This is a genomic window from Lentzea kristufekii (assembly GCF_033949925.1).
Lineage (GTDB): Bacteria > Actinomycetota > Actinomycetes > Mycobacteriales > Pseudonocardiaceae > Lentzea > Lentzea kristufekii.
Map to the genome: position 1 here is coordinate 1 of NZ_JAXAVV010000010.1, position 56,990 is coordinate 56,990.

The following is a 56,990-nucleotide window of genomic DNA, read 5'->3' on the forward strand; positions in this document are numbered from 1 at the left end:
CGCCTAGCCCAGCCGTTTCGCCAGTCGGTCGGCGGCTTCGAGCCGCCCCGACTCGGCGAGCAGGCCCACCGGTGCCAGCACGTAGTCGCGGTCGACGGTGATCTCCGCGGTCTTCAGCACCGGCCGCAGCACCGGGTCGGCCCGCAGCGCCTCGACGATCGGCCCGATGTCGGGCGTGTGCCTGAAGACTCCGCCCGACAGCACCAGCAGGCCCGCGCCGTGCGGTCCGAGCTGGCCGTCGACCTGCCTGAGGTGCCTGCGCACGGCCAGGATCGCCGCGAACGACGCCAGCTTCACGTCGACGGCCGGGTCGTCCGGCAGCCAGCCGACGTTCTCGGCCCGTTTCTGGGCCTCCGCGGCCAGGTCCTCGGTCGTCAGGCGTTCGGTCAGCGCTTCTTTCACCACGCCCGGCGCGGACCAGCGCATGCCCAGATCGCCCTCGACGGTACGCCGGTCCGGCGGCAGCGCGACCGTCCTTTCCAGACCCTCGCTGTCCGCCGTGGACACTGCCGAGTACACGTCCGTGGTCGCGCCGCCGACGTCCACCACCAGCACGGCACCTTCGCGGTCCTGGGCCGCGAGCCGGGAAACGCCTGCCAGCACGGCATCCGGCGTCACGGCCCGCACGAGCTGACGGAACCTCGGGCCTCTCGAAAGCCCCTTGCCGCCGATCACGTGCTGGAGGAACGCCTCGCGAATCGCCTTGCGCGCCGGTTCCGGAGCGAGCTGACCGACGTCCGGCAGCACGTTCGGACAGGCCACCACGGTGCGCTTCGCCAGCAGCTCCAACGCTTCCGGCTGCGCCTCGACGTTGCCCGCCAGCACGATCGGCACGGCCACGCGGGCGAGTTTCGCGGCGTTGTGCAGCAGGACCGACTGATCACCACCGTCCGTGCCACCGACCAGCAGGATCAAGTCGGGGGCCGACGCGCGCAACGCCTTCACGTCGACCGGGCCCGCGCTGACGTGCACGATCTTGGCGCCCGCGCTGAGCGCGACCCGATAACCGGCCTCGGCGCTCACCACCCGTTCCTGGCCGACGACGGCAAGTCTGAGGCCACCGCCCGCCGAGGAGCACGCGAGGATCTCGCCGTCACCGACCTCTTCGCGCAGCGCGTCGATGCCCCGCAGCACTTCCGGCGGCGTGGTCGGGTGCTGCCCGGTCCTGACCAGTTCGCCCTCGGGGGTGATGAGAGCGGCCTTGGTCCAGGTGGAACCGACGTCGAGACAGAGGATCACAGGGTTAGCTTGCCACCATGAAGCTCACACCCAAGGTGATCCTCGAAGGCACGCGGCTGACCGGCAAGACGGACCTGGCCTTCGCGTTGAACGAACACCCTCGTCTGGTCGGTCACCGCAGGTACCGGTACCACTCGCCGTTGATCTCGGGTGAGTGGAGCGGTTTCAGCAACGAGCCCTGGGGCCGTGGGCTGATCGACTTCGCGCCGGAGGAGACAGCGCACGCGATGGAGACCTACGAGACATGGGCGCGGATGTTCGAACTGCAGCGCTACTACTCGTGGATCGTCGACCGGTTCCACCTGTCCACGTTGGCGTACCAGGCACGGCAGGGGCGCGACTTCGACTTCGGCTGGCTGGAGGAAAGACTGAAGCCGCTCAACTTCGCGATCGTGCTGTGCACACGGCCCGAGGACACGTTCGAGGCGGCACGGGAAGAACGGCTGAAGATCAGCGCGAATCCGAAGCAGTACGTCTCGCTGGAGCCGTTCGTCGAGGAGCAGCGCCAGCTCCGCGAGCTCGCGGCGAAGTCGATCCTGCCGGTGCTGGAGCTGGACGTGACGCGGCAGGGCCCCGACGACGTGGCGGAGTGGCTGGACGAGCGGGGCCTGCTGACCCTCTAGTCGTCGGCTTTCTCGTGCACGACCTTCATGAACGACCCGAGCTGTGCGAGCTGCTCCGGGGTGAAGAGGTCGATCAGGTATTCGCGGACAGTCCCGACGTGGCCGGGTGCGGTGGTCCGCAGCAGGTCCTTGCCGGCATCGGTGAGCACGGCGAGGATGCCGCGCTCGTCGGACTCGTGCGGCTCCCGCCGCACGAGTCCGGCCTTTTCCAGCTTGCCGATCTGGTAGGTCAACGAGCTCTTCGACACCACGACCCTGCGCGCCAGCTCGGTCATGCGCATGCGGTTGTCCGGCTGTTCGGACAGCACGATCAGCACGTTGTACTGCGCGTGCGAGAGGCCCGCGTCGCGCTGCAACTGCTGTTCGATCTGCCTCTCGAGGAGGTGGTAGGCCTGGACGAAGTGGTGCCAGGCCGTCGCCTCCTCCTCGGAGAGCCACCGCGCGTTTTCCATGGTGCGCAGGTTAGTTGGTGGCGAGCTAGATGCCGGGCTCTTCGCCGTGCTTGACCACCGGTTCGGGTTCGACCTTGCTCTGGCCCGTCTTGCCCAGCACCGAGTTGCGTCGGCTGTAGACGAAGTAGACGACGACACCGAGCGCCATCCAGATGAGGAACCGGATCCACGTGAGCGCGGTCAGGTTCAGCATCAGCCACAGGCAGGCGAGGATCGCGAGGATCGGCACCAGCGGCACGAGCGGCACGCGGAAACCGCGCGACAGGTCGGGCCTCGTCTTGCGCAGCACCAGCACACCCGCGGAGACGAGGATGAACGCGAACAGCGTGCCGACGTTCACCATCTCTTCGAGCTTGCCCGCCGGGAAGAAGCCGGCTGCGACCGCGACGAGCACACCGATGATGATCGTGATGCGCGTCGGCGTGCCGTGGCTGCCGGTCTTCGCGAGCTTGCGCGGCAGCAGTCCGTCGCGCGACATCGCGAACAGCACGCGGCTCTGGCCGAGCATCAGCACCATGACGACGGTGGTCAGACCGGCGAGCGCGCCGACCGAGATCACCGTTGCCGCCCAGTCGACCCCGTTGTCCGAGAACGCACTGGCGAGCGTCGCGCGCGTGCCGTCCGGCTGCGTCGCGAGCTTCGTGTACGGCACCATGCCGGTGATCACCAGCGTGACGGCGACGTACAGCACCGTGACGATGGCCAGCGAGCCGAGAATGCCGCGCGGCACGGCCTTCTGCGGGTTCTTCGTCTCCTCCGCCGTGGTCGCCACGACGTCGAACCCGATGAACGCGAAGAACACGATGCTCGCCGCGGCCAGCATGCCGAGCACGCCGTAGGTGCTGCCCGAGTAGCCGGTGATCAGCGAGAACAGCGACTGCTCGACGCCGGTGTGCGCGGCAGGGCCACCAACGGCAGCCGGCGGGATGAACGGCGAGTAGTTCTCGGCCTTGATGTAGGTGATGCCGAGCACGATCACGAGCAGCACCACAGCGACCTTGATGGCCGTGATGACCGCGCTGACCCTCGAACTCAGCTTCGTGCCGATGATGAGAAGCGCGGTGAGCACCGCAACCAGGAGCACGGCGCCCCAGTCGAACTTGATGCCGCTGCCCACCTCGGTCTTCACGTCGAGACCCATGAGCCCCAACGTCGTCTGCAGGTAGGCCGACCACCCCTTGGCGACCGCGGCCGACCCGACCGCGAACTCCAGCACCAGGTCCCACCCGATGATCCACGCGGCGAACTCGCCGAACGTCGCGTAGGAGAAGGTGTACGCGCTACCCGCGACCGGCACCGTCGAGGCGAACTCGGCGTAGCACAACGCGGCCAGCGCACAGGCGATCGCCGCCAGCACGAACGACAGCGAGACCGACGGCCCTGCGATGTTGCCCGCGGTGCTCGCGGTGAGCGTGAAGATGCCGGCACCGATGACGACCGCCACACCGAAGACCGTGAGATCCCACGCCGTCAGATCCTTGCGGAGCTTGGTGCCCGGCTCGTCCGTGTCCGCGATCGACTGCTCGATCGACTTCGTGCGCCACAACCCGTTCCCCGGCACGGTGCATACCTCCTTGATGGATCCGATTCGGACCACCCTAGAGGTAACCACCAGGTGAGATGCCCATAGCTCTTTTCCGCAGGTTGTCCGGCGTTCTGTCTCGACACGACGAAGCCGCCCCGGGCAATCACCCGAAGCGGCTTCGACAAACCCAAAATCAGGAGCTGGAGACCGTGGACCGGTCCAGGTCCGGCTCCAGGTAGATCAACCGGGCGTGCGGCACCTTGGCCCGCACCCGCTGCTCGGCGTCGTTGATCGCCTGAGCCACCTCGTCCAGCGGCAACCGGGGCTCCAGCGCGATCTTCGCCGCCACGAGCATCTCGTCCGGGCCGATGTACTGCGTCTTGATGTGGATGACGCGCTGCACCTTGCCGGCGGCCAGCTCGTCGATGATCACGTCGAGGTCCTTGTCGGACGCGCCCTCACCGATGAGCAGCGACTTCATCTCGATGATCAGGATGATCGCGATGATGCCCAGCAGCACACCGATGGCGACCGTGCCGAGCGCGTCGAAGACCGGGTTGCCGGTGATCGTCGCGAGGCTGACGCCGATCAGTGCCAGCACCAGACCGATCAGGGCGCCCGCGTCCTCCAGCAGCACGACGGGGAGTTCCGGCGTGCGGGAGTTGCGGATGAACTGCCACCAGGTGGCGTCACCCTTGATCTTCTTCGACTCGACGATCGCGGTGTAGAAGCTGTAGCACTCCAGGCCGATCGCGACGACGAGGATGCCGACCGCGACCAGCGGGCTGGAGAGCTCCTCGGGGTGCTGCAGCTTGTGGATGCCCTCGTACAGCGCGAAGACCGAGCCGAGGGTGAACAGCATCAGTGCCACCACGAACGACCAGAAGTAGCGGTCGCGGCCGAAGCCGAACGGGTGCAGCCTGGTCGCCTTGCGCTGGGCCGTCTTCTGGCCGAGCAGCAACAGGCCCTGGTTCGACGTGTCGGCGACCGAGTGCACCGACTCGGCGAGCATCGACGACGAGCCGGTGATCAGGAATCCGATGAACTTGGCCACCGCGATTCCGGCATTCGCGACCAAGGCCGCGACAATGGCCTTGGTTCCGCCCCCTGCTGACACGCCTGTCTCCTCGCAACAAGTCCGGTTTGTCCGGTCGTGAACCTTAGTCTGTTCCGGCCGTGGCGCGGAAAAGTTCAGCGGATTCAACACCATCCGGTCGCAGGAGCACGGCCGGGTCCGACGCGGGGAGCCACACGGACTCGCCACGCGCCAGCCGCAACTCCTCGCCACGGGCGTTGGTGAGTACCACGGCGCCCTCGGTGCAAATCATGATCTGCGGGCCTTCGTGGTTGATCCGGGTCTCGCCGGCCAGGTCCAACCTGGACAGTTCGAACTCCGGCGCGGGCGTGCGGTACACGCGGACGCCGGGCTGGACCTCCTCGCCCAGCAGCACTTCCATGTCACCGCACGTGAAGTCGAGCACTCGCAGCAGCTCGGGCACGTCGACGTGCTTCGGCGTCAGGCCGCAGCGCAGGACGTTGTCCGAGTTCGCCAGGATCTCGATGCCGGTGCCCCGCAGGTACGCGTGCAGGTTGCCGGCGGGCAGGTGGATGGCCTCGCCCGGCTGCAGCACGATCCGGTTCAGCAACAGCGCCGCGAGCACGCCCGCGTCGCCGGGGTAGGACTCGCCCAGCTCCAGGATCGTGCGGCACTCCAGGTCGAACTCGCCGTGCTCCTTCACGTGCAGCACGCACGCGTCCAGCACCTGCGGGAGCAGCGACGACAGCGACGTCTGCGGCAGCGTGATCAGCATCGTGAACAACGCGCGCAGGCCCGACGAGTCCGGCTGCGCGACCAGCATCTCGGTGTACGGCGAGAGCGCGGGCGCGTCCAGGGTGCGCAGCAACGAGACGGTCCGCGACGGCTCGCGGAACCCGGCCAGGGCGTGGAACTCGGTCAGGGCGCAGATCAGTTCCGGCTTGGCGGCCGGGTCCTTGTAGTTGCGGACGGCGGCGTCGAGCGGAACGCCACGGCGTTCCTCGGCCGCGAAACCCTCGGCCGCCTGCTGGGCCGACGGGTGTGCCTGCAGGCTCAGCGCCTCGTCGGCGGCGAGCACCTTGAGCAGGAACGGGAGCCTGCTGCCCCACCTCTCGGCCACGCGCGGGCCGAGCTGGCCGTCGGGGTCCGCCGTCAGCAGGTCGAGCAGCGAGCGCTCGATGCCGTCCGCGCCGCGAACGCGGGACGGGTCGCCGGGGTGGGCGCCCATCCACAGTTCGGCCTCGGGATGGGGTGCGGGCACCTCCTTCCCGAGCAGCTCGGCGATGGCCGTGCGCGAACCCCACGCGTACGGCCTTACCGCGTTGTGCAGCAGGTCCACTTCTAAGTCAGCTCCCAAATCAGTACGGGTTGCCGCCGAGAGTCCCGGTGGCGAGCCCGAGGTACAGCGCGGCCAGTTCGAAGCGGAGCGCGAGCAGCGCGGCGCTGACCGCGTCGCCTCCCGCCACCTCGACGGCCGGCTCCAGCACGTCGGCGCCCGGAAGGGCGTCCTCGGCGGCGTGGCGCACGGCATCGGCCACGGGGCCTTGGCGCACGGCCAGCAACAGCACGCGCACGAGTCCGCTGCCCGGCTCGTCGTCCGGGTCGGCGAAGAGGTCCGCACCCGAGGTTCCCTGCACCGCGCGGCGGTGCAGGACCGGGCGGGTCAGCGCCTGCGAATACCCGGAGACGTCGCAGGCCACGCCGGCGAACGCCCCCAGCACGCCGGCACCGTGCACACCGACCGACGTGGCGACCTCGTCGAGGCCCCACAGCAGCGGCGTGCGGTCGGCGACGCGCAACGCGAGCGACTTCGCCGGGTTCACGAACGACTCGTGCATCGGGTGGTCGCGCTCGGCCTCCCGGTCGAGCTCGTCCGCGATCAGTTCGACGTCGGCCTTGAGCAGGCCGAGCGAGTGCAGCACCAGCAGCCACGCGGCGAACGCGCGCGGGAAGCTGAAGCCCGGTGGTACGTCGATGCGGGGCGGCAGCAGCACGGCCCGGCCGGCGGCGGCCGCGGCGATCGGACCGGAGTCCGGCGCCGTCAGCAGTGTGCGGGCGCCCCTGCGGACGGCCCGGTCGATCGACTCGGCGAGCACCCGGTCGCCGGGGTCCTCGGTGTGCGCGAGCACCACGTCGAGAGCGCCCACCCACGGCGGCACCTCGTCGGACACCACGACCGGCACCGAGCAGCCGGGACCGAGCAACGCCATGACGACGGCGGCGACGGCGACCGAGTGGCCGGGCCGGGTGATGAGCACCACCGCGCGCGGGCGTTCGGAGAAGATCCGCTCCACTCCCGCCTCGGCCGCGGCCTCGGCGGTGGAACGGACCTGTGCCCCCGCCCGTGCGGCAGCGCGCAGCCAGCCGCCCGTGTCGGCGTCGGCGAGGCGGCTCTGGTCGTCGAGCAGCGTGTCGTCGAGCACCTACGTCACCCAGCCGACGGCGGCTCGACCGCCTCGTCCAGCAGCAGGACCGGAATGCCGTCGCGCACGGGGAACGAACGACCACACGCAGTGCACGTGAGGAAGTCCGCCTCCGGGTCGGACGGCGTACCGACCTGCAGCGGCGCGTGCTCGGGGCACGGGCAGGCGAGGATTTCCAGCAACTGCTCTTCGAGTTTGACGGCCACGGTGTTCTCCTCAGGCCCGCACGATCGCGAGGACCTCGTCGCTGAGCGCGGCGACGGCCTCGGGGGTGGCGGCTTCGACGTTCAGGCGCAGCAGCGGCTCGGTGTTCGAGGCACGCAGGTTGAACCACGACCCGTCCGCCAGCTGCACGGTGAGACCGTCCAGCTCGTCGATCGTGACGCCGTCCTTGGAGCCGTACGCGTCCTTGATCGCGGCGATCCGCCCCGCCTGGTCGCCGACCGTCGAGTTGATCTCACCGGAGGCGGCGTAGCGGTTGTAGATCGAGGTCAGCGCCGACAGCGGGCCGTCCTGCTCACCGAGGGCGGCCAGCACGTGCAGTGCGGCCAGCATGCCGGTGTCGGCCTTCCAGAAGTCGCGGAAGTAGTAGTGCGCGGAGTGCTCGCCACCGAAGATGGCGCCGGTCCTGGCCATCTCCTCCTTGATGAACGAGTGGCCGACGCGCGTGCGCACGGGCTTGCCGCCGTGCTCGGTGACGATCTCCGGCACGGCGTGCGAGGTGATCAGGTTGTGGATGATCGTGCCGCCGGGGTCCTTCGCGAGCTCGCGCACGGCCACCAGCGCGGTGATCGCCGACGGGCTGACCGGGTCGCCGTTCTCGTCCACGACGAAGCAGCGGTCCGCGTCGCCGTCGAACGCGACACCGGCGTCGGCACCCTCGGCCTTGGTGCGGGCCTGCAGGTCGACGATGTTCTTGGGGTCGAGCGGGTTCGCCTCGTGGTTCGGGAAGCTGCCGTCCAGCTCGAAGTACATGGGGATCACCTCGATGGGCAGGCCCTCGAAGACCTGCGGCACCGTGTAGCCGCCCATGCCGTTGCCCGCGTCCACGACGATCTTGAGTGGGCGGATGTTCTTCAGATCGACCAGGTCGTTGAGGTACGCCGCGTACTCGACGAGCATGTTGCGCTCCTCGAACGTGCCGGGCTCTACGCCCTCGACGTCGGGGACCTGGTTCTCGGCATCCTGGCGGATCTGCGCGAGACCGGTGTCCTGGCCGACCGGCGAGGCACCCGCGCGGCACATCTTGATGCCGTTGTACTGCGCCGGGTTGTGGCTCGCGGTGAACATGGCGCCGGGCAGGTCGAGCTTGCCGGACGCGAAGTACAACATGTCCGTGCTGGCCAGGCCGATGCTGATCACGTTGACGCCCTGGGCCTGAGCACCCTCGGCGAACGCACGGGACAGCCCCGGTGAGGAGTCACGCATGTCGTGACCGATCACGATGGCCGGTCCACCGACCAGGCGCGCGAAGGCGGCGCCGAAGTCCCGGACCAAGCCGGCGTCCAGCTGTTCGCCGACCACCCCGCGGATGTCGTACGCCTTGACGATGCCGGACAGGTCACGCACGCCGCACACTCCCGAAACTCGCTCTTGACGGCCACTGCCAGGGCAGCCTACCGGCGAGAAGATTAGTGGTGCGTGTGGTCAGTCAGTCCTCGTGCGGATCGGGCAATACCCGCAGGTGGCCACGCCGATGAGAGCCCGCAGGCACATCGGGCAGCTTCGGGCTCACATCAGCCCGCCCAGCCTCCCGCACGGCCTCGGCCAGGGCCGTCAGGTCGTCCACAGTCGGCTCGGGCGCCGCGAACTCACCCTGGTGCCTCACGACCTCCCAACCCCGCGGCGCAGTGAGCCGCAAGGCGTGCTCCTCGCACAGGTCGTAGCTGTGCGGTTCGGAGTACGTGGCAAGCGGCCCGACGACCGCGGTGGAGTCCGCATAGGCGTAGGTGAGCGTGGCGACAGCCGGGTTAGCACACCCGGTTCGCGAGCACCGTCTCACGCTCCGCACGATCGGGGACGATAGCGCGTCCACGCGAGGCTGTGTGTGAGGCACGCTGTGTTTAGTCGTCAGGGGTAGCAACTAGGCTGCTTGGTTGTGGTGATGGCACGGGGTTCTCAGCGGCAGGGTTCGCCGCGCCGACGCAACCGCGACCGGCACGGACGGGGCCTGCGCGGCCCTCTCTACCCGGCCACGCTCCCGGCGGCCCGCTCCCGAGCCGAACGCTTCGACGCCCTGGTCATCGAGGCCCTGGAGCCCATCGAGGCCCGCTGGCGCACCGAACTCACCCAACTCGACGTGGCCGTGGACGACGTGCCGGACGTCCAGGTGGAGGGCGAGGACGGCGTGGTGGAGGACGGCAACGTCCCCCTGGCCCGCCTGCTGCCGGCGGGCTCGGACAACCGCGCCCGGATCGTTCTGTACCGCCGCCCGCTGGAAGCCCGCGCGAAGGACGGCGCCGACCTGTCCGACCTGGTGCACGACGTGCTGGTGGAGCAGATCGCGAACTACCTGGGCCTGGACCCGGACGTGGTGGACGAGGGCTGAGACCCCTCTCACACATCGCACGCTCACGGCGCGCAAGCCACCCGCGAAGCCGAAGGCGAGCACGCATCCCGCCTGCGAAGCCGAAGGCGAGCCGTCCGAGCACACGCTCAAGGGCACGCAACTCATCCGCGATGCCGAAGGCGAGCCGTCTTTACCAAACGGTCCGGGTGGGGTGGCTTCGTCACGAGTCGTGCCACAGCTCTTGCTGCCTGCCTGAAGGGGTGTCAAGCGGACACGCTTTTCGACACGCTTTTCGTCCGCTTGACACCCCTTCAGGCATGTGGCCCGCTCTTGGTACGACTCGTGACGAAGCCACCCCACCACCGCGCCCCCCAAAGCAACGCGCCTGCGCCCGAAGCAACAGGCGTGCCATCAACCCGCGCACGGCGTGGACCCCGGCTTCGGATCAGATTGGCGGGGTCTGGGGCGGAGCCCCAGGAACAGCCCGCCGCCGAGTGGGCACCGCAGTCAGCAACGTGAACAACGCCGCCGCAGCCTGCCCCAACAACAAAAAGTCCCGCAAAGTACTGGACACGGAAACCCGGACCTCAGCCCCACCAGACGGCAACGGCACCCCGACCAGATGCCCCCAAGCCCGGACAACCGGCACCGCAGCCCCGTCCACAGAAATCTGCCACCCAGGCTCGTCCTCGGCGGCCAGAACCAACACCCGCCCCTCCCCACCAGGCGAAACCCGAACAGCCACATCAGGCAACGACACGTTCACCGGCGCCACCCCGTCCGCCCCGAGCTCAGACGGCGGCTCCCCACCGGTACGAGCCCGGCGGGCAAGATCAGGCGCCAGCAACACCCCGGTGTCCGCAACGAGCCGCATCCGCAACACAGGCCGTCCGTCCGAAGCCCGCGGAGCCTCCGACACCAACTCCCCAGCGGCGGCCCGAACCCGAGCGGAAGCCTCCTCAGACGGCAGCACCACGAACGTGACCCCGGACGAAGCGGCCTGCCCCAGCGCCACCTTCACCGCCGGCGCGGCCCCGTCGAGCAACGAAGAGTTCCACCGCCGCAACCGAGCAGGCGACGACACCGTGGGCACGAGATCGTCGTCCCCGAACGCGGGCATCCGTCCGGCAACCTGACGCACAGGCGTCCCCAGAATCAACACCGAGCGCCCGGTCCGCTCCAACTCGGCGGTCAACGATGCGTTCAACGCAAGCCCGCCGTCGGCCTTCAACGGCCCGGACCGCAGGTCCAGGAAGCCGGCAACCCCGAGGCTGACCAGCGTCACCACCCCGACGACGTACACGGCCCGCCGCACACCGGCCCGCCCGGCCACACCCGGCTGCACCCCGCGCTGGCACCCGGCCAGCACCACGCAGACGAGTCCCCAGGCCAGGATCACCAGCGGCGTTCCCGGCCAGGCACCCACCGCGGCCACCGCCGCGAGAGCCCCGATGGCGAGCACGATCACCGTCAGGCCGGGCAACATCGAGGCGTTCGGCCGCAGGACGGCGGCGGCGAACGCGGCGGCCGCGAAGACCGAGCACACGATCAGGTTCGGCGGTGGCGACTCGAACGCGGCGCCAAGGCCGTTGAGGACCATCTCCGGGTGTTGCAGCAAGACGGCTGGCCACGGCAGAAGCAGTCCCATTGGCAGAAGCACGATCACGAACAGAGCCGCGATTCTGCGCGCACCGCCGGTCACCGCGATGAAGCCGCCCAGCGCGCCGATGATCACCACGACGTGCGTCAGCGGTGAGAAGGCGCCGAGGACCGCGACACCGATGGCGGTGCCGGAGGCCATGGGCAACCAGGCGTGCGTCGACGACGCGCGCAAGACCGCGTACACGCCTGCGAAGACCACGGGCGTGACGATGTGCACAACGACGACGTCCAGACGACCCTCGGCCACGGCGGTCGTCGCGACCGGCAGCAGGCCGTAGAAGGCAGCCACCACCGCGCGCACGGAACGGCGTACGCGCAAGCCGCGTGACGCGATGTAGGCCGACAACGCGGCGAGGGGGATGTCACCGAGCAACAACAGGGCGACGGCGAACGACGGTCCGCCGGGGATCAGGCCCAAGACGGCCAACGCCGCGGGTGCGGGCGCCGCGGTGCCACCGAAGACCGGGTGCCAGGAGGAGAGGTAGGTCGACCAGACCGACCCCACCGAACCGACCGGGAGCAGCCGGCCACCCGCGAGGTCGAGTCCGAGCCGGGACCAGTTCGCGATCACCGCGACGGCCGAGAGCGACAGCAGCAACAGCACCGGCGGCGCCAGCAGCAGGGAGCGCAGCACCCGCGACTGGTCGACCTCGACGAAGACCATGCCGGAACCGGCACGCGGGCCGGGCGACGGACGGGGTCGCGGCGAAGGACGCAGGGCGCCGGGCAGTGCGGCGTCGACGGGAACGACGACGGGCGGGCGGCGCAGACCGGCCACACGCGGACGACCGCGGGACGCGCCCGCCGGCAGGGCGGACGGGCCGACGAGCCGGGAGTCCACTTCGGACGGTTCGAGCCACGCCGAACCGGAATCGGTTGCGGGCAAACGACCCAGTGCGGCGTCGGCCTCGACCCGGCGGCGGATCAGGAAGGCGGCGCCGGCGCGCACCGCGTTGCGCAGCCGGGTGAGTCTGCTGGTGAAGAGGCCGCGCACGACGGCGGAACCGCGGCGGGCGCGCCGTCCCTGCAGCAAACGGCCCCGCGTCAGGAGGTAGCGGGCCGCGCCGACTTCGGCGTGTGCGTCCGCGAAACGCCGGAGCAGCAGGAAGCCCAGGGCGCGCAGCAGCGACAGGAACAGCAGCCGCGGCACTCCGACGAGAAACGACAAAGTTGAACAATTGACCAAAAATGTACGCATGCCGTGCGCGCGGTCGACGCCACGAAATGACGGACCCGGACGCGCCATCGCCGCGTCCAAACGGCGTGCGCCTTTAGTTGCGGCGCGTGCATGTCTCATGCGTGCGACGGGTACGCATAGGACCAAATGACCCGCGCGATTAGCGCGCCAGCCGAAGTCGACATCGTCGCGAAGCAGTGGCATCGCTTCGTCGTAACCGCCGAGCGAGTGCCACACCTCACGTTTGATCAACGATCCGGCGGACGACACGGCGAGAACCTCGGTGCTCTGCTGAAACGATGCGGAATGTTCCGCGGAGGACAGACCAGTCTGTCGATGTCCTGAAGAATCCGTCGACACACCTGCCTCGACGACCAGACGAGAATCCACCCAATCGAGGCACAGCGGACCGAGCACAGCGGCCGACGGCGACACCTCGGCCGCGGTCAGCAGAGCCGCCAGGCAGTCCGGTTCGGGCGCGCTGTCGTCGTGCAGCAACCACAGCCACTTGCCCGGGTCGCCCCACCGTTCGACGGCGTGCTCGACCGCGATGCGCAGGGCGGTGCCGTAGCCGGTGCCACGCGGCGCGGTCAGCACTCCGTCCAGCAGGTCTCCGGCCTCCGCCAGGACTTTTGCCGTCCGGTCCGTCGACCCGGTGTCGACCGCGACCACGTGCCGGGGACGAATTCGCTGGCGCCGCAAGGCAGACAGCGCCGTGCTGAGCCACTGGTCGCCGTCGTGGCAGACCAGGACGCACAGCACCGGCGCTGTCCGGAGCCTCGGGTGAGGACTTGTCACGCCCTCAAGTTAAGGCAGAAAGATCACGCTTCTGACCGACTAGACGGCTCGCTTCTTCAGCTTGCGGCGTTCTCTCTCCGAGAGACCGCCCCAGATGCCGAAGCGTTCGTCGTGCTGGAGTGCGTACTCCAGGCACTCCGAACGAACCTCGCAGCCCAGGCAGATGCGCTTGGCCTCCCGCGTCGAACCACCCTTTTCGGGGAAGAACGCCTCGGGATCCGTCTGGGCGCAGAGCGCGCGCTCCTGCCAGTCCTGCTCGTCGGCAGGGTCGAACAGGTACGACAGCTCGCCCTGTACGACCGGCTGCGTGACGTGATCTTCTTCGAGCTCTTCGAATTCCTGCATTTCGTCCGCCTCCTCGCCTTCCGCTCTCCCCGGTTGGCGGACGCCAGACGCCGTTCCCACAACGACGAATGACACCGATGTGATTACACCTGCGTCACAGCGGGCGGTCAAGCGGAGTCCACACGTCGGGGGATATTCCCGCAGATGGCCGCAAAAACCTTGACTCACTGCACAGACAGTGATTCAGGTGTCGCAACCCGTCCCCGAACGGCCCACCACGCCGGCCGACACGCCACACTGGAGGGGTGAAGCGATCAGCGGTTCGCCCCAGCCCACTGTTCCTCGGCCTGCTCGCGGCAACCGTCGCCGGAGCTGCGCTCACCCTGCTCGAAGGTGACGTCGCCATCATCTCGGGCACCATCCTCTTCGTACTCGCCGGGTGGGCGGTGACGCTGTGCCTGCACGAGTTCGGGCACGCCGCCGTCGCGTACAAGGGCGGCGACTTCTCCGTACGTGACAAGGGTTATCTGACCCTCGACATCCGTCGTTACACCGATCCCGTGCTCAGCATCGTGCTGCCGCTCGTGCTGCTGGTCATGGGCGGAATCCCACTTCCGGGTGGCGCCGTGTGGATCAACCACCACGCCCTCCGGTCGAAGAAGATCGAGTCGTTGGTCTCACTCGCGGGCCCGATCTCGAACCTCGTGATCGGTGTCCTGCTCGCGCTGGTCGTCACGATCTTCTCGCCGCCCGCCGCCCTCGCCGCCGCGATTTCGTACCTTGCTTTGTTGCAGGTGTTCGCGTTCGTGCTGAACATCCTGCCGATTCCCGGCCTGGACGGCTGGGGTGCTTTGGAGCCGTTCCTCCCCTACTCGGCGCAGCAGTTCGGTGCGAAGGCCCGGCCGTGGGCGCCGCTGGTCCTGTTCGCCGTCCTGATCGGCTTCTCCGAGGTCAGCCGACTCTTCTTCGAGGTGTCGACCTGGCTGTTCCAGCTCGTCGGCGGCGACTCGTTCGCGGCGTACCTCGGCTCCGCGACGTTCTCGTTCTGGCGCTCCCTGTAGGCCACTCACCGCGCTGTGGAAGCATGGGCGGGCGTGAAGGTCGTAGCACTCGTCGGCGGAGTCGGCGGCGCCAAGTTCCTGCAGGGACTCAAAGCTCTCGGAGCGGACGTCACGGCGGTGGTGAACACCGGCGACGACGTGTGGATGCACGGGCTGCGCATCACGCCCGACCTCGACACCTGCATGTACACGCTGGGCGGTGGCATCGACGTCGAACGCGGCTGGGGCCGCGAGGACGAGTCGTGGACCGTCAAGGAGGAGCTCGCGGCGTACGGCGCCGAACCGACGTGGTTCGGCCTGGGCGACCGGGACATCGCGACGCATCTCGTTCGCACCCGCATGTTGCGCGCCGGCTATCCGCTGTCGGCCGTGACGGAGGCCCTGTGCGACCGGTGGAAGCCGGGCGTGAAGCTGCTGCCGATGTCGGACGACCGGGTCGAGACGCACGTCGTCGTCGAGCTCGACGGTGAGACGAAGGCCATCCACTTCCAGGAGTGGTGGGTCAAGCACCGCGCCGGCCTGCCCGCGCAGTCGTTCGCGTTCGTCGGCGCCGAGAGCGCCACCGCCGGGCCCGGCGTGCTGGACGCGATCGGCGAGGCCGACGCGGTGGTCCTGGCGCCGTCCAACCCCGTGGTGAGCATCGGCACGATCCTCAACGTGCCCGGTGTGCGCGACGCGCTGCGCAAGACCGAGGCCGGGGTCGTGGGCCTGTCGCCGATCATCGGCGGGAAACCGTTGCGGGGCATGGCCGACGCCTGCCTGGACGCGATCGGCGTGGAGACCACGGCCGAGGCGGTCGGGCGGCTCTACGGCTCCCGCAAGTGCTCCGAGGACGGCATTCTCGACGCGTGGCTGGTGCACACCGGCGACCGCGCGGACGTGCCGGGTGTCGCGGTCCGCGCCGTTCCGCTGCTGATGTCCGATGTGGACGCCACGGCGCAGATGGCGCGGGACGCTCTGGAACTGGCCGGAGTCGACGTTGACTGATCACGCCGCGGCGGCGCTGGAGCTGCTGCCGGTCCCCGGTCTGCCGGAATTTCGCCCCGGCGACGACCTGGCCGGCGCGATCGCGAAGGCCGCGCCCTGGCTGCGCGACGGCGACGTGCTGGTCGTCACGTCCAAGGTCTTGTCCAAAGTGGAGGGACGGCTCGTCCGCGTCCCGGCCGACCCCGTGGAGCGGGACAGGATCCGGCGCGAGCACGTCGACGCGGAGTCCGTGCGAGTGCTCGCCCGCAAGATGCGCACGCTGATCACCGAGAACAAGCTCGGCATCGTGCAGGCCGCGTCCGGCGTGGACGCCTCGAACGTGGCGGGCGACGAGATCGCGCTGCTGCCCGTGGACCCGGACGGCTCCGCGGCATCGCTGCGCGCCGCGCTGAGGAAGTCGCTGGGCGTCGAGGTCGCCGTGGTGATCACGGACACGATGGGCCGCGCGTGGCGGATGGGCCAGATCGACGCCGCGATCGGCGCCTCCGGCATCCGCGTGCTGCACGACTACGCGGGTTCGGTGGACGAGCACGGCAACCAGCTCGCGGTGACGATGGTCGCGATCGCCGACGAGATCGCCGCGGCAGCAGACCTGGTGAAGGGCAAGCTCGGCGCGGTGCCGGTGGCGGTGCTGCGCGGGTTCGACGTGGTGGACGACGGTTCCACGGCCCGCGACCTGAACCGGCCGGTCGAGGAGGACCTCTTCAACCTCGGCACGGAGGAGGCGCTGGCGGCCGGCCGTGCGCAGGCCGTGCTGATGCGCCGGTCCGTGCGGTTCTACGCGGACGAGCCCGTCGATCTCGCTGTCCTGAAGCGCGCGGTCGGTGCGGCGCTGACCGCGCCCGCGCCGCACCACACGAAGCCGCTGCGGTTCGTGCTGGTGCGGGAGAAGCGCGCGGAACTGCTGAAGGCCATGCGCGAGCAGTGGGAAACCGACCTGCGCGCCGACGGGTTCACCGACGAGCAGATCGCGCGCCGGGTCCGCCGGGGCGACCTGCTGGTGGAGGCACCGGAGATCGTCGTGCCGTTCCTCGTGCGCGACGGCGCGCACTCCTACCCCGACGACCGCCGCGCGGACGCCGAGAAGACGATGTTCACGGTCGCCGGTGGCGCCGCCGTGCAGGGCCTGCTGGTGGCGCTGGCCGCCGAGGGGCTCGGCTCGTGCTGGGTGTCGTCGACGATCTTCTGCGCGGACGTCGTGCGTTCCGTGCTGGGTGTTCCCGACGACTGGGAACCGCTGGGCGCCGTCGCGGTCGGGCACCCGACCGAGCCGCTGACGCCGCGCGAACCGCTGGAAGGGCTGATCGAGCTGTGACACTGCACGCCGACGCCGTCTCGACGCTGAGCCGGTTCTCGGGACAGGACGCCCTGCGCGAGGCCTACCTGGGTTTCCTGGCGGCCCGCGAGGACGCCTGCCGACGCTCTTGCGAGCCCGGACACATCACGGCCTCCGCGTTGGTCCTGGACGCCACCGCGGAGCACGCGTTGCTGACGCTGCACCCGCGCGTGGGCCGGTGGCTGCAGCTGGGCGGCCACTGCGAGCCCGAGGACGAGTCCCTGGCCGCGGCGGCCCTGCGCGAGGCGACCGAGGAGTCCGGCATGCGCGGGCTGCGGATCGAGCCGACGCCGATCCACCTCGACGTGCACCCGATCACGTGCTCGCTCGGCAAGCCGACGCGGCACTTCGACGTGCGGTTCTTGGTGCGCGCACCCGTCGGCGCACAGCCGGTGCGCTCGGCCGAGTCCGTCGACCTGCAGTGGTGGCCGCTGGACTCGTTGCCGGACAACGTGGACGACCTGCACCCGCTGATCGAGAGCGCTCTCGCGCGCCTGCGCTAGAACGCCGGTCTCAGCGCCGGAGCGCCCGGTAGCGCTTGAGCAGGGCGGTGATCCGCGCTGGATCGGCGGCGCCGTTCAGCTCGGCGAGGAGGTCGTCGGGGCACAGTTCGCAGTGGTCGCCCCACCACCGCCGCGACTTGTTGTTCCAGATCCGGTAGCCGCCGGGCACGCCCCTCGCCACGTACTGCCGCTTCGCCAACGGAGCCCCTAGAACTTGCGGTAGTCGCGCGGCGAGAACCTCGGTGCTCGCCGCGGCCGCCGCAGGCCCGCCGCCTCCAGGTACATGACCGCGCGGTGGCGTTGCGGCTTGTAGGGCTCCAGCAGTTCCATCATGCCGTCGTCGTCGCCCGGCGTGCCGGTCAACGCCCACGTGACGTTCTTGGCGACGTGGTAGTCACCGACGCTCACGGCGTCCGGGTCGCCCCAGGCCCGTTGCGCCACCTCGGCCGACGTCCAGACACCCACTCCGGGCACCTTTTCGAGGAGTTCACGGCTGCGCATCTCGGCGGCCTTCTCCAGCCGGTGCGCGACCTGCGCGACGTTGATCAGCGTCCGCCGGCGGGCACCGTCGAGCCCGCACTGGTGCCACTCCCAGTCCTGCAGGCCCAGCAACCGTTGCGGCGTCGGCGGAACCTTCAGCGGCTTCGGTCCTGGAGCGCTCTCACCGAACCTGCGGCCCAGTTCACGCCACGTCCGGAAGGCCTCCACGCCGGTGACCTTCTGCTCCAGGACCGAGGCGAACAGCAGGTCCCAGACGCGTCCGGTGGCGCCGAGCCGCAGCCCGGGGCGTTGCCTGCGCGACTCGGCGATGACCGGGTGGTGCGCGATGAACTCGTCCACCGTGTCGTCCGCGCCGAGCAGAGCGGGCAGGCCGTCGAGCAGCCACGGCCCGCCCTCGCCCCACGCTTCTGCCAGCACCTCACCGCCTGTTCTGGTGATGTGCAGCGTGCTGGGCCCGCACGGCGTGTTCGCCGCGAGCCAGACGCCGCCCTCCGCGCTGAAGGACGGATCGCCGGGCCCGCGGCGCAACCTGCCGAGCACCGCACCCAGATCGAGTGGGAACGGTGGAGTCCAGGCTCTGCTAGGCATCCGTCGAGAAGCGCACGCCGGCCTCGGGCAACACGACGCCCGGCCACACCCGCGCTCCCCCGATCAGCTCACACCGCGCACCGATCACCGCGGAGTCACCGACCACGGCGTCCTTGAGGACCGCACCGGCCTGCACGAGCGCACCGGCACCCACGATCGAACGCTCGACCAAGGCACCCTCGCCGACAACAGCTCCGTCGAACAGGATCGCGCCATCGAGCACAGCACCGTCCGCAACCGTGCAGTTCGCACCGACCGTGCTGCCGCCCTTGAGCGTTGCACCCTCGTGCACCGCGGAGCCGTCGAGCACCAGGTAGTCGCCAGGCTGTGCAACTGCCGCCGACGGCGCGACGCCGCGCACGAGGTCCGCGGACCCCTGCACGAACGCCTCGGGCTTGCCGAGGTCCAGCCAGTACGTGGCGTCCACGTGCCCCTGCAGCCTCTTCCCGGCCTCCAGCAGCCCGGGGAACGTCTCGCGCTCCACCGACACCGGCCGACCGGCGGGAATAGCGTCGATCACCTCACGCCGGAACACGTAGCAACCAGCGTTGATCTGGTCCGTCGGCGGGTTCTCGGTCTTCTCCAGGAACGCCTGGACGCGCCCCTCCTCGTCCGTCGGCACGCACCCGAACGCCCTGGGATCCTGCACCTTCACCAGGTGCAGCGTGACATCCGCCTCGTGCTCGCGGTGGGTGTCCACGATCCCCGTCAGGTCGACGCCCGACAGGATGTCGCCGTTGAACACCATCACGTCGGGTTCACGCAGCTTGTCCGCCACGTTGCGGATCGCCCCCGCCGTGTCCAGCGGCACCTCTTCCACCACGTACTCGAGCTCCAGCCCGAGCCTCGATCCGTCCCCGAAGTACTCCTCGAACACCTCGGCCTTGTAACTCGTACCCAGCACCACGTGCGTGATGCCGGCCTCCTTGATCCGCGACAGGAGGTGCGTCAAAAATGGCACCCCCGCGGTAGGGAGCATGGGCTTGGGAGCGGACAGGGTCAGCGGGCGAAGACGAGTGCCCTTGCCCCCGACCAGCACCACAGCTTCGACGCCGTGCACCTTTTTCCTCCTCCGCGTTACAGCAAGCCGTTCGACGGAATACTCTGACACGAAGCAGATCGTCATACGGGATCTGGTCCCGGCAAGGAGCTAAATCCGACATGGACCCCCGCGACCGGGCCGACGCCATGCTCGCCCGCGCCCGTGCACGTGGGCGGAACATCGTGACGCCGGACAACATGACGTCCCCGATGGACGCGTCCGACACGCAGCAGATCCCTCGCGCGCTGGTCAACGCCGTGGACCCGCGCCGGGACCCGGACTCGACCATGATCCTCGCGCCCGCCCAGATGGGCCACCAGCAGCCGCAGCGGCCCCAGCACCACGCACCGCACCAGCCCATGCCGACGCAGCCGATGCCGCAGCAACAGGCCCCGGCAGATGACGCGGAGATCACGCAGGTGGTCCAGCCGGGCCTGATCCCGACGGTCTCGCACCACCAGCAGTCCCGCAACTCGCTGTCGCAACGGCTGAGCGGCGACATGTAGCGGACACAGCACAGAAGACCGGGGCCGGAGCCCCGGAGATCAGCCCGACTTGCGAGTGAGAATCTTCACCCGCGCCGCAAGCCCTGCCTTCAACGCCAGCCGGAACGGCGCCCACAGCACTCCGGCATGCCGATCGGCCATGTACCGGTAGGCACTCCGGTGGTGCTCCCTCAACATCCGGTCCGAGGACCGAGCGGTCGAGTGCCCCCCGATGTGCGTGACCTCGGCATCGGGCACGTAGACGTTCAACCACCCGGCCGCGCCGACGCGCTCGCCGAGGTCGACGTCCTCGAAGTACATGAAGTACCGCTCGTCGAACCCGCCGACGGCGTCGAAAGCCTCACGCCGCATCAGGAAACAGGACCCGGACAACCACCCGGCGGAACGCTCCACCGGAGCCTTCTCCTGCCGGTAGGCCCGAGTCCAGGGGTTCGACTTCCAGACGGCGCCGAAGAGCGCGTGCCCGGCCCCGCGTCCCAGCGAGGGCAGCAACCGGGCGGACGGGTAGACCTCGCCGGAGGGTTCCCGGATCAACGGCCCGAACATCCCGCCCCGAGGCCACCGCTGCGCCGCGTCGATCAACGCGTCCACGCTGCCGGGTGAGAACTCGATGTCGGGGTTGGAGATCAGCACCCATCCGACCTCGGGGCCCAGCGCCGCGACGCCGCGGTTGGCGCCGCCGCCGTACCCGAGGTTGCCGCCGGTGGGCAGGAAGGTGACGTGGTCGTGAGAAGCGGCCACCGCCTCCGGCACGCCGTCGGTGGACCCGTTGTCGGCGAGGATCACCTGCGCCGGACGGGTGGTGGCCTTCGCAAGGGTGTCCACAAAGGGAGCCAGCGTCTCGCCCGGCGAGTACGTGACCGTCACGACACCAAGTCCGTCGCCGTAGTTCACGCGCGTCACCCTAGCGTCGCCTCGACTCAGCGCCGGCGACGCACCAGCATCGCGCGCTCGTAGGCCAGGCGGTGGCGGTCGGCGCTGACGGCCCAGGAGAAGTCCTTGGCCCGCTGCTGTCCCGATGCCGCCAGCGAAGCACGGCGAGCCGGGTCGTCCAGGAGCTCGGCGATCGCGGCCGCGATGTCGCCCGCGCCGACGCCGCAGTACGCGACGGCCTCGCCGCCCACCTCGGGCAGCGACAGGCGTCTGGTGGTGAGCACGCAGGCACCGCAGGCCATGGCCTCCAGCACCGGCAGCCCGAAGCCCTCGCCCAGGGACGGGTACGCCACCAGCTGCGCACCGCCCAGGAAGCCCGCCAGCTGCTCGAACGGCAGGTAGCCGGCGCGGATCACGCGGATGCGGTGCGGGACGGAGTCGAGCGCGCGCTCGACCTGGCCGTCCCAGCCGGGCTGACCCGCCAGCACCAGCGCGGGCGGATCGGCGCGGCCCACCATCGCCTGCGCGAAGCCGCGGATCAGCGCCGGGACGTTCTTGCGCGGTTCCAGTGCGCCCAGGAACGCGACGTACGGCGAGTCACCGAGCGACAGGGTGCGGCGCACCGCGAGAACCTCGTCCGGTGACGGCGGGTGGAAGCGTTCGGTGTCCACGCCGTGCTGCGCGATGTGCAGGACCCGGCGGTCGGCTCCGGCCACGCGCACGAGTTCGTCGGCGGTCGCCTGCGACGGGACCACGCACAGGTCCGCGCGCCGCAACGACGCTCGGGTCCAGCCGCGGAAGAAGCGGGCCTTCACCGACGAGTGCAGCACCGGGTCGGTGAAGAAGGTGGCGTCGTGCAGCGTCACGACCGACGCGGCCTTGCCGGCCAGCGGAAGCGTGTAGTGCGGCGAGTGCACCACGTCCACGCCGAGGGTGCGGATCAGGCGCGGCAGCGTCGTCTGCTCCCAGGCCAGCCGGGCCGTCCTGGTGGCGACGGCGTCCGCGGCGCGGATCACGCGGGCGTTCGGCGCGATCTTGGTGAACAGGTCTTCGTCGCGCGGCTGGCAGACGACGGAGAGCTTGGTCCCGTCCGCGTCCAGCGCCGCGACGAGCGAATCCACGTAACGGCCGACGCCACCTCGATCTGCTGGGATCGCGGTGGCGTCGATCAGCACGCTGGGTTCGACGGTCGGCACGATCAGCTAGCGTAATGTCATTCGCTAATGCGTTTAACGGGAATGCACTAATCCGATCGTCAAGCGTGTGCCTTCCACACTCCCTGTGCCGTCTTTGCCCAGGTGAACTCACTCGCGCGAGTGATCCCGGCCTCGACCGTGTGACGAGGATCCGCCAGAACGGCCCGCAGACCTTCCGTCAACGACGCCAGGTCGCCACGCCGCACGACGGTTCCGGCGCCGCCCGCGACCTCCACCAGAGCCGGGTCGTCGGAGTGCACGACGGGCACACCGGCGGCCATCGCCTCCAGCACCGGCAGCCCGAAACCCTCCGCCAGGCTGGGCGCGGCGAGCACGGTGGCACCGGCCAGCACCGAGGCGAGGCGCGCATCAGACACCCTGCCGAGCAACGTCACGTGCGGCGCGCGCAGGTCGACGTCGCCCCATCCCTGCGGACCGACCACGACCAGCGGCACCCGAAGCCGCTCGGTCGCCCGCACCAGCAACCCGAAGCCCTTGCGCGGCTCCACGGTGCCGACGGCGAGCACGTACGACGAGGGCAGGTCATCGGCCGGTGAACCGACCAGCCGCGTGACGCCGTTGGGCACGACGTGCACCGGTACGTCCACACGCACGCACTCCGCCAGTTGGGACGCAACGGCCTGTGTCGGCACCACCAGAGCGCGCGCCTCACGAGCAGCACGTGCGATCACCTTGCGGTGCCAGGCGACCCCACGCGGAGTCAGCGTCTCCGGGTGCGTCCACGGCACCACGTCGTGCACGGTGACGACCGCGCCCGGCAGCGGCGCGAGCGGCGTCGGGGCGTGCACGTGCGGGCCGAGCTTCGGCGGCAGGCCGCGTTCCCACAACGCCACCAGCGCCCGGCGCGGCACCCTGATCACGCGGTCGGCGCGGGCCGTCGCCGCGGTCGTCACGGTCCAGCCGGGAGGGGCGTTCTCCCCCAACGCCTCGAGCAACTCCGCCGTGTAGCGGCCGGTCCCGCCGGGGACCGGGGCGTTCAGTTGCTCGGTCAGCACTACTAGCTCGGGCACGTCGCGTACCGTCTCACGCCGTGTCGGCAGTCAGCACCGTGGTGGTCGTGACGTGGCGCGGCCGTGACCACATCACGGCGTGCCTGGACGCCCTCAAGACCCAGAAGAGTCCACATAGGACGATCATCGTCGACAACGCGTCCGACGACGGCACAGCCGAGCTGATCAGCGGGCACGAGGTCGTGAGGCTGCCCCGCAACCGCGGCTACGCGGGCGGCCTCGCCGCCGTTCTCGACATGGTCGAGACCCCGTACGTCGCGTGGCTCAACGACGACGCCGCACCGGACCCGTCGTGGCTCTCCGAACTGGAGCGCGCTCTCGACGGTGAGCCCGGCGCGGCCGCCGCCACCTCGTCGATCCTGCTCATGGACGGCTCGACGCAGTCCGTCGGCGTGGCGCTGACGGCGGACGGCCACGGCAAGGACGTCGTGCTCGCCGGCCGCGAGGTGTTCGGGTTCTGCGGTGGCGCGGCACTGCTCAGGACCGCGGAGCTCAAGGCCGTGGGCGGCGTCCCGGCGAGCTTCTTCTGCTACTACGAGGACACCGACACGGCCTGGCGGCTGCGGCTGGCCGGCCACCGGGTGATCTCGGTCGGGCCGGCGCGCGTCCGGCACCGGCACGGCGCGAGCACGCGTCCCGGTTCGGCGCTCTTCCACCGCTGGAACGAACGCAACCGGCTGCTGATGCTGCTGCGGTGCGCGCCCGCGTCGGCGGCCTTCGCCCAGCTCGCGCGGTTCCTGGTGATCACGGCGCTGCTGCCGTTCCGCCGGAACGTCCCGGAAGCCGCCAACTTCCGGCTCGGACTGCGCACCCGCGTGCTGGCGGAGGTGCTGCTCAGACTCCCCGCCACGCTCGTCCAGCGGCTCATGATCAGGACGACGGTCTCCCGCAGGAGCGTCTGGCAGGACTGGGCCGGCCGGTGAGGGCGGCCTGGCTGCTGATCGCCGGCGGGCTGACCGCGCTGGCGCTCGGCGTCGGTGTGAGCATCACGCTGACCTACGGGCTGGTGTTCATCGGCCTGCTCGGCGGCCTCGCCTACGCCCTGGGTGTCAGCGGGCTCTCCCAGCGCAAGTGGATCGCGCTGCCCGCGTTCGTCCTCGGGCTCGTGGCGCCGTTCGTGCTGACCTTCGGCGTGCACAGCGTGCTGATGCAGCGGATCGGGCACGTCGAGCGGTGCGCGGTCACCGCGACCGACGAGCACCCGTTCGCCAAGTACCCGAGCGTCGACTACGTGCTCGCCTGCCCCAGCGGCGAGATCGAGCTGGACCGGAACTGGAACGACCGCCTCAAGACGACCGAGGCCGACGTCCTGACCGGGCCGCCGCTGCCGCCGATGTTCGCGGACGACACCCGATGGAACCTCCTCCTGGTCACAAGCGTCCCCGGAGCGATGACTCTTCTCGTTCCGGTCGCGCGGCTGCTCAGGAAGCAGCCGTGAGGCGGCCAGTACCACTCATCGTGATCGGGCTCGTCGCCGTCGCCGCCGCGGTCCTGCTGGGTGCCGTCGTGCCCGAGCAGTACGAGCTCGCGGTGCTGGTGCCGTGCTGCCTGCTGTCGCTGGCGTTCGCGTGGGGCGTCGGCAAGCTCGGGCCGGCGTGGCTCGTGCTGCCCGCGTTCATGGTCGTGATCCCCGGCACAGCGGTGCTCGTGGGCGACGGTCATCGCGCGTTGATGGACGTCCTCGCCACGCCCCAGACGTGCGTGATCACCAGCGTCGAGGACGTGCCGGGGCCGGACAACCCGGTCTTCGCGCACCAGGTCACCTGCCCGGACGGCGCCGCGCTGCGGATCGTCGTCCGGGGTGAGCAGGACAAGAGGATGCAGCCCGGTCCGGCCACCGTCCTGCGGCACCCGCTGATGCGGCCGCTGCTCGCCGAGCGCAACGACTGGTCCGGGGAGTGGGTCTTCGGCGTGCCTCTTGCTGTCGTCTTGCTCCTGATCTGTGCAACCACACTGCGGGCGCGCAGAGTGATGAGGCAGGCTTAGCGCGTGGATCGTGCCTCGCTGCCCGTCGTGTCCGTCGTCGTCGTCAACTACCGCGGTGCGGACGACACCATCACCTGCGTGCGCGGACTGGCCGACGTCGACTACCCGGCAGAGCTGCTCCAGGTGATCGTCGTCGACAACGAGGCGCACGACACCGCGCGGCTGCAGGCCGCACTGCCCGGCGTCAAGATCGTCACCTCGCCGGAGAACCTCGGCTTCGCGGGCGGCTGCAACCTCGGCGTCGAGCACGCCACGGGCGGGGTGCTCGCGTTCCTCAACAACGACGCGCGCGCGGACCGGAACTGGATCAAGGCCGCGATCCGGGTGTTCCACTCCGAACCGGCGGTCGCGTCGGTCGCGAGCAAGGTCCTCGACTGGGACGGCGAGAAGATCGACTTCGTCGACGGCGGGCTGACGTGGTTCGGCATGGGTTACAAGCGGCACGCCGGGCAGGACGACGACGGCAGCCACGACGGCCCGAAGGACGTGCTGTTCGGCACCGGCTCGGCGATGTTCGTGCGGGCCGAGGTCTACCGCGAGCTCGGCGGGTTCGACGACCGGTTCTTCATGTTCTACGAGGACGTCGACCTCGGCTGGCGGCTCAACCTGCGCGGCTGGCGGGTCCGCTACGAACCGGCGTCGCTCACGTTCCACCGCCACCACGCGTCGATGAGCTCGATCCACGAGAGCCGCGAGCTGTACCTGCTCGAGCGCAACGCGCTCATGTCGCTGTACAAGAACTTCTCGGACGAGACGCTGGCCAAGGTGCTGCCGGCCGCGCTCGCGCTGTGCGTCCGCCGGGCGACGGCACGCGGTGAGATCGATCCCACGCAGCTGGAGATCACCCGCCGCCCGGCCGACCCCGCTTCCGACCGCGAGCCCGTCGGCGTGTCCCGCCAGGCGCTCGCCGGGTTCCTCGCGATCGACCAGTTCGTCGAGCTCATGCCGTCGCTGGCCGAGTCGCGCAAGGTCGAGCAGGCCGCCCGCCGGATGTCGGACACCGACCTGGTTCCGTTGATGCGCAAGGCGTTGGAGCCCGCCTATCCCCTGCCGCGCTACCTCGCCGCGCACGACATTCTCGTGGACGTCCTCGGCCTCGACGACGTCTTCGGCAAGCCGCGCAAGATCCTGGTGATCACCGGCGACGCGATCTCGGACCGGATGGCGGGCCCCGCGATCCGGGCCTGGCACATGGCCGACGTGCTGTCCGGCGAGCACCAGGTGCGGCTGGTCACGACGAACCCGCTGTGCGCGCCGCCCGACGCCCCGTTCGCCATCGAGCGAGCCCGGCCGAAGGAACTGCCGCCGCACGTCGCCTGGGCGGACGTGGTGGTGCTGCAGGGCCACGGGCTGGAGATGGTCGGCGAGCTGAAGAAGGAGTCGTCGACCAAGATCGTGGTCTGCGACATGTACGACCCGATGCACCTGGAAATGCTGGAACAGGGCAAGGACAAGCCGGACGACAAGCGCGCCCTCGACCTGGCGGCCGTCACGAAGGTGCTCAACACGCAGCTCGAACGCGGCGACTTCTTCCTGTGCGCGTCGGAGCGGCAGCGGCACTTCTGGCTGGGCCATCTGGCGGCGCTGGGCCGGCTCACGCCGACGTTGTACGACAACGACCCGACGACGCAGTCGCTGCTCGGGATCGTCCCCTTCGGACTGTCGGGCAAGCCGCCGCAGCGCACCGGCCCCGCGATCAAGGGCGTGGTGCCCGGTGTCACGGACGCGGACAAGGTCGTGATCTGGGCCGGTGGCGTCTACAGCTGGTTCGACCCGCTGTCGCTGATCGAGGCGATGGACCACCTGCGCAGGCGGCAGCCGTCCGCGAAGCTGTACTTCCTGGGCATGAAGCACCCGAACCCCGAGGTCCCGGACATGGACATCGCCGGCCAGACGCGGGCGTTGTCCGCGCAGCTGGGGCTGACCGGCGAGACCGTGTTCTTCAACGACGGGTGGGTGCCCTACACCGAGCGGCAGAACTGGCTGCTCGACGCGAACTGCGGTGTCACCACGCACTACGAACACGTGGAGACCACGTTCGCGTTCCGCACGCGGGTGCTCGACTACCTGTGGGCGGGACTGCCCATCGTCACCACGTCCGGCGACTCGTTCGCGGACCTGGTGCTGCGGGAGGGTTTGGGCGTCGTCGTGCCACCGGAGGACCCGGAGGCACTGGCCGACGCGCTGGAGAAGGTGCTCTACGACGAGGAGTTCGCGGCCGCGTGCCGTGAGCGCATCGCCGTCGTACGCGAACGGTTCACCTGGGAGACGGCTCTCGCGCCGCTGGCCGAGTTCTGCCGCAACCCCAGGCCCGCCGCGGACCGTCTGCCCGGCTCGGCCCCCATGGTGCGCACACCGGGGCTGAGCAAGGCGGACAAGGTGAAGCGGGACCTGCAACTGGTGCGCGAGTACCTGGACGCGGGTGGCCCGACCGAGTTGGCCAAGCGGGCGACGGGGCGCCTGCGCAAGATCGCGCGTGGTGGCAGGTAAATGGCGAGATCCCCGAAACCCCTCAAGGTGCTGCTCGACGGCACCCCCCTGCTCGGAAACCGCACCGGAATCGGCCGCTACACAGCGGCGTTGGCCGAAGAACTGGCGTCGATGGCGGACGACGTCGACGTGCGGGCGGTGGCGTTCACGCTGCGCGGCTGGCGCGCGTTGCGGACGGTGCTGCCGCACGACGTGACGGCGCGCGGCCTGCCCGTCGCGGCACGGGCGTTGCGCCAGATGTGGCTGCGCGCCCCGTTCCCGCCGGTCGAGATGCTGGCCGGGTTCACCGACGTCATGCACGCCACGAACTTCGTGCTGCCGCCGACCGTGCGGGCCGGTCGCGTCGTCACGATCCACGACCTGGCGTTCCTGGACTCGCCCGGCGACCTGCCGGCGTCCGATCGCCGGCTGCCGGAACTCGTCCGGCTGTCGGCCGGTCGGGCCGACGTGATCTGCACGCCGACCGCGGCCGTCGCCTCCGTGGTGGCGGACCGGTTCTCCGTGCCGCTGGAGAAGATCATGGTGACGCCGCTGGGCGTCGACCCCGCGTGGTTCGCCTCCCGTCCGCCGTCGCCCGCGTTGCGCGGCCGGCTGGGGCTGTCCTCGGAGTACCTGCTGTTCGTGGGTGCGGACGGGCCGCGCAAGGGCCTGGAGTACCTGGTCAAGGCGCACGCGGCCGACCCGTCGCTGCCGCCGCTGGTGATCGTCGGGCCCGGCCGGTCCGGTGTGGACGGTCGGGTGCTGCGGACCGGGTACCTGCCGGACGTGCACCTGCGGTCGGTCGTGGCGGGCGCCACGGCGCTGGTGCTGCCGTCGCGGGACGAGGGATTCGGGCTGCCGGTGCTGGAAGCCCTGGCGTGCAACGTGCCCGTGGTGTGCTCGGACGTGCCCGCGTTGCGCGAGGTCGCCGGTGGGCACGCCTTGCACGTGCCCGTGGGGGACGTCGAGGCGCTGGCGGACGCGCTCGCCCGTGCCGTCGCGGCTCCGGCGACTCCCGAGGCACAGGCCGAGCGACGCGCGTACGCCTCCGGGTTCACCTGGCGGCGGTGCGCGGAGAAGACGGTCGAGGCGTACCGGCGCAGCCGCGCCTGACGTGCACGCTGAAGGGCGTCAGGAAACCCTGACGCCCCAACGACTTCACCGAGAGTGCGGCCTCGGTGAACGCTTGTCGAGCTGACTCATCGACACCTGCCGCGAGCCCGTGACAACAGCAACGCACTTCAGGAAGCGCTGCCGATCGGAATCCTCTGTCGCGGGACGCTGAGGTTTGCGCCCGGAATCGAACATGCCGAAAAGGGTCCCGCACTCGGAACTACGGGACCAGACCGGTCACTCCAATGGCGCAGCACCGGTACGGGGAGCTACCACCCCTGCCCGGAATGCCTCCGAAAGGGCGCTGCGCCAGTGCGGCAAAGGGCGTAGTCCCGCCGCTGCCCACGCCGCACCCGACAGCACCGAGTAGGCGGGTCGCGGAGCCGGGCGCGGGAAGTCCGCCGTGGTGCACGGTTGCACCCGTGCCGGGTCGGCGCCCAGCTCCTCGAAAATCGCCCGCGCGAACCGGAACCACGTGGTCTGGCCGCCACCGGTCGCGTGCAGCAGACGCGTCGCGGGCAGCACCGAGACCAGCTCGAGAAGCCCGGCGGCGAGGTCGTGCGACCACGTCGGCGCACCGGCCTGGTCGTCCACAACGGACAGAGTCGGCCGCGAGGATTCCAGCGCCGCCATGGTCTTCACGAAATTCGATCCGTGCACGCCGTACAGCCACGAGGTGCGCACGACGTAACCGCCCGCATCCAGGACGCGGTGTTCGCCTTCGAGCTTCGTGCGGCCGTAAGCGGACTTCGGGCCGACGGGGTCGGTCGTCTCGTACGGCCGCACGCCGTCGCCGGAGAACACGTAGTCCGTCGAGACCTGGATCATCGGGATGCCAAGGGAAGCGCACGCCTGCGCCAGCAGGCCGGGGCCGACGGCGTTGACCGCGAACGCGCGTTCCTCGTCGGTCTCGGCGGCGTCGACCGCGGTGTACGCGGCACAGTTGATCACCGCGGAGGCGCCGGCCAGGTCGGCGGCCGTCACCGCGGTCACGTCCAGCTCGGCGGAGGACACCGCGCGGACGTCGGCGGACAGTGCGGCGAGGTCGTGGCCGAGCTGGCCACGACCACCGGGAACGAGGATCACCGGGTCAGCCCTTCACCAGCGCGGCGCGCTCCTTGAGCGGCTCCCACCAGGCGCGGTTCTCGCGGTACCACTCGACCGTGTCGGCGAGACCGACGGTGAAGTCGACCTGCGGCGCGTAGCCCAGCTCGGAGGCGATCTTGGAGATGTCGACCGAGTAGCGGCGGTCGTGACCCTTGCGGTCCTGCACGGGCTCGACGGCCGACCAGTCGCGGCCGGTCGCCTCCAGCAGCTTCTCGGTCAGCTCGCGGTTGGTGAGCTCGGTGCCGCCGCCGATGTTGTAGATCTCACCCGGCCGGCCGCCCTCGGCGACGAGCTGGATGCCGCGGCAGTGGTCGGCCACGTGCAGCCAGTCACGCACGTTCAGGCCGTCGCCGTAGAGAGGCACGTTCCTGCCGTCGATCAAATTGGTGACGAAGAGCGGGATCACCTTTTCGGGGAACTGGTACGGCCCGTAATTGTTCGAACACCGTGTGATGCTCACGGGCAGTCCGTGAGTGCGGTGGAACGCGCGAGCGAGCAGATCGGAAGAGGCCTTGGAGGCCGAGTACGGGGAGTTCGGCTCGAGGATGTGCGTCTCGGTCCAGGAGCCCTCCTCGATCGAGCCGTAGACCTCGTCCGTCGAGACGTGCACGAACTTGCCCACGCCCGCGTTCAGAGCCCCCTGCAGCAGGGTCTGCGTCCCGAGGACGTTCGTGAGCACGAAGTCCGCCGATCCCGTGATGGACCGGTCCACGTGCGATTCAGCCGCGAAGTGCACGACCAGGTCGATGCCGCGCATCTGCTCGGCGACCACGGTGGCGTCGCAGATGTCGCCCTGGACGAACTCGAACTTGCCCGCGACCGGCGCGAGGTTGGTCTCGCTGCCCGCGTAGGTGAGCTTGTCGAGCACCACAACTTCGGCACCGGCGAACGCCGGGTAGGACCCGCTCACCAACTCCCGCACGTAGTGCGAGCCGATGAAACCGGCCCCACCTGTCACCAGTACGCGCATGCCATTTCCTCCCGTGGTGTACCCCGACAGCAGTCTGTCACCTACCTGATCGCTGCAACCCACAGCAACGTCACGTCGTGTGACCTATAAACGACTAAACTCAGTGTGGTGGGGGAGGAAACGGCTGTGGAAGGCAGGAGTCTGCCGGTCAGAGTGGTCGGAAACCGGCCATCCGCCGCCCTTCGCGCTTTCCTGATGACGGGGAAGATCTTCGTGGCCCTCGTCTCGACCGCTGTGCTGCTCGTCACGTCGTACGGCTGGAACAAGCTGCGCACGACGAACGACGGGATCGTGAAGACCGAGGTCATCTCGGACGAGCTCACCAAGCAGGGCCCGAAGCCGCTCGACGGCGCGGTCGACATCCTGCTGGTCGGCATGGACAGCCGCACGGACGCGCAGGGCAACCCGCTGTCGGAGGAAGTGCTGGCCATGCTCAACGGCGGCATCGCCGACGGCGAGCAGAACACCGACACGATGATCCTCGTGCACATCCCGGTGGACGGCACGCGCGCGGTCGCGATCTCGTTCCCCCGCGACTCCTACGTCGAGATGGCGGACGGGTTCGGCAAGCACAAGCTCAACTCGGCGTTCGCCCGCCAGCGCAACACGGTCGACCAGGAGCTGCGCGCACAGGGCGTGACGGACGAGGCACGGATCCGCACCGAGTCGATGGCCGCCGGCCGCAAGACGCTGATCAAGACGATCGAGGGCCTGTCCGGTGGCGCGGTGCGCGTCGACCGGTACGCCGAGGTCAACCTCGCCAGCTTCTACGAGGTCACCAAGGCCATCGGCGGCGTCGAGGTGTGCTTGAAGGAGCCCACCTCCGACCGCGACTCCGGCGCGAACTTCAAGGCGGGCCCGCAGACGATCGAGGGTGCGGCCGCGTTGTCGTTCGTGCGGCAGCGCCAGAACCTGCCCGGCGGCGACCTCGACCGGATCGTGCGGCAGCAGGTGTTCATCGGCGCCCTCGCGAAGAAGGTCCTGTCGACCGGCACGCTGACCGACACGAGCAAGCTCAACGGGCTCGTCGAGGCCGTGCAGAAGTCCGTGATCCTCAGCTCCGGCTGGGACATCACCACGTTCGCCGAGCAGATGCAGGGCCTCGTGGGCGGCAACTTCGAGTTCAAGACCATCCCGGTGGGCGAGCCGACGGACACGTACAGCGACGGCAACGTGCTGCCGGTGAACCCGGCGGAGGTCCGCAAGTTCCTCACCAGCCTGGCCTCGGACAAGGGCACGTCGAGCACCCCTCCGACGACGAGCACGAACCTGCCCGCGCCGCCGAACTCCGCGATCACCGTGGCCGTCTACAACGCGGCGGGCGTGCAGGGTCGCGCGGCGCAGGTGATGAACACGTTGGCGGCCAAGGGCTTCCAGCGCGGCCCGGTGGCGTCGGCGTCGCAGAACAGCGACACCACGGTCGTGCGGCACGCGACCGGTGAGGAAGGCTCCGCGCGCAAAGTCGCCGCGGAACTCGGCCCCGGCGTGGCCGTCGAGGAGGACGCGTCCGTCCGAAAGGGACAGATCCAGGTCTTCGTCGGCGGCGACTACCAGGTACAGGACGACTCGGACGTCGACCCCCAGGGCGTGCCCGGCACGTCGACGGCCGCGAGTTCGAGCAGCACCCCGCCGATCACGGCGGGCGGACTGGTCTGCGTGAACTGAAACCCCCGGCGTAACGCTCTTCCGATAGTTACGCTGAGCACGCAAATCCAGTCCACGGAGGGTCAGACGTTGAGCACTGCCGCACGCGCGAAGAAGACCGCACGGGTTCTAGGCCGTGTGGTGGTCGCGCTACTGGCCGTGACGACGCTGGCGTTCTCCGGCTACTTCTGGACCGCGCTGCGGCTGGTGAAGCAGAACACCAACACCACGCAGATCCTCCAGGTGCTGGAGGACATCCCGAACTCGCCGCCGGTCGAGGACGGAGCGATCGACATCCTGCTGGTGGGCAGCGACAGCAGGACGGACGCGCAGGGCCGGCCGCTTCCCGCGGACGTGCTGCGCAAGCTGCGCACCGAGGGCACGGACACGGTGAACACGGACACGATCATCGTGATGCGCGTTCCCCGCAACGGCGGCAAGGCCACCGCCATCTCGATCCCGCGCGACACGTACCTCCCGATCGCCGGCTACCGCGAGGACAAGATCAATTCCGCGTACGGCGCGGTCAAGTTCCTGACCGCCGAGCGGCTGCAGGCCGAGGGCGTGAACGATCAGCAGGAACGCGAGCGCCAGTCGGACGAGGCCGGCCGCAAGGCGCTGGTGCAGGCGGTGCAGGACCTGACGGGAATGCGCGTCGACCACTACGCGGAGATCAACCTCTACGGGTTCTACCTGCTGACCGAGGTGATCGGCGGCGTGCAGGTGTGTCTGAAGGCGGGCACCTCGGACCCGAACTCCGGCGCGAACTTCCGCGCGGGCCCGCAGACGATCTCGGGCGGTGACGCGCTGTCGTTCGTGCGGCAGCGGAACATGCCCGGTGGTGACCTGGGTCGCATCGCGCGGCAGCAGGTGTTCATGTCGCAGGCGATGAAGCAGTTGCTGTCGGCCGGCACGTTCACCGATCCGGGCAAGATGAGCGGGCTGCTCGACGCGGTGTCGAAGTCCGTCGTCGTGGACCAGAAGCTCGACATCGCGACGCTGGCGACGCAGGCGCAGGGCCTCGCGTCGGGCAACGTGGAGTTCGCCACGATCCCGGTGACGAGCATCGACGGCCGCAACGAGCGCGGGCAGAGCATCGTGACGGTCGACCGCGAGGCGGTGAAGGCGTGGGTGGCCCAGCAGATCGGCGAGACCCCGAAGCCCTCGCCGTCGTCGGTGGCGCCGACCTCCGAGACCCCGAGTACCCCGTCGCGGTTCGGCCCTGAAAAGCTGCTCTCGCTGGACGGCGCGCACGCTGTCGCAGCCGCCCGACAGGATGTGCCCTGCGTCGACTAGGAGTGCCGCGTGAGCGTGACCGAGATCCTCTTCACGCCCCTGCTGAAGGCCGATCCGGGTCGTCCGCTGATCACGCACTACGACGACGCGGCGGGCACGCGGATCGAACTCTCGCGGGCCACGGTGAAGAACTGGGCCGCGAAGACGGCGAACTGGCTGCGGGACGAGCACGACGTCGAACCCGGTGACCCGGTGGCGGTGCTGCTGCCCGCGCACTGGCAGACCGTGGGCCTGCTGCTCGGCGCCTGGTGGTGCGGCGCCCGCGTGGTCGGTGCGAGCTTCTCCGATGCGAAGGTGGCCGTGGTGCCGCCCGGTGGCACGGCGGACGCGGACGTCGTGGCCGTGGCCTCGTTGCACCCCATGGGGTTGGGCTCCGGCGCGCCGGTCGACTACGCCGACGACGTGCGCGTGCACGGCGACGACTTCATGCCGTGGGAACCGGTCGCGGGTTCGACGCCCGCGCTGGGCGAGTCCACCGTGGATGAGGTGGTCGCCCAGGCACGCGAACTGGGCGCCGCGCTCGGTTCCGAACCGCGAGTCCTGTCCACTCTGGAGTGGGACTCGCCTTCCGCTGTGCTGGAAGGATTTCTGGCCGTGCTCGCGGCCGGTGGCTCACTCGTGCAGGTGAGCAATCCCGACGCGGGCCTGCTGGCCGCGCGCCGGGAGAGCGAGAAGGTCACGCGGCAGCTGGGTTGAGCACCTTGTTGTTCTTGAACAGCACGCGGTCCAGCGCGTAGGCACCACCGTTGAAGCCGAGCGCGAGAGCGGCGGCGCCGAGCACGATCACCAGTTCCGCACCACCCTCGCCGAGCAGGCCGTTCGGCAGGTGGACGAGGAGCCACGCGCCGAGCATGTTGACGGCGAGCAGGATGCCGGCGATCGGCAGTGCCACACCGGCGATCAGCGCGAGGCCACCGGCGAGTTCGACGGACGCGGCGAACCACGCGGACACCGACGGCAGCGGCACGCCCATCTTGTCGAACGACCCGGCGGTGCCGGCCATGCCGTACTCGGTGAACTTCTGCCAGCCGTGCGCGACGAACACGATGCCGACGGCGATGCGCCCGATGAGTGCGGCGACGTCCTTGACCATGATGTTTGCTCCCCGATCCTGTCGTTCAGCTGTAGGTCGTTCAGCCTCGAACCAAAAGTAGTGCAGGTTTGAACGACCTCATGATTTCGACAGGAAGCCAACAGCGAGTCCTTAGGTTCGCAGGTCGGCGCGGGGGAAAGCAGGGCGGTTCCGTCATTTCCTGAGCTTCAGGCCCGCGCCGTTCGCGTTCATCAGGGTCATGGTGTCGCCGTCGATCTCGAAGGTGACCTCCCCCAGACCGAGGGTGTCGAGGATGGCGCTCTCCACCTTCATCTTGTCCTCCGCGCACATCATCAAGGTCATGGTGAGGCTGCTGCCGAACGTGATCCGCTGACCGTCCACTTCGTACTTGTCGGCGCCGGTGACCTCCGTCGACCCGCCGTTGCAGCCGCCCTGCACGTAGATGTAGCCGTTCTTGAAGGAGATCGTGCCCGTCACGCCTTCCGGCGCGGACGACACGACGTCCTTCGTGATGATGCCGTCGACGGTCCAGGTGACGCCCTCGAGCGGTGCCTGAGGTTCCGGCGCGAGCACGATCTCGGAGTTCGCTCCGGTGAGCACGAGGTTCGGGCCGTCGAGTCTCCAGGACGGCTTTCCGCCGAGCAGCCCGGACAACCACTCGTCCTGCTCGTGCAGGCCCTGGGTGGGGCAGGCCATGTCGGTGGTGCTGAGGTCGGTGACCGTGAGCTTGCCGTCGTCGAGCTTCACCGGGCCCTGCATCTGGTTGCAACCTGCGTTGGCGAGCAGCCTGCCGTCGGCGGTGAACCTCAGCTCCACCTTCGTGCCTTCGACCAGAGGGCGCGGCTTGCCCTGTTCGGTGACGGACGTGGACGTGAACACCTTGCCCTGCACGCCGTTTCCTCCTCCTCCAGCGGATCCGCACGCGGTGGCCAGCAGAACCACGGCGACGAGAAGCCGGGACCCCATGCGCACTACTTCGCGAGTTTCAGGCCCGCGCCGGACGCGTTGGTCAGGCTCAGCGTGGCGCGGTCGATCTCGTGGGTGGCCTCTCCGTTCTCGAACGTCGCGCGGACGGCGTTCTCCACCTCGTCCACGGCACCGCACGACTTCAGGGTGCTCGCCCCCAGCTCGGCCTTGATCACCTGGCCCTCCAGCACGTACGGCGTTTCGCCGCCGTTCAGGTTGCAGCCGGTGTCGACGAGCATGGCGCCGTTCTTGAAGGCGACGGTGACCTTCACGCCCGCGGGCACGGACGAGACGGCGTCCCGGGTGACGAGGCCGTTGACGGTCCAGGTGCCCTCGAGCGTGGCGGGCTGTTCCGGCGCGAGGACGATCTCCGCGTTCGAGCCGGTGACCACGAGGTTCGTGCCGTCGAGCTTCCAGGACGGTGTCGCGCCGAGCAGCTTCGACAACCACTCGTCCTGCTGGTGCAGCTCGGGTTTGGGGCAGCCCATCGCCGTCATGCCGAGATCGGCGACGGAGAGCTTGCCACCGTCGGCGTTCACCGGACCCTGCATCTGGTTGCAGCCCGCGGTGGCTATGAGCCTGTCGTCGTCGGTGAATCTCAGTTCCACCCGCGTGCCCTCGACCATGGCGCGCGGCTGGCCCTTCTCGGTGACGGAGGACGAGACGTACACCTTGCCCCGCAGGTCGGCGCCCTGGCCCGCGGAAGGACTGCCACAGGCCGCGGTGACGGCCAGGAGCAGGACGGCGAGGACGATTCGGTTGCTCATGTGCGTAGGACGGAACGTCGTGGCGTTGAGGTTGCCCGAAGGCCGGGAGCGGGATCTCCGCGCCCGGCCAACGGAGAATTCGATGTCACGGGGACAGCGACTCAGCGAAGTCGTAGAGGCTCTTGATGTCGTTGTCGAAGTACGGCCCGTCCATCTGGCTCGCGTCCGCGTGCCGGTGGCTGACCACGCTGTTGATGTAGCCCAGCCCGTTCTGGTCGTTGTACTCCTGCAGCCACGGACCGCCGGACGATCCGCCGGTCATGTTGCACCAGGCCCGCACCTGCTGGCCGTGGCCGTTCCAGGTCGTGCCCTGGCAGAAGTACTGCAGCTCACCGGTGAACGGCGCACCCGCGGGGTAGCCGAGGATCGTGACGGACACCGAGTAGCCCCAGTTCCAGCGCAACCCGTTGCCACCCACGACGTTGGCGATCGAGCTGCCGCCGAGGGTGTTCATGACGACGATGCCCATGTCCTCGTCGCTGCTGCTGGAGTTGATCCAGGCCGTGCGAGTGGTGAGCGTGTACGCGCTCCACGTACCGAACGGGCGCACACCGTTGCGGTAGCGGGGAACGAACACCCAGTTGGACATCCACTGGCCGCCTGCGCCGCCGTGCACGCAGTGCCCCGCCGTCTGGACCAGCTTCCTCTTGGTGCTGCTCACGGTCGCGCCGGAGCAGACGTAGTTCAGGCCGTTGGCCGGGTTGGTGAAGAACACCTTTCCGACCGTCTGCGCCTCGTTGAGCATCGTCCCGATGCCCTGCGCCTGCTCCGTCTTGACCTTCACCGAGGGTGCGACGCCCTCGATGCTGCCCGCACGACCCGAGGGCTGGCGTGGGGAAGAGGCCTGGACGGTGGCGGGTGCCTGAGCCGGGATCGCCTTGGCCATGCGCTCCGGGGTCCAGTACGCCTCGGCCGCGGCGGCCGACTGGATCTTGTTGTCGGAGGTTCTGGCCTGGCTGGCAGCGCTGCCGTTCGGTGCCGCCTGCGCGGTCGGCACGAAAACGGAAGCAGCCAGCACAAATCCGAACACTAAAGATACGGTTTTTCTCGTTCTCATTCGGAATACCTCACTAAGCGAGGTTGACTTGCGGCTTTGCGAAGGTAGCGACGCCTCTGACCTGCTGTCCAGCCGTTTCTCGAAATTGCTCCACTCGGCCTCACGTCCATTCCACGCCCTTTAGAAAGGGGTCCCTAAGGGCCATTTCCCGCATTAATGCGCCTGATCGGAAAGCGCTATCCACAGAGTCGATCTTGAACCTGGGGGTTGACAGCCGCCGCGCCCCTCGCTCTACTTAACCCAGAGGTTAGATAACCAAGTGGTTAGGTACGAGATGGACCAGCTGAGCTCCACCTTCGCCGCACTGGCGGACCCGACCCGCCGGGCGATCCTCGCGCGGCTCACCGAGGGCCCGGCAACGGTGAAGGAGCTCTCCGAGCCGTTCGACATCAGCGGCCCGGCGATCTCCAAACACCTGCGAGTGCTGGAGAAGGCAGGCCTGATCACCCGCGGCAGGGAGGCCCAATGGCGTCCCTGCCAGCTCGACGCGACACCGCTGAAGGAGGTCGCCGTGTGGGCTGAGAACTACCGCCGCTTCTGGGATGCGAGCTACGCACGCCTGGACGCACTCTTGACCGAGATGAAGGAGATGGACTGATGAGCACCACCACCAAGTTCGGCACGACCGTGACCCTCCCGTCCGACACCGAGATCGCGATGTCCCGCACCTTCGACGCCCCGGCCTCGCTGGTCTGGAAGGCGTTCACCACGCCGGAACTGCTCCGGCGCTGGCTGCTCGGCCCCGACGGCTGGGAGATGCCGATCTGCGAGGTCGACCTGCGCGTGGGCGGCAAGTGGCGCTACGGCTGGGCGCAGCCGGACGGTTCCGGCGCGTTCGAGATGCACGGCGAATACACCGAGGTCACCCCGCACTCGCAGCTCGCGAACACGGAGATCTTCGAGGACAACCCGCCGGCCCGGTCGACGGTGACGTTCGTCGAGGAGAACGGCCGCACGACCATGACCACGACGATGAAGCTGGTGTCGCAGGAAGCCCGGGACGCGGTGCTGGCGTCCGGCATGTCGGACGGCGCCGGGCGTTCCTACGAGCGCCTGGGCGAGGTCCTGGCCACGCTCTGACGTTCTGTTCTGGACCGTCCACTGTGGTCGTTCTCGCTGCGTAATCACCTCTTGTGGCAACGGTTCCCCCGGTCGAGGCACGACTTCGCGGTTACGTTCGAGCGCATGGGACGTTTCCTCGTGGCTCTGGCCGTCGTGCTCGGCTTCGCCGTGCTGTCCACTCCCCTCGCTCATGCTGCTCCGGGCACCCGCTGGGAAATCGCGCCGTGCGCGTCCGGCTCGAAGGCCCTGTGGCTACCGCGCGTCGACAAGTTCGGAACGGATCTGTCCTGCACGACCGAGGAAGCCCGTTCCGCGGCGGTGAAGGCGGCCGTGGACAGCGGCAGCCCGAAGCGGATGGCGAACGTCGCCATCGCGGCCGCGCAGCAACTCTCCGACAAGTCGCTCACCGCCACCTCGCCGTGCGTGCTGGGGGCCAAGGGAGCGATCGGCGAGGCGATCGGCACCTGCGTGGCCGCCTGATCGGGCGATCTTGTCGGTGGTGTCCCGCATGATGCGGCGCAGGACACCACCGGGGGGAGTGCTCGTGATCGTGCAGGGTTCCGGCGACCTTCTGGACGCCGATGTCGACGCGCTGGTGAACGCGGTGAACTGCGTGGGCGTGATGGGCAAGGGGCTGGCGCTGCAGTTCAAGCAGCGCTTCCCCGGCTACTTCGCGGCCTACGCGGCCGCTTGCGCCGCCGGCGAGGTGCGGTTGGGGCGCGTGCACGTGGTGTCTCTGGACCGGTGCTTCATCAGCTTTCCGACCAAGGGGCACTTCCGGTCGCGTTCGAAGCTGCCCGACGTGGCTTCCGGGCTGGACGACCTGGCCCGGGTGATCGGTTCGCTCGGGCTGCGATCGGTGGCGGTGCCGCCGCTCGGGGCCGGGCTGGGAGGGCTCGCGTGGGCCGACGTGGAGCCGTTGATCACGGCGAAGCTCGGGCCGCTGGACGCGACCGTTGTGGTCTACAGCCCGGAGAACGCGGCGCGACTGGGGTTGTGACGCCTGCGCAGCAACTCCGGTTCGCTGCACCCTGATCGGCCTGCTTCGCAGCCCTCTCGCTCACTCCGGGTAGCTTGTTCGCTGTACAGAACCAGCGCCCGCCGAGGAGGTAGCTCGTGACCGACAACGCCCAGCCAGGGCGGGTTGGCTATCGCGAGATCGCGGACGACCTCCGGCGGCAGATCGACTCCGGTGAGCTTCCGCCCGGCAGCAAGGTTCCGGGGGAGAACGACCTCACGAGCCGATACGGCGTTGCGCAACTGACCGCACGCCATGCTCTTGACGTGCTGAAGTCCGAAGGCCTGATCATCGCGAAGCGCGGGTCCGGAACGTTTGTTCGCGAGTTCAAGCCGATCAGGCGCGTGTCGCCGGACCGGTTGCAGGCGAGCACCTCGTGGGGGTCGGGCCAACCGATCTGGACCACGGACGTCGGCACGCGCCCGAGGACGGAGAACGTCGCTGTCGACGTTGAACTCCCGCCCAGTTGGATCGCCGACGTGCTGGACCTGGACGACGGTGCCCACGTGGTCGTCCGACGCCGCACCTACGTGGTCGACGACAAGCCGGTGCAGCTCGCGACGTCCTACTACCCGGAAGCACTGGTCGCGGGATCCGCGATCAGCGAAATCAACACGGGAGAGGGCGGGGCTTACGCCAGGCTCAAGGATCTGGGCCACGAGCCAGTCAGGTTCCGCGAAGAGCTGCGGGTCCGCATGCCGCGCGAAGCCGAGCGCAAGGCTCTCGACCTCACCCGGGACACCCCGATCATCTTGATCGTGCGGACGGCGTACACGGCCGACGACCAGCCTGTGGAGGTCACCGAGATGGTCCTCGACTCAGCGGCGTACGTCCTCGAGTACAAGTTCACGTCGTAGAACTGACATTTGCACTTCTATATAGAACTACGGTTCACTAACGAAGCCAAGTTCTATACAGAGATCGGGCGTCGACATGCCGGGCATCATCGCGCCGTACATCACCGCTTGGAGCGCGGAGCAAGATCTGCCGTGCGCCCTGGTAGAGCGGCTCGACCACAGCATCGGGTACGCCAACGAACTGCTGAGCGACCGCGATCGGCACGGCGTGCTGTGGCGCCAGACAGCGCTGCGCCACAGAATCGGACGGCCCGAATTCGCCAGGGTCCACCCGTTGCGGCAGCGGCGGGCGATGGAACTGTTGCTGTGCCAGGTTTGCGGCGGGCCGGCAGATCGCAACGACGACGGTGTCCTGTGGCTGCAACGCGATCACCGCGACGACTGGCCACAGTGGCCGGACGGAATGGCCTCCGTCGAGCCGCCGACATGTCTGCCGTGCGTGCCAGTCGCAAGGCGCATGTGCCCTGCGCTGCAACGAGGAGCCGTGACGGTCCGCGTGAGGGAATGCCCGATCGCAGGTGTCCGGGGCGTGTTCTACCAGCAAAGCGTGCTGGCGCCCGCAGCGACCAAGGCGGGGAACTTCACTTACGACGATCCTGCGGTACGCAGGGTTCTCGCCTCTGCACTGATCCGCGAACTGCGCGGCTGCGTCGTCGTCCCGCTCGAAGAGTCGAGCGGGACGACGACTCGAAGCCTCAGCCGTTCAGGACGGCGCGGGACATGACCACGCGCTGCACCTGGTTCGTGCCCTCGTAGATCTGCGTGATCTCTCACCAGGGTGTTGCCGAGCTGGCGCTTTGAGCTGGAATCTGGCTTCTACCAGGGCGGACGTGTCTCGACAGTTCTCGGTGGTTCTCGACGCTTTCTAACGTTCGACGGCCTGTGGGCGGCCTGAGATCTGATCAACACACTTCGGGCATCACCCCGACACGAAGCCGATCTCGCGGACAGTGGCGGCGGGTCAAGACACGCTTTCCCGTCTTGACGCGGTGCCGCTGGCCGTGACTGATCATGGCGTGTCGGGGTGGTGCCCTTCGTGCTGCCTCGGGTCCCCTGCTCGGTGGCAAGGCGGCGTAGCCGTCGCGGCAGTCGATCGCCGTGCCCAGCTCGGTTAACTGGCCGCCCGCGCGATCGTCCCGGCTGGCGTCTGCTGGTAGCTCGTGGTTCAGATTCCGCTGTTGGCGGCGCGCTGCCGCGCCACCACGTGGACCGCGCCGCCGTGGCCGGCGGGCGGAGCGAAGCGGGAGCCCGACGTGCCCGGATGGATGCGGGCCACGCTGGTAGGCGACTGGCCCACCGCGCGCCGCCGACGGCGGCGCGTCTTGATCCCATAGAGCCAAGTTCGGCAGCACATGAGTTGGACATCAACTCTCGTACGAGGAACACACGCCAGCGAGCGCACGATACTCACCGGTGATGAGATGAGGCGGAACCTGTCAGCACAGCTCAGCGTTGTCAAACTGTGGCCTCGCCCAAACGCCGCTAGCGCTGCGCGAACCTGCCCGGCATGCTACAAGGGCCAGTAGACACCTAGGAGGGCTACATGGCTGGTGGACCTAACGCACCAGTGGACGAGGTTGTGCTTTCTATCGCCTTCGAGCACAACAGCGGCCTTGTTGGTCCACGCCTAGGATTGAGCCTTTCTGAGCTCCTGGAAGACTACCCAAGGATCGAGCAGCAGGCGACATACGAAATGCCGCTGGAGCTGCCGCCAGGGTCTACCCTAAATCAAGGCGTAGGCATCAGGTTCGAACTCCTACACGGAAATAAAGTACCTCAGCCTCGCTATTGGCTTATTTCCGAGGATGAAACTCACCTAATTCAAGTTCAGCCAAACTATCTCGCCCTAAACTGGCGCAGGAGAAGCGACGAGCAGGACTACCCAGGATACGTGGCGCTACTAAAAGAGTTTGAGCGCGTCTACTCCACGTTGTCCGATAAGCTTGCCAGCCACGACGGCGAGGGCCTTGCACCAGTACGGGCCGAGATCACCTATATCGATGTCCTTCGCCCTAGCGAGCTGTGGCGAGATTTCTCAGACACACACCATGTAATTTCACTGAGGTTCGCGGACGAGACCGAGTACGAGACTCTCAATTTCACGTACACGAAGGCAATGTACTCACCCTCGCATGAGTTTATAGGGCGGGTCCACGTCGGCGCGGAGCCCGCATTGGAGATCAACTCACGCAAGCCGGTACTGAAGATGGCAATTACAGCCCGAAGTGCACAGTTCAATACCTCGTCACGCGAGAGCGTGACCGAGTTCTTTTCTCTTGCGCACACGACTATAATTGATACCTTCACCGCGATGACGACGGCTGAAGCACGGAAGTCTTGGGGGTTGGAATGACTACCATGCTAGCGTCCCTACCGGTTGAGTCTGCCGCAACTGAAACGACCTCAGCGGGCGCGAGTAGACATCTTTACGTGGTTGGCGACACTCGGATAGCACAATCAAGCTCACAGTTCCGATCCGATATCGCCCCCCCGCCCTGGGTTCGAGACATTGGCGAGAAGGTCGTCAGTTGGATTGACCTTGATAGGCAAATTAGCCCTCTCGCATTGAAGCGATCGCTGCGCTTCCTGTGCTCACTTGGCATCTCGACGCCTGCACCGTTTGTCGCGCTCGGTGACGATGGAAGCATCGGGGTCGAATGGGATGCCCGTGGCAATCATCTCCATCTGACCTTTAGCGACGACGGAGACGAGATGTTCTGGATGTCTAGCGATGGCCAGGAGTGGGAAGGCGAGCTGAAGACTGGTAGCCTTCTCGACCAGTTGATTCGGAAGGTATCGGCCCAGTAACGGAGTCCGTGAATGTCGGCATCGTCAAGCATCCCGTCCGAGGTGCCTGACGACTGTGTCGTGTACAGACTCATCAGGGAAGACTGGGTCAAGACAGAGGATGGCGAAGAGCGACCAACCTCTCAGTCGTTCCACAACACCGACGATGGCGCTATGTCGGTATTCTTCGCCGACGAGATGGCAGCCGCAGGCGCCTCAGTGGCGGATCTTATTCAGACTTTCCCACCCTTCAGCCGAGCGGTGACGTTCACCGCTGGCGAGCTACGAGCCCTGGGCCAAACGGTAGAACGCGACAAAATCGAAGAGTTTCCAGGCCACGGCGCAGTGCGACATCCAGACAAAGATCGACGCCCCCAGGGCGTAAGATCAAAGATGTCCCTCAAGGCAGAATGGTTCAAAGAATAGCCTGAACGACATCAACCAGCGCGCGCATATCCGTAAATGTTAGAAGAGCGCCATCCTCGGCGAATTTTTCCGCTTTTCCCGGCTTGTTGGCATAGCCAATGACCGGCGCACCAGCAGCACGCGCAGCATGAATGTCTGACAGTGAGTCGCCAACGAACAAGCACCTCGAAGGAGAAATTCCGAGGGCATCCGATGCATTGAGCACAAGAAATGGGCTCGGCTTCAACATCGATAGGTCAGCCCCCGAGCGGGCAGATACACACTGAACGTGAATCGCCAGTTTGTGAAGATGCAGGTAGGTCGTGACTGCGACGTCGCTGTTGTTACTAACAACCGCAAGCTTGCGACTGGGGTGCCATGCCGCGATGAGGTCGTGTGCGCCAGGAGTGGGATGAGCGGTCGCTACTGCTTCGACCTCATGGGCCCGCATCGCAGCTTCGACGTACTGAGCCTCCTTACGGCCAAGAGCGGCGGCATAGCGCAGAACATCGAACGGATCTTCGGCCTTCTCGATCTCGGCGGGCAGCTCGTCGTGTCCGCCGTCGGCGAGAACGCCGCGCAGCTGGTGCGCAACGAGGTGAGCTGGGAAGCCGGCGAAGACACTGCACACTGGGCCGTCGAAGTCCAAGAGCAGGGCTTCAGCATTGGCCAAGATGCTGCGCAGCAGCTCGGGGTCGTCGACTGGGGCCTGCTCAGCGGTCACCGCTTGTACTCCGTGCTGATCGTGTTCCACATGCTGTCGAACCACGTACGCGCCTGGTCGACGTACTGACTGCCGGTGCTGGTGTCGTCGTCCGTGCTGGAGTGCTGGAAGAGGATGGCGTCCTTGCCCATCAGGTCGTAGATCGCCTGAGGCTCCCCGCCAAGCGAAAGCACGTGCTCGCGGACCGGGTAGAAGCCGAAGAACGCTTCCTCGTTGTTGATCAGGTACAGCTTGAACAGCGGTGCGGCCGGATGCACCCGCACTTCCGCGGTTGCATCCTTGACGAGTCCAAGCGCGCCCAACTCGGTGACGTTGTCGACGATCGCGAGCGTGTGACGGCGCATGATTTCCTCGGCGCGCTTGCGGAATGCCGGGCTGTCAGCACGGGTGTCCACCGTGGACGGGACAGACCACGGCACGCGCGGGTCCGGAACGAGGATGCGCACGTGGATCGACTCGGGGGTAAGTCGGCCGATACGGATCTTGTCCAGCGGCTCCTGCATGATGCCGTGCAGCGTCTCGCCAGAGAAGCCGGCGAAGTCGATCGTCACGCGCTCGGCGTTGAACGCACGCTCAATGTGCGGACGAAGTCCGACCGGACGTTCGGTGCGCTCGCGGACGAACACACCGCTGCCCTGTCGGGAGACGATCAGACCCTCGTCGCGCAGTTCGCGTAGAGCGTTCTGGACGGTCATCGGCGCGACTTCGTACTTCTTCGCCAGCTCGGCGCGCGAAGGCAGCTTGTCGCCCGCCTTGAAGACCTTGGTCAGGATGGCAGCGCGAAGGGCGTTCGCCACCTGCACGTATGGCGGTCGCGGGTCGTCCGGGTCCAGTGCCATGACGGTTCGATGCTCCTCGTATGCGGCAAAGTTACTCGTGTCGGAAACAAGGGTGACAGCAGCGCCAGCATCCTGTCTAGCCCGCCTAGCGAGCTAGCTCACCAGCGCAAACACCAACTTGCTTGACTTGGCTAGACAGGCTAGCTACCTTGTTGCTTGTCTAACCCGGACAGCCGGGCTAGCAGAGTGACGGAGGCAGACATGGCGGTTCCCTACGGCACGCGCTTCGACGCAGCGTTTGACCAGGTCTTTCCGATGGGTGCGCTGATGGTCGGTGAGGTCGCACCGGACATGGAGTACATGAGCCAGGAGGACAAGGCGCGCGGTCGACAGGCCAAGCAGAAGGTCGACGAGCGGTCCGGCAAGCGTCAGTGGAAGGTCGTCGTCACCGACCCCTCAGCCGAGAAGGAGCGGGACGCGTCGGTCACGGTGACGCTGCTCGCCGACGTCCAGCCCGTTCCGCCGCAGGCCGTACAGGTCATGCCCGGCGTGGAGGTGCGACCGATCGCGTTGGAAGGGCTGACGGTCGAGCCGCGCGTCATGGGCGACCGGTTCAAGTACCAGGGCTTCACGATCCGCGCGACGGGCATCGCCGCACCTCAGGCGGGCGCGGCTCCCAAGCGGGAGAGCAAGCCTGCTGGTCAGCAGGGCCAGGGCGATCAGAAGACGGCGGCCTAACCGTGGCGCGGCCGTCCCGTGAGGCGGTCGCCCAGTGGAACACCGCGTACGCGGAGCAGACAGCGGCCCTGTTCGAGGCGTCCAGCACGGGCGACAAGAACGCGCTGATCCGTCTTGCTCTTGGCTACTCGGCCGTGGCACAGGCGTGGCGGATCTTGGCCGCTGATCTGGCGGTGCCGCTGTGGGCTCGTCACGCCTGCTCCATCGCTGCCGAGGAGTTCGAACGCCGTGCGCGACTTGAACAGTCCCGTTCTGGGGAGGAGTCGTGATGTTGAAGCTCATGGTCTCGCCTGGGCCTGGGGCATCGGCGGACATCGTGGCGTGGCCTGACACGGCCGCTGCGGATCACTGCCTGCGGCTGAACCTTGACGCGGCGCAGATCGCTATCCACGTGCCGGACGGGCCTGACGGTCGGGAGCGACTGGCGGCGTTCCTGCGGACGCTGTCGCAGCATGCCGGCCTGTTGGCTGCGGTGCTCGAACCGGCCAAGGGCGCTGGCTGGGTCGGATGCATGCCGGAACAGATGTAGAAGGAGCGTCGCTGGCCGCGTGAGGCGGTGGTGCCGGTGAGGTCTCGCCCGCTGGCTCGGTTGATGTACGCGATGAACCTGACGGCCAAGCATCCGGTGACCGGGCGGGTTCGGATGGAGTACCGAGACTGCTCGCGCTGCATGGGTGCCGGGTGGTTCCGCAAGACGGAGAAACGGCCGCTCTGCTCCTGGTGCAGGGCGCTCGCGAAGAAGCTCAGAGAGCACTGATCGACAACTGAACAACAAGTTGGTGTGTCGCAAGGGAAACGGTCCAAGTCTTGGCGGGCCTCGACCGTTTCCCAGCGACCTACACCGACTCGAACAACCATGCTTTCTTTGTGGCACAAGGAGATTCGAGTCATGCAGAGCGTATCGCCACACGTATGTGGTGCGTCAAGTCGGGACGGTCGTCCGTCTGAGTGGAAGCTGCGGAACGGTCGTCAGTGCCAGTTCTGCCACCGGTTCGGCGTGTTCGCTCCCGGACAGGTCAAGTGCTGCCGCTGCCTCGGGTGGCTTCCGCTGATCTTCGTCGTTCTCGTCGTGGACGGCGGTGACGCGCGATGAACGCGGCAGAGAAGCACGCGCACTTCGTCGCGATGATCGAGGGAAAGCAGGACGTCGGCCGGTACCGCGTGGTCCTCAACAACGGGCACGTGGAAGGCATGTTGCTGACCCTCGCTCAGGCTGAGGGCTTCGAGTGTCTGACGTGCAAAGTGTTGTGCGGCAGGGGAAACGACGCGTTTCGTCCTGTTGGTCACGCGGAACCGCTTGGCTTCGATGCTCCGGGCGTCGGTCTGGTGTTCCGGTGCGTGGCCTGCCTCGACGGCGTTCGGGGCGGTGAGGCGCGATGAAGGGGCACAGGTGGGTTGATCCGGCCCCGTTCGAGGGCTACCGGCCGCGCGTCCCGTGGTGGGCCTACCTGCCGTGGTGGCTGAAGCTCGTCATGCTGCCGTTCGCGCTCGCGTGGCTGACGGTGCGGCTGGTTGTGCGGCTCGGGCTCGTCGCGGTCCGCTACCCCGTCTCGATCATCGGCCTGTTGACTGGGCACCTGTTCTACGTCCACTTCGACTGGTGGGGCCTGGCCTTCCTCGTCCTGGTGCTCGTCGGCGCACTGACGATCTGGGCGGGCCTGCACCGTGCCTCGTTCCTGTGGCACTGCTGGTACCGGCTGCTGACCGAGTGGCGGCGGCTCACGGTCTACGTTCCGCAATGGCGCACCGTGATGCGGCTGGCTGAACTGACCAAGGACAGCCGGGGACGGGAGTACCGGCCGAAGCTGCGGCGCGTTCGCTCTGAGGGCTGGCGGGACAAGGTCCGGGTTTGGATGATCCCGGCCCAGTCGCCGGGGCAGTGGGAGGCGCGTCGGGACAACCTGGCGCACTCGTTCAACGCCCGGTCCTGCCGGGTCCGTGTGCTCAAGCCTCGGGTCCTCGAACTGGACTTCATCCACTCGGACCCGCTGGCGCGGCCAGTGTCGGCACCTGCGCTGACAGACGACGTGACTGCGGTCGATCTCAAGCGCGTCGTCGTTGGCCGCACTGAGACTGGCCGGCCGTGGCGGCTGCGTCTGCTCGGGTCTCAGGTCCTCGTGGTCGGCGTACCCGGTGCGGGCAAGGGCTCGGTCCTGTGGTCGATCGTGTGGCAGCTCGCCCCCGCGATCAAAGCCGGGCTCGTGCGGCTCGTCGGCATCGATCCCAAGGGCGGCATGGAACTTGGCCAGTGCCCGGACGCCTTCGACAAGGTCGTCTACGACAACGGCCCGGACGCGGTCGCACTGTTGGAAGAGATCGCCAAGGAGGTCAAGGAGCGCGCGACTCGTTACCGGGGCATTCGGCGGCTGTGGGCCAGGTCCACGGGTGAGCCGTTCACGGTGCTGATCGTGGACGAGCTGGCGGACCTGATCGCCTACCAGTCGGACAAGAACCTCCGCGAACGAGCTGCGCGGGCTATCCAGACGATCACCTCGCAGGGACGTGCACCCGGCTATGCCGTCGTGGGCCTGGTCCAGGACCCGCGCAAGGAGGTCGTGAGCTTCCGCCACCTGTTCACCACCCGCGTTGCGCTGCGCCTCGACGAGCCGCAACAGGTCGACATGGTCCTTGGTGACGGCGTGAGGCAACGCGGCGCGGCTGCTCACGAGATCAGCGAGAACACGCCCGGTGTCGCCTGGCTCAAGGAGGACGGCCGCAGGGAGCCGGAGCGGGCTCGGGCCTTTCACGTCACTGACGCGGACCTCGTCGAGCTCGGCGTCTTCCTCGCCCCTGCCACGGTCCACGAGCTCAAGACCAACCACGACGGGAGGGCTGCGGCATGACGACGGACGTTCCCACACTTCCCGCCGATGTCGGAGCCCAGACCCGCGCAGAGCGCATGAGGCAGCCTGCCGCGTTCGACGTGGCCAAGGCCGCTGCTGAGCAGCATGGCGTGTGCGTTCGGCCGTTCACGATGGAAGTCGAGGACCACGAGTCCTACGAAGTTCGGTACGTGGCGGTCCCGTGTGGCTCGACGGTCGAGAGCGTCTGCAAGCCCTGTGCCAAGAAGGCCAAGGCGTTGCGGATTGCTCAGTGCCGCGAGGGCTGGCACATGGAGGTGGAGCCTGACTTCACCCCGGAACCGCCCACAAAGGACCAGACGGAGTTGCTGGAGTACCGCGCCGACCTCATGAAGGCGTTCAAGGAAGAGGACAACTCGGCGGAGGCGGACGAGCTTCGGGAGGAGATTCACAGCGTCGACGCGGAACTTCGGCAACTCGGCGTCCGTGGTCGGCTGCCGTCGCCGGACGACCCCGGCAAGCGACCGGTGAAGCGGTCTACGAAGCGTCGGCAGGATTCGCCGGAGCTGCCTCGGCGGCGTGTCGAGAAGCGGACGATCGGGCGCGAGTACGCGGGAGGGTTCCGGCCGTCGATGTTCGTCACGCTCACCCTCGACAGCTACGGCAAGGTGCGCGACGACGGCACGCCCGTTGATCCGGACAGCTACGACTACCGCCGTGCTGCTCGGGACGCCGTGCACTTCGCCTCGCTGGTGGACCGGTGGTGGCAGAACCTGCGGCGCGTCGTCGGCTGGGACGTGCAGTACTTCGCCACGGTCGAGCCACAGAAGCGGATCACTCCGCACCTGCACGCGGCAGTCCGCGGTTCGATCCCCCACGAGGTGATTCGCCAGGTCACAGCGGCCACGTATCACCAGGTCTGGTGGCCGAACCACGACGAACGCGTCTACGTCGACGAGGTGCCCGTATGGGACACCAACATCAAGGCGTTCGTTGACCCGCACACGCGCAGGGCCTTGACCACCTGGGAAGACGCGGAGGTCGACGAACCGGCGCACGTCGTCACGTTCGGCCGCCAGGTGCACTCCAAGGGCATTCTCGGCGGCTCCGAGGAAGCCGGACGCCACATCGGCTACTTGACCAAGTACCTCACGAAGTCCATCGGCGAGGTGGTCGAGCAGGACACCGAACGGCAACGCCGGCATGCGGACCGCCTGGCGGACGAGCTGGCCGTGACGCCGTGTTCGGAGCGGTGTCCGATGTGGCTGCTCTACGGCGTCCAGCCACGCGGAGCCAACGGCCGGATGACTCCGGGACGCTGCAAGGGGCGGGCGCATCGGCGGACCACGCTCGGCCTGCCCGGTCGGCGGGTGCTGGTGTCGCGCAAGTGGTCGGGGAAGACGCTTGCGGACCACAAGGCAGATCGGAAGCGGTTCGTCACGCAGGCGCTCGCGGCGGTCGGCATCGAGAAGCCCGTCACCGACACGTCGCGGCTCGTCTGGCACAAGGTCCGGCCCGGTGATCCGAACGTGCCGCCACGGGCTCACCTGCTCATGCACGCGATCGCCCAACGGGTCACGTGGAAGGCCGAGTACGACCGCGCGATGTTGGCGGCTTCCGGCTCTCCGCCAGACACAGATCTTTCGGCAATTCCGCAAGCGGCCTGATCCGGGGGGGATCACATGTCATCCGTCGAACCGCTGTGGGGTGTGGAAGAAGTCTCGCTCTTCCTCGGAGTCCCCGTGAAGACGCTCTACCAGTGGAAGTGGCAACGGATCGGGCCTCCGGTCCGCAAGGTCGGGCGCCATCTCCGCTACGTGCCTTCGTTGGTGCGGACCTGGGCTGAACAGCCCGACGACCAGGCCGCATAGAAGTTTCGGCAATTCGACAGACGGAAGGAGTCTGCGGTGGGCCACGTCCAAGATCGCTGGTGGAAGGAGGTCAAAGACCCCGTGACGGATGACGTCACGAAGGTCAAGACCTCCTTGTACGGGCAGGGTTTGCGCTACAAGGTGCGCTACCTCGACCCGAGTGGAGTCGAGAAGAGCAAGAGCTTCCCCGACAGGCAGAAGAAGCGCGCGGACGCCTTCCTGATCGAGGTGGAGTCGACCAAGTTGGAAGGTAAGTACGTCGACCCTAAGGCGGGTAACCGGAAGTTCAGGACGCAGGCCGAAAACTGGATCAAGGCTCAGTCCCCCGACGCGGCATCTCGGGAGGCGGTGCAAAGCCGTCTGGACAGCCGCATCAATCCGCACTTCGGAGAGATGCCGCTCGGCAAGATCAAGCCTGCGACGATCCGCGAATGGCTCGGCAAGCTCGACGAGGAACGGCTGAGCGAGAACTACAAGACCGTTCTGTTCACCACCGTGTCCTCTGTGCTGGATTCAGCGGTTGAGGACAAGCTGATCATCGACAACCCGTGCAAGGCGAAGACGATCAAGCGTCCCGTCTCGGTGAGCCCGGACATCGTTGTATGGCCGGACGATCGCGTGATGGAGGTCGAAGGTTCGATCGATCCCCGGTTCGCGATCGTGGTTCCCCTCGGTGCGGGTTGCGGCCTGCGCCAGGGCGAGATCCTCGGCGTCTCCCCCGATGACATCGACGAGGAAGGGATGGTGCTCCGCGTACAGCGTCAACTGCGCGTGGTTCGCGGCACGTTGGTGTTCGCCCCTCCGAAGGGCGGCAAGAGGCGTGTCGTTCCGCTCGCGTCCGGCGTCTTGGCCGCGATCAAGGAACACACGAAGCTGTTCGCACCGGTCACGGTGACGCTGCCCTGGAAGGACCCTGGCGGCGAACCCGTGACGGTGCGACTGCTCGCGACCGGTGAGAAGGGGCGGCTCTACACGGGCGACCTGTTCCACAAGGTCGTGTGGATGGGCGCGTTCCGGGAAGCCGGGCTCAAGTACCGGGGCCGTGCGGACGGGATGCACGCACTGCGGCACTTCTTCGCCTCGGTGCTGCTGGCTCAGGGTGTGTCCATTAAGGAACTGGCGGAGTACCTGGGTCACTCCGACCCCGGTTTCACGCTCCGGACCTACACCCACATGGTGCCGTCGAGCCACGAGCGGGCGCGGCTCGCGATCAACGGCGTGTTCGGCGGTTCTCAAGATCACGGCCTGGAGGCGGCCTGATCATGGAAATCAGGAGCCTCCAGGCCGTGACCCGAAGTGGTGATCTAGCTGTTTCAGCTGTTCAGGACCGCGCGGGACATGACAACCCGTTGCACCTGGTTCGTGCCCTCGTAGATCTGCGTGATCTTCGCGTCCCGCATCATCCGCTCGACCGGGAAGTCACGCGTGTAGCCGGCGCCACCGAAGAGCTGCACCGCGTCCGTCGTGACCTCCATGGCCACGTCGGAGGCGAAGCACTTGGCGGCGGCGGTGATGAAGCCGATGTTCGGCTCGCCGCGTTCCGCCTTGGCGGCTGCGACGTAGACCATGTGGCGGGCCGCCTCGATCTTCATCGCCATGTCGGCGAGCATGAACTGGACGCCCTGGAAGTCCGAAATGGACTTGCCGAACTGCTTGCGGTCCTTGACGTACTCGACCGCGGCTTCCAAGGCGCCCTGTGCGATGCCCACTGCCTGCGCGCCGATGGTCGGGCGGGTGTGGTCCAGGGTCCGCAGAGCGGTCTTCAGACCGGTGCCCGGCTCGCCGATGATGCGGTTGGCCGGGATGGTGCAGTTCTCGAAGTAGATCTCGCGGGTCGGCGAGCCCTTGATGCCGAGCTTGCGCTCCTTCGGGCCCACCGAGAAGCCCTCGTCGTCCTTGTGCACGACGAACGCGGAGATGCCCTGCGACTTCTTCGGGGCGTTCGGGTCCGTCACGGCCATGACGGTGTACCAGGTGGACTCGCCCGCGTTGGTGATCCAGCACTTGGTGCCGTTGAGCACCCAGTGGTCACCGTCGAGCAGGGCCCTGGTCCGCATCGACGCGGTGTCGGAGCCCGCCTCGCGCTCGGACAGCGCGTACGACGCCATGGCCTCGCCCGAGGCGATGGACGGCATGACGAGCTGCTTCAGCTCGTCGGAGGCCGAGAGCAGGATCGGCATGGTGCCGAGCTTGTTCACCGCCGGGATCAGCGAGGAGGACGCGCAGACGCGGGCCACTTCCTCGATGACGATGCAGGTGGCGACGGAGTCCGCGCCCTGGCCGTCGTAGTCCTCGGGCACGTGCACGGCCGCGAAGCCTGCCTTGACCAGGGCGTTGTGTGCCTCTACCGGGAAGCGCTCGTTCTCGTCGACCTCGGCCGCGTACGGCTTGATCTCCTTCTCGGCGAGCGAGCGGACGGCCTCTCGCAGCGCCTCGTGCTCCTCGGCGAGCTGATAGGTGCCGAAGCTCGGGTTCACCTTATTACCTCCCAGTAGCGAGTACTCGGCACGATGTTAGCGCTCGTTCACGTCGGGCGCTGCTGTGCTGTTGAGCACTCAGAGGGACTTCTGCAGGGCCGCGTCCTTGTCTAGTACGAGCTGCTCGAGTTCTGCCTGGAAGCGGGCCATGCGCTCCTGCAGCCCGGCGTCCGAGGAAGCCAGCATCCGCACGGCCAGCAGGCCCGCGTTGCGCGCACCACCGACTGAGACCGTCGCGACCGGGACGCCCGCGGGCATCTGCACGATCGAGAGCAGCGAGTCCATGCCGTCGAGGTACTTCAGCGGCACCGGAACGCCGATCACCGGGAGCACGGTGGCCGAGGCGACCATGCCGGGCAGGTGGGCGGCGCCGCCGGCACCCGCGATGATCACGCGCAGGCCGCGTGAGGCAGCCGACGTCGCGTAGTCGAGCATCCGCTGCGGGGTGCGGTGCGCGGAGACGACGCTCACCTCGAACGGCACGTCGAACTCGGCGAGCGCCTCGGTGGCCGCCTTCATCACCGGCCAGTCCGAGTCGCTGCCCATGATCACGCCAACCTGAGTCACTCCGCACTCCCGTGAATGTCGTATCCGTCTGACCAAATGCCCGTGGACAGCCAGTCCGCGGCGAGCCGCGCGCGCTGGCGGACCTCGGTCATGTCGTTGCCGAGGAACGTCACGTGCCCGATCTTGCGGCCCGGCCGTTCCTCCTTGCCGTACAGGTGCACGTGCGCGTCCGGGAACCGGGCGAACAGGTGGTGCACGCGCTCGTCGGGGCCCATCGCGGGCGTGTCGGTCGCCCCGAGGACGTTCGCCATCACGACGGCCGGCGCCATCAGGTCGGTGCGGCCCAGCGGGTAGTCCAGGACGGCGCGCAGGTGCTGCTCGAACTGCGACGTGCGCGCGCCCTCGATCGACCAGTGGCCGGAGTTGTGCGGGCGCATCGCGAGCTCGTTCACGACCACGCCGTTCGCGGTCTCGAACAGCTCGACGGCCAGCACGCCCACGACGCCCAGCGCCTCGGCGACCTTCAGCGCCAGCTCCTGGGCGGCGGCTCCGTCCAGTGCGGGAGCCGGTGCCAGCACCTCGACGCAGATGCCGTCGGACTGCACGGTCTCGACGACCGGCCACGCCGCGCCCTGCCCGAACGGCGAGCGCGCCACGACGGCCGCCAGCTCGCGGCGCATCGGCACGCACTGCTCGACCATGAGCGGCGTGCCGGCCTCCAGCAGTTCGGGGACGACCCGCTCGGCGCTCTGCGGGGTGTTCAGCATCCACACGCCACGGCCGTCGTAGCCGCCGCGGATCGCCTTCAGCACGCACGGCCAGCCGTTCTCCGCGCCGAAGCGGAGCACGTCGCGCACCTCGTGCACCTCGGCGAACGGCGGCACCGGCAGCCCCAGCTCGGCCAGCCGCACGCGCATCTTCAGCTTGTCCTGCGCGAACTGGAGCGCGTCCGGACCGGGGTGCACCTTCACGCCCTCGCCGGCCAGCGCGCGGAGGTGTTCCTGAGGCACGTGCTCGTGGTCGAACGTGACCACCTCGCAGCCCTTCGCGAACGAGCGCAGCGCGTCGAGGTCGGTGTGCGTGCCGAGCACCACGTCCCGCGCGACGAGCGCGGCGGGGTCGTTCTCGGAGACTGCGAGCACGCGCAGCGACTGCCCGAGCGGGATCGCGGCCTGGTGCGTCATGCGGGCGAGCTGCCCGCCGCCGATCATTCCGACGACGGGGAGACGGGTACGAGAGTCCACGGTTCAGGCATTCTACCTGCGGCTTCTTGCGCGCTATCCCTCGGTCTTGGCGGTGGCGGTCCCGGACGTGGCCTGGTCGTCCGGCGCGGGTTCGGAAACGGGTTCGGGTGCGGGATCCGAGGCCTCGCCGGTCTCGGCGACCGGGTCAGCGTCCGGCTCCGGCGTCGCGGTGGTCTCCGCAGCCGGAATGTCCGGCGTGGGCTCGGGCACCGGCGGACCGAGGCGGCGGTGCGCACGGGAGGGCTTCCACCCACCGCCGTTGCGCATCAGCCGGAAGACCACGGCCAGCAAGCCCGCCGCGATCAGCGCGCACAGCATGAACTCGGCGATCTGGAACCACACCACGCGCTCGATCGGCTGGTAGTCGACGTACGTGCCGATGGCGGCGTTCGCACGGCGCATGCAGCTGGTCTCGTTGACGGCCATCATGCAGTCGCCCCGAGCTGGCACCGGTTGCAGGTCGGACCCGGCATAGCCGTGGCCGAGCTCCAAGCCTCGATCCGGCACTACCGGCGTTTCCTCCCAACTGGCGATCACGCGTGCCGGTAGCCAGTAGAAGGGACGCATCCACACGGCCAGGACGACGCGCACGACCACGAAGAGCACGATCGTCACCGCGATCGCTGTCACGACGTTCCTGCTCAACAGACCGATGAGCACGCCGATCGCGAGCCCGAGAGCGGCGTATCCGGCTTGCAGGAGCGAGTTGGCTTCGAAGCTGTTCCACGTCCGCACCGAACCGGTGAAGCCGTCGCCGTTGCCGATGAGCGCACCCAGCAGCACGGCCAGACCACCGAACACGATCAGCTTGCCGCGCAACCACTGCACGGGCGTGACGTCCTGGCCCCACGCCACGAAATAGGTGCGTTCCTCCAGTTCGCGGGCGATCAGCGGAGCACCCCAGAACGCGCCGACCAGCGCACCGAACCCCGTTTGCACCATCAGCGCGTAGAAGCCGGCGATCGGCATCGACGTGTTCATGTAGAAGTCGAGCGCCTCGATCGACCACAGGCTCAGGATGGCGAACACGGCGATGAGCCCGAGCCAGATGATGGGCCAGCGGTGCTGGCGCCAGGTCAGCCAGATGAGTGAATTCAGCTTCACAGGTCACGCTCCAGGTGCGCCACGACCAGTTCCTCCAGCGTCACGTACCGGGCTGTCCAGGGTTCGTCGATCCGCTGGCCGCCCGATCTCACCAGGAACGACGACTGGGCCCTGCCGTGCTTCGCCAGCACCACGTGCCCCTCCACGGGCGAGGTCGAGGCGTGCGGACCGGTGTAGAGGACGTGCTCTTCCAGCAGTTCGTCGGCATCGCCGTCCACCAGCAGCCGGCCGCGCGACAGCACCAGCAACCGGTCGGCCACACCCGCGATCTCCCCCACGGCGTGCGTGGAGAAGATCAACGTCATGCCCTTGTCGTTGACCTCGGTCAGCAACTCCCGCATGACCTTCCGGCGCGCCAGCGGATCCAGTTCGGCCAGCGGCTCGTCCAGCATCAGGACGTCCGGGCGGGACCCCAGCGCAAGGGCGAGCACCACGTGCGTGCGTTCACCACCGGACAGGTCCTCGATCTGGAGCTTGCGCGGGATCCGGAACCGGTTGAGCCACTGCTCGGCGCGGTCGGCGTCCCAGATGTCGTTCATGCGGCGGCCGAACTCCAGCACGTCCTTGACCCTGAACGACTTGTACATGGGCTTGTGCTGGGGCACGTACGCCACCCTGCCCGCGATCGACGTGTGGCCCAATTCCGGCTTCAGGTGCCCGGCCAGCACGTTGAGCAGCGTCGTCTTGCCGGAGCCGTTGGATCCCACCATCGCCGTGACGCTGCCCGGCGGTAGTTCGAACGAGACGTCCCGTAAAGCCCACTTCGACACGCCGGCCGCAACCACGCTCATTGCGCTCCCCCACTCAGCACCTCGCGCATCAGCGCGTGGATGT

The 56,990-nt window shown here is 68.3% G+C and carries 63 protein-coding genes (1 of these 63 running past the window's edge); 32 read left to right on the plus strand and 31 right to left on the minus strand.

Annotated features, from left to right (window positions below; all coding sequences use genetic code 11):
- Positions 1-3: 3 nt before the first annotated feature.
- Complete coding sequence (locus SK571_RS20775; RefSeq protein WP_319985754.1) at positions 4-1,239, minus strand: glutamate mutase L; 1,236 nt, start codon at positions 1,237-1,239, stop codon at positions 4-6.
- 17 nt (positions 1,240-1,256) lie between these two features.
- Here SK571_RS20775 and SK571_RS20780 point away from each other — a divergent pair, with 17 nt between their 5' ends.
- Positions 1,257-1,862: a hypothetical protein gene (locus SK571_RS20780; RefSeq protein ID WP_319985755.1), complete on the plus strand. Its 606-nt coding sequence runs from the start codon at positions 1,257-1,259 to the stop codon at positions 1,860-1,862.
- Here SK571_RS20780 and SK571_RS20785 read toward each other — a convergent pair.
- The 8 genes from SK571_RS20785 to SK571_RS20820 form a co-directional block, all read right to left on the minus strand.
- The gene (locus tag SK571_RS20785; RefSeq protein WP_319985756.1) at positions 1,859-2,314 is read right to left on the minus strand and encodes a MarR family winged helix-turn-helix transcriptional regulator; all 456 of its coding nucleotides are present in this window, start codon (positions 2,312-2,314) and stop codon (positions 1,859-1,861) included. The genes SK571_RS20780 and SK571_RS20785 overlap by 4 nt on opposite strands.
- A gap of 25 nt (positions 2,315-2,339) precedes the next feature.
- Complete coding sequence (locus SK571_RS20790) at positions 2,340-3,875, minus strand: amino acid permease (protein WP_319985757.1); 1,536 nt, start codon at positions 3,873-3,875, stop codon at positions 2,340-2,342.
- Positions 3,876-4,032: 157 nt separating this feature from the next.
- On the minus strand, positions 4,033-4,956 hold the full coding sequence (locus tag SK571_RS20795; RefSeq protein WP_319985758.1) for a cation diffusion facilitator family transporter: 924 nt from the start codon (positions 4,954-4,956) through the stop codon (positions 4,033-4,035).
- A 43-nt stretch (positions 4,957-4,999) separates the two neighbouring features.
- A complete protein-coding gene (gene manA / locus SK571_RS20800) occupies positions 5,000-6,214 on the minus strand; it encodes a mannose-6-phosphate isomerase, class I (RefSeq protein WP_319985759.1) in 1,215 nt (404 codons plus the stop codon).
- 19 nt (positions 6,215-6,233) lie between these two features.
- Positions 6,234-7,298, minus strand: a complete 1,065-nt coding sequence (locus SK571_RS20805) for a hypothetical protein (protein ID WP_319985760.1) — start codon at positions 7,296-7,298, stop codon at positions 6,234-6,236.
- Positions 7,299-7,303: 5 nt separating this feature from the next.
- Positions 7,304-7,504, minus strand: a complete 201-nt coding sequence (locus tag SK571_RS20810) for a Trm112 family protein (RefSeq protein WP_189154297.1) — start codon at positions 7,502-7,504, stop codon at positions 7,304-7,306.
- Positions 7,505-7,514: 10 nt separating this feature from the next.
- Positions 7,515-8,867, minus strand: coding sequence for a phosphomannomutase/phosphoglucomutase (locus SK571_RS20815; protein WP_319985761.1), 1,353 nt, complete (start codon positions 8,865-8,867; stop codon positions 7,515-7,517).
- An 82-nt stretch (positions 8,868-8,949) separates the two neighbouring features.
- Positions 8,950-9,309, minus strand: a complete 360-nt coding sequence (locus SK571_RS20820; RefSeq protein ID WP_189154299.1) for a DUF3499 domain-containing protein — start codon at positions 9,307-9,309, stop codon at positions 8,950-8,952.
- A 93-nt stretch (positions 9,310-9,402) separates the two neighbouring features.
- Here SK571_RS20820 and SK571_RS20825 point away from each other — a divergent pair, with 93 nt between their 5' ends.
- Positions 9,403-9,846: a metallopeptidase family protein gene (locus SK571_RS20825; protein ID WP_319985762.1), complete on the plus strand. Its 444-nt coding sequence runs from the start codon at positions 9,403-9,405 to the stop codon at positions 9,844-9,846.
- 406 nt (positions 9,847-10,252) lie between these two features.
- Here SK571_RS20825 and SK571_RS20830 read toward each other — a convergent pair whose 3' ends face one another.
- Positions 10,253-13,444, minus strand: coding sequence for a glycosyltransferase family 2 protein (locus SK571_RS20830; RefSeq protein WP_319985763.1), 3,192 nt, complete (start codon positions 13,442-13,444; stop codon positions 10,253-10,255).
- A 39-nt stretch (positions 13,445-13,483) separates the two neighbouring features.
- Positions 13,484-13,789 carry a WhiB family transcriptional regulator gene (locus SK571_RS20835; protein ID WP_051784712.1) on the minus strand — a complete coding sequence of 102 codons (306 nt, stop codon included), beginning with the start codon at positions 13,787-13,789 and terminating at the stop codon, positions 13,484-13,486.
- A 245-nt stretch (positions 13,790-14,034) separates the two neighbouring features.
- Here SK571_RS20835 and SK571_RS20840 point away from each other — a divergent pair, with 245 nt between their 5' ends.
- The 4 genes from SK571_RS20840 to SK571_RS20855 are packed head-to-tail and all read left to right on the plus strand — an operon-like array spanning position 14,035 to position 17,616.
- Positions 14,035-14,790 (plus strand): site-2 protease family protein, encoded by a 756-nt coding sequence (locus SK571_RS20840; RefSeq protein WP_319985764.1) that lies wholly within the window; start codon positions 14,035-14,037, stop codon positions 14,788-14,790.
- Positions 14,791-14,823: 33 nt separating this feature from the next.
- Entirely contained in the window at positions 14,824-15,777 is a 954-nt protein-coding gene (cofD, locus tag SK571_RS20845; protein ID WP_319985765.1) for a 2-phospho-L-lactate transferase, read from the plus strand.
- Entirely contained in the window at positions 15,770-17,092 is a 1,323-nt protein-coding gene (locus SK571_RS20850; protein ID WP_319985766.1) for a coenzyme F420-0:L-glutamate ligase, read from the plus strand. Before cofD ends, SK571_RS20850 begins: the two co-directional genes overlap by 8 nt.
- Positions 17,089-17,616, plus strand: coding sequence for an NUDIX hydrolase (locus SK571_RS20855; protein WP_319985767.1), 528 nt, complete (start codon positions 17,089-17,091; stop codon positions 17,614-17,616). The genes SK571_RS20850 and SK571_RS20855 overlap by 4 nt, the downstream gene beginning before the upstream one ends.
- Before the next feature lie 10 nt (positions 17,617-17,626).
- Here the strand turns inward: SK571_RS20855 and SK571_RS20860 are convergent, their stop codons facing one another.
- The 3 genes from SK571_RS20860 to SK571_RS20870 are packed head-to-tail and all read right to left on the minus strand — an operon-like array spanning position 17,627 to position 19,765.
- The gene (locus SK571_RS20860; protein WP_319985768.1) at positions 17,627-17,815 is read right to left on the minus strand and encodes a hypothetical protein; all 189 of its coding nucleotides are present in this window, start codon (positions 17,813-17,815) and stop codon (positions 17,627-17,629) included.
- An 8-nt stretch (positions 17,816-17,823) separates the two neighbouring features.
- Positions 17,824-18,705: a DNA-3-methyladenine glycosylase family protein gene (locus SK571_RS20865; RefSeq protein ID WP_319985769.1), complete on the minus strand. Its 882-nt coding sequence runs from the start codon at positions 18,703-18,705 to the stop codon at positions 17,824-17,826.
- On the minus strand, positions 18,698-19,765 hold the full coding sequence (locus SK571_RS20870; RefSeq protein WP_319985770.1) for a mannose-1-phosphate guanylyltransferase: 1,068 nt from the start codon (positions 19,763-19,765) through the stop codon (positions 18,698-18,700). The genes SK571_RS20865 and SK571_RS20870 overlap by 8 nt, the downstream gene beginning before the upstream one ends.
- A 101-nt stretch (positions 19,766-19,866) precedes the next feature.
- On the opposite strand from SK571_RS20870, the gene SK571_RS20875 reads away from it, so the two are divergent.
- Positions 19,867-20,253, plus strand: a complete 387-nt coding sequence (locus tag SK571_RS20875; RefSeq protein WP_319985771.1) for a hypothetical protein — start codon at positions 19,867-19,869, stop codon at positions 20,251-20,253.
- Between the two features lie 39 nt (positions 20,254-20,292).
- Here SK571_RS20875 and SK571_RS20880 read toward each other — a convergent pair whose 3' ends face one another.
- From SK571_RS20880 to SK571_RS20890, 3 genes are all read right to left on the minus strand, one after another.
- Positions 20,293-21,147 carry a glycosyltransferase family 2 protein gene (locus SK571_RS20880; protein WP_319985772.1) on the minus strand — a complete coding sequence of 285 codons (855 nt, stop codon included), beginning with the start codon at positions 21,145-21,147 and terminating at the stop codon, positions 20,293-20,295.
- A gap of 26 nt (positions 21,148-21,173) precedes the next feature.
- Positions 21,174-22,301 (minus strand): glycosyltransferase family 4 protein, encoded by a 1,128-nt coding sequence (locus tag SK571_RS20885; RefSeq protein ID WP_319986028.1) that lies wholly within the window; start codon positions 22,299-22,301, stop codon positions 21,174-21,176.
- A gap of 80 nt (positions 22,302-22,381) precedes the next feature.
- Positions 22,382-23,353: a glycosyltransferase family 4 protein gene (locus SK571_RS20890; protein WP_319985773.1), complete on the minus strand. Its 972-nt coding sequence runs from the start codon at positions 23,351-23,353 to the stop codon at positions 22,382-22,384.
- A gap of 20 nt (positions 23,354-23,373) precedes the next feature.
- Here SK571_RS20890 and SK571_RS20895 point away from each other — a divergent pair, with 20 nt between their 5' ends.
- From SK571_RS20895 to SK571_RS20915, 5 genes are read left to right on the plus strand one after another with little or no spacing between them, the layout of a single operon-like run.
- The gene (locus tag SK571_RS20895) at positions 23,374-24,276 is read left to right on the plus strand and encodes a glycosyltransferase family 2 protein (protein WP_319985774.1); all 903 of its coding nucleotides are present in this window, start codon (positions 23,374-23,376) and stop codon (positions 24,274-24,276) included.
- Positions 24,273-24,791, plus strand: a complete 519-nt coding sequence (locus SK571_RS20900; protein ID WP_319985775.1) for a hypothetical protein — start codon at positions 24,273-24,275, stop codon at positions 24,789-24,791. The genes SK571_RS20895 and SK571_RS20900 overlap by 4 nt, the downstream gene beginning before the upstream one ends.
- Positions 24,788-25,339 carry a hypothetical protein gene (locus SK571_RS20905; RefSeq protein ID WP_319985776.1) on the plus strand — a complete coding sequence of 184 codons (552 nt, stop codon included), beginning with the start codon at positions 24,788-24,790 and terminating at the stop codon, positions 25,337-25,339. Before SK571_RS20900 ends, SK571_RS20905 begins: the two co-directional genes overlap by 4 nt.
- Before the next feature lie 3 nt (positions 25,340-25,342).
- Positions 25,343-27,829, plus strand: a complete 2,487-nt coding sequence (locus SK571_RS20910; protein WP_319985777.1) for a glycosyltransferase — start codon at positions 25,343-25,345, stop codon at positions 27,827-27,829.
- A complete protein-coding gene (locus SK571_RS20915; protein ID WP_319985778.1) occupies positions 27,830-28,921 on the plus strand; it encodes a glycosyltransferase family 4 protein in 1,092 nt (363 codons plus the stop codon). It begins immediately after the preceding gene.
- A gap of 237 nt (positions 28,922-29,158) precedes the next feature.
- Here SK571_RS20915 and rfbD read toward each other — a convergent pair whose 3' ends face one another.
- Positions 29,159-30,007, minus strand: coding sequence for a dTDP-4-dehydrorhamnose reductase (gene rfbD / locus SK571_RS20920; protein WP_319985779.1), 849 nt, complete (start codon positions 30,005-30,007; stop codon positions 29,159-29,161).
- A 4-nt stretch (positions 30,008-30,011) separates the two neighbouring features.
- Positions 30,012-30,998 carry a dTDP-glucose 4,6-dehydratase gene (gene rfbB / locus SK571_RS20925; protein ID WP_319985780.1) on the minus strand — a complete coding sequence of 329 codons (987 nt, stop codon included), beginning with the start codon at positions 30,996-30,998 and terminating at the stop codon, positions 30,012-30,014.
- Positions 30,999-31,193: 195 nt separating this feature from the next.
- On the opposite strand from rfbB, the gene SK571_RS20930 reads away from it, so the two are divergent.
- From SK571_RS20930 to SK571_RS20940, 3 genes are all read left to right on the plus strand, one after another.
- Positions 31,194-32,663 carry an LCP family protein gene (locus SK571_RS20930; protein WP_319985781.1) on the plus strand — a complete coding sequence of 490 codons (1,470 nt, stop codon included), beginning with the start codon at positions 31,194-31,196 and terminating at the stop codon, positions 32,661-32,663.
- Between the two features lie 69 nt (positions 32,664-32,732).
- A complete protein-coding gene (locus tag SK571_RS20935; protein ID WP_319985782.1) occupies positions 32,733-33,938 on the plus strand; it encodes an LCP family protein in 1,206 nt (401 codons plus the stop codon).
- Between the two features lie 9 nt (positions 33,939-33,947).
- Positions 33,948-34,634: a TIGR03089 family protein gene (locus SK571_RS20940; protein WP_319985783.1), complete on the plus strand. Its 687-nt coding sequence runs from the start codon at positions 33,948-33,950 to the stop codon at positions 34,632-34,634.
- Here SK571_RS20940 and SK571_RS20945 read toward each other — a convergent pair.
- The 4 genes from SK571_RS20945 to SK571_RS20960 all read right to left on the minus strand — a co-directional run bounded on the left by SK571_RS20945 (position 34,615) and on the right by SK571_RS20960 (position 37,743).
- The gene (locus SK571_RS20945; protein WP_319985784.1) at positions 34,615-35,031 is read right to left on the minus strand and encodes a DoxX family protein; all 417 of its coding nucleotides are present in this window, start codon (positions 35,029-35,031) and stop codon (positions 34,615-34,617) included. The two genes, SK571_RS20940 and SK571_RS20945, sit on opposite strands and share 20 nt — an antisense overlap.
- A gap of 153 nt (positions 35,032-35,184) precedes the next feature.
- Positions 35,185-35,958, minus strand: coding sequence for an META domain-containing protein (locus SK571_RS20950; RefSeq protein ID WP_319985785.1), 774 nt, complete (start codon positions 35,956-35,958; stop codon positions 35,185-35,187).
- A 5-nt stretch (positions 35,959-35,963) separates the two neighbouring features.
- Positions 35,964-36,725 carry an META domain-containing protein gene (locus tag SK571_RS20955; RefSeq protein ID WP_319985786.1) on the minus strand — a complete coding sequence of 254 codons (762 nt, stop codon included), beginning with the start codon at positions 36,723-36,725 and terminating at the stop codon, positions 35,964-35,966.
- 85 nt (positions 36,726-36,810) lie between these two features.
- Positions 36,811-37,743, minus strand: coding sequence for a trypsin-like serine peptidase (locus tag SK571_RS20960; RefSeq protein ID WP_319985787.1), 933 nt, complete (start codon positions 37,741-37,743; stop codon positions 36,811-36,813).
- A gap of 313 nt (positions 37,744-38,056) precedes the next feature.
- On the opposite strand from SK571_RS20960, the gene SK571_RS20965 reads away from it, so the two are divergent.
- The 9 genes from SK571_RS20965 (at position 38,057) to SK571_RS21005 (ending at position 43,932) form a co-directional block, all read left to right on the plus strand.
- Complete coding sequence (locus tag SK571_RS20965) at positions 38,057-38,380, plus strand: ArsR/SmtB family transcription factor (protein ID WP_319986029.1); 324 nt, start codon at positions 38,057-38,059, stop codon at positions 38,378-38,380.
- Complete coding sequence (locus SK571_RS20970) at positions 38,380-38,862, plus strand: SRPBCC family protein (protein ID WP_319985788.1); 483 nt, start codon at positions 38,380-38,382, stop codon at positions 38,860-38,862. Before SK571_RS20965 ends, SK571_RS20970 begins: the two co-directional genes overlap by 1 nt.
- Positions 38,863-38,967: 105 nt before the next feature.
- The gene (locus tag SK571_RS20975) at positions 38,968-39,324 is read left to right on the plus strand and encodes a hypothetical protein (protein ID WP_319985789.1); all 357 of its coding nucleotides are present in this window, start codon (positions 38,968-38,970) and stop codon (positions 39,322-39,324) included.
- Positions 39,325-39,352: 28 nt separating this feature from the next.
- Positions 39,353-39,844: a macro domain-containing protein gene (locus tag SK571_RS20980; protein ID WP_319985790.1), complete on the plus strand. Its 492-nt coding sequence runs from the start codon at positions 39,353-39,355 to the stop codon at positions 39,842-39,844.
- A 116-nt stretch (positions 39,845-39,960) separates the two neighbouring features.
- Positions 39,961-40,719 (plus strand): GntR family transcriptional regulator, encoded by a 759-nt coding sequence (locus SK571_RS20985; RefSeq protein WP_319985791.1) that lies wholly within the window; start codon positions 39,961-39,963, stop codon positions 40,717-40,719.
- A 76-nt stretch (positions 40,720-40,795) separates the two neighbouring features.
- Positions 40,796-41,443, plus strand: a complete 648-nt coding sequence (locus SK571_RS20990; protein ID WP_319985792.1) for a hypothetical protein — start codon at positions 40,796-40,798, stop codon at positions 41,441-41,443.
- 843 nt (positions 41,444-42,286) lie between these two features.
- A complete protein-coding gene (locus SK571_RS20995) occupies positions 42,287-43,072 on the plus strand; it encodes a TIGR04255 family protein (protein ID WP_319985793.1) in 786 nt (261 codons plus the stop codon).
- 212 nt (positions 43,073-43,284) lie between these two features.
- Positions 43,285-43,527, plus strand: a complete 243-nt coding sequence (locus SK571_RS21000; protein WP_319985794.1) for a hypothetical protein — start codon at positions 43,285-43,287, stop codon at positions 43,525-43,527.
- Positions 43,528-43,587: 60 nt separating this feature from the next.
- Positions 43,588-43,932, plus strand: a complete 345-nt coding sequence (locus SK571_RS21005; RefSeq protein ID WP_319985795.1) for a hypothetical protein — start codon at positions 43,588-43,590, stop codon at positions 43,930-43,932.
- Here the strand turns inward: SK571_RS21005 and SK571_RS21010 are convergent.
- Positions 43,922-44,635: an HAD family hydrolase gene (locus SK571_RS21010; protein WP_319985796.1), complete on the minus strand. Its 714-nt coding sequence runs from the start codon at positions 44,633-44,635 to the stop codon at positions 43,922-43,924. The two genes, SK571_RS21005 and SK571_RS21010, sit on opposite strands and share 11 nt — an antisense overlap.
- Entirely contained in the window at positions 44,632-45,474 is an 843-nt protein-coding gene (locus SK571_RS21015; RefSeq protein ID WP_319985797.1) for a GntR family transcriptional regulator, read from the minus strand. The genes SK571_RS21010 and SK571_RS21015 overlap by 4 nt, the downstream gene beginning before the upstream one ends.
- Before the next feature lie 201 nt (positions 45,475-45,675).
- On the opposite strand from SK571_RS21015, the gene SK571_RS21020 reads away from it, so the two are divergent.
- The 8 genes from SK571_RS21020 (at position 45,676) to SK571_RS21055 (ending at position 52,084) form a co-directional block, all read left to right on the plus strand.
- Positions 45,676-46,152 (plus strand): hypothetical protein, encoded by a 477-nt coding sequence (locus SK571_RS21020; protein WP_319985798.1) that lies wholly within the window; start codon positions 45,676-45,678, stop codon positions 46,150-46,152.
- A 2-nt stretch (positions 46,153-46,154) separates the two neighbouring features.
- Positions 46,155-46,421, plus strand: coding sequence for a hypothetical protein (locus tag SK571_RS21025; RefSeq protein ID WP_319985799.1), 267 nt, complete (start codon positions 46,155-46,157; stop codon positions 46,419-46,421).
- Positions 46,421-46,681, plus strand: coding sequence for a hypothetical protein (locus tag SK571_RS21030; RefSeq protein ID WP_319985800.1), 261 nt, complete (start codon positions 46,421-46,423; stop codon positions 46,679-46,681). The genes SK571_RS21025 and SK571_RS21030 overlap by 1 nt, the downstream gene beginning before the upstream one ends.
- A gap of 560 nt (positions 46,682-47,241) precedes the next feature.
- Positions 47,242-47,532, plus strand: a complete 291-nt coding sequence (locus SK571_RS21035; protein WP_319985801.1) for a hypothetical protein — start codon at positions 47,242-47,244, stop codon at positions 47,530-47,532.
- Positions 47,529-48,995 carry an FtsK/SpoIIIE domain-containing protein gene (locus SK571_RS21040; RefSeq protein ID WP_319985802.1) on the plus strand — a complete coding sequence of 489 codons (1,467 nt, stop codon included), beginning with the start codon at positions 47,529-47,531 and terminating at the stop codon, positions 48,993-48,995. The genes SK571_RS21035 and SK571_RS21040 overlap by 4 nt, the downstream gene beginning before the upstream one ends.
- A gap of 56 nt (positions 48,996-49,051) precedes the next feature.
- Entirely contained in the window at positions 49,052-50,620 is a 1,569-nt protein-coding gene (locus SK571_RS21045) for a replication initiator (RefSeq protein ID WP_406602011.1), read from the plus strand.
- A gap of 15 nt (positions 50,621-50,635) precedes the next feature.
- Positions 50,636-50,824 carry a helix-turn-helix domain-containing protein gene (locus SK571_RS21050; protein WP_319985804.1) on the plus strand — a complete coding sequence of 63 codons (189 nt, stop codon included), beginning with the start codon at positions 50,636-50,638 and terminating at the stop codon, positions 50,822-50,824.
- Positions 50,825-50,905: 81 nt separating this feature from the next.
- Complete coding sequence (locus SK571_RS21055; protein ID WP_319985805.1) at positions 50,906-52,084, plus strand: tyrosine-type recombinase/integrase; 1,179 nt, start codon at positions 50,906-50,908, stop codon at positions 52,082-52,084.
- 53 nt (positions 52,085-52,137) lie between these two features.
- Here the strand turns inward: SK571_RS21055 and SK571_RS21060 are convergent, their stop codons facing one another.
- From SK571_RS21060 to SK571_RS21085, 6 genes are all read right to left on the minus strand, one after another.
- The gene (locus SK571_RS21060) at positions 52,138-53,301 is read right to left on the minus strand and encodes an acyl-CoA dehydrogenase (RefSeq protein WP_319985806.1); all 1,164 of its coding nucleotides are present in this window, start codon (positions 53,299-53,301) and stop codon (positions 52,138-52,140) included.
- A gap of 78 nt (positions 53,302-53,379) precedes the next feature.
- Positions 53,380-53,868, minus strand: a complete 489-nt coding sequence (gene purE, locus SK571_RS21065) for a 5-(carboxyamino)imidazole ribonucleotide mutase (protein ID WP_256334572.1) — start codon at positions 53,866-53,868, stop codon at positions 53,380-53,382.
- Complete coding sequence (locus tag SK571_RS21070) at positions 53,865-55,052, minus strand: 5-(carboxyamino)imidazole ribonucleotide synthase (protein ID WP_319985807.1); 1,188 nt, start codon at positions 55,050-55,052, stop codon at positions 53,865-53,867. Before SK571_RS21070 ends, purE begins: the two co-directional genes overlap by 4 nt.
- Before the next feature lie 33 nt (positions 55,053-55,085).
- Positions 55,086-56,156, minus strand: a complete 1,071-nt coding sequence (locus tag SK571_RS21075; protein ID WP_319985808.1) for a hypothetical protein — start codon at positions 56,154-56,156, stop codon at positions 55,086-55,088.
- The gene (locus SK571_RS21080) at positions 56,153-56,947 is read right to left on the minus strand and encodes an ABC transporter ATP-binding protein (RefSeq protein WP_319985809.1); all 795 of its coding nucleotides are present in this window, start codon (positions 56,945-56,947) and stop codon (positions 56,153-56,155) included. The genes SK571_RS21075 and SK571_RS21080 overlap by 4 nt, the downstream gene beginning before the upstream one ends.
- Positions 56,944-56,990, minus strand: the 3' end of a protein-coding gene (locus SK571_RS21085; protein WP_319985810.1) for a GntR family transcriptional regulator. 334 nt of this gene lie beyond the right edge of the window; 47 of the gene's 381 nt are visible here — the last part of the coding sequence; its start codon lies off the right edge, out of view; it ends in the stop codon at positions 56,944-56,946. Before SK571_RS21085 ends, SK571_RS21080 begins: the two co-directional genes overlap by 4 nt.

Coding starts and splice junctions, on each gene's coding strand:
- SK571_RS20780 (WP_319985755.1), top strand. CDS start 1,257: ATGAAGCTCACACCCAAGGTGATCCTCGAAGGCACGCGGCTGACCGGC.
- SK571_RS20785 (WP_319985756.1), bottom strand. CDS start 2,314: ATGGAAAACGCGCGGTGGCTCTCCGAGGAGGAGGCGACGGCCTGGCAC.
- SK571_RS20825 (WP_319985762.1), top strand. CDS start 9,403: ATGGCACGGGGTTCTCAGCGGCAGGGTTCGCCGCGCCGACGCAACCGC.
- SK571_RS20835 (WP_051784712.1), bottom strand. CDS start 13,789: ATGCAGGAATTCGAAGAGCTCGAAGAAGATCACGTCACGCAGCCGGTC.
- SK571_RS20865 (WP_319985769.1), bottom strand. CDS start 18,705: ATGCCTAGCAGAGCCTGGACTCCACCGTTCCCACTCGATCTGGGTGCG.
- SK571_RS20875 (WP_319985771.1), top strand. CDS start 19,867: ATGGACCCCCGCGACCGGGCCGACGCCATGCTCGCCCGCGCCCGTGCA.
- SK571_RS20915 (WP_319985778.1), top strand. CDS start 27,830: ATGGCGAGATCCCCGAAACCCCTCAAGGTGCTGCTCGACGGCACCCCC.
- rfbB (WP_319985780.1), bottom strand. CDS start 30,998: ATGCGCGTACTGGTGACAGGTGGGGCCGGTTTCATCGGCTCGCACTAC.
- SK571_RS20930 (WP_319985781.1), top strand. CDS start 31,194: ATGACGGGGAAGATCTTCGTGGCCCTCGTCTCGACCGCTGTGCTGCTC.
- SK571_RS20945 (WP_319985784.1), bottom strand. CDS start 35,031: ATGGTCAAGGACGTCGCCGCACTCATCGGGCGCATCGCCGTCGGCATC.
- SK571_RS20950 (WP_319985785.1), bottom strand. CDS start 35,958: ATGGGGTCCCGGCTTCTCGTCGCCGTGGTTCTGCTGGCCACCGCGTGC.
- SK571_RS20955 (WP_319985786.1), bottom strand. CDS start 36,725: ATGAGCAACCGAATCGTCCTCGCCGTCCTGCTCCTGGCCGTCACCGCG.
- SK571_RS20965 (WP_319986029.1), top strand. CDS start 38,057: ATGGACCAGCTGAGCTCCACCTTCGCCGCACTGGCGGACCCGACCCGC.
- SK571_RS20970 (WP_319985788.1), top strand. CDS start 38,380: ATGAGCACCACCACCAAGTTCGGCACGACCGTGACCCTCCCGTCCGAC.
- SK571_RS20975 (WP_319985789.1), top strand. CDS start 38,968: ATGGGACGTTTCCTCGTGGCTCTGGCCGTCGTGCTCGGCTTCGCCGTG.
- SK571_RS20980 (WP_319985790.1), top strand. CDS start 39,353: ATGATGCGGCGCAGGACACCACCGGGGGGAGTGCTCGTGATCGTGCAG.
- SK571_RS20990 (WP_319985792.1), top strand. CDS start 40,796: ATGCCGGGCATCATCGCGCCGTACATCACCGCTTGGAGCGCGGAGCAA.
- SK571_RS21015 (WP_319985797.1), bottom strand. CDS start 45,474: ATGGCACTGGACCCGGACGACCCGCGACCGCCATACGTGCAGGTGGCG.
- SK571_RS21020 (WP_319985798.1), top strand. CDS start 45,676: ATGGCGGTTCCCTACGGCACGCGCTTCGACGCAGCGTTTGACCAGGTC.
- SK571_RS21030 (WP_319985800.1), top strand. CDS start 46,421: ATGTTGAAGCTCATGGTCTCGCCTGGGCCTGGGGCATCGGCGGACATC.
- SK571_RS21035 (WP_319985801.1), top strand. CDS start 47,242: ATGAACGCGGCAGAGAAGCACGCGCACTTCGTCGCGATGATCGAGGGA.
- SK571_RS21040 (WP_319985802.1), top strand. CDS start 47,529: ATGAAGGGGCACAGGTGGGTTGATCCGGCCCCGTTCGAGGGCTACCGG.
- SK571_RS21045 (WP_406602011.1), top strand. CDS start 49,052: ATGAGGCAGCCTGCCGCGTTCGACGTGGCCAAGGCCGCTGCTGAGCAG.
- SK571_RS21050 (WP_319985804.1), top strand. CDS start 50,636: ATGTCATCCGTCGAACCGCTGTGGGGTGTGGAAGAAGTCTCGCTCTTC.
- SK571_RS21080 (WP_319985809.1), bottom strand. CDS start 56,947: ATGAGCGTGGTTGCGGCCGGCGTGTCGAAGTGGGCTTTACGGGACGTC.